We start from the raw sequence: 56,836 nt of genomic DNA on the forward strand, positions 1-56,836 counted from the left end.
GGCTGAAAGGAATGGCCGGGTCAGCCCGCCGCAGCCGCTACCGCCGAAGCCACGGAAGCCAGGGCGGCATGCAGCCGGCGGAGGCCTTCCGCGATCTCGTCCGGCGTGTGGGTCGTGAACGACATGCGGAGGGTGGACGGGTCGGCGGGACCGGCGTAGAAGGGGGCGCCCGGGACGTACGCCACGTCGTGGGCGACAGCCACCGGCAGGAGCGCGCCGGCGTCGAGGCGGTCGGGGAGCCTGGCCCAGAGGAACATCCCGCCGTCCGGGCGGTTCCAGGTGCTGCCCGCGGGGAGCGCATCCGGCAGTCCGTCCAGCAGCGCGTCCCGCCGTGCGCGGTAGGCACCGCGCACGCGGTCGAGATGGGCGTCCAGGTCGGAGTCCGCCAGGTACCGCGCCGCCGCGGCCTGGTCGATCGTGGAGGAGTGGAGATCGGCGGCCTGCTTGGCGATGACGCAGGCGCGCCGCAGCGCGCCGGGCGCGCGGAGCCAGCCGAGCCGCATGCCGGGGGCCATGATCTTGGAGAACGAGCCCAGCAGGACGGTGCGGTCGGCGGCCGCCTCCAGCGAGGCGATCCACGGCACCGGCTCCCCGTCGAACCGCAGCTCGCCGTAGGGATCGTCCTCGACGATCCACAGCCCGTGCCGCGCGGCGACGTCGGCCACCGCCCGCCGGCGGGCGGGCGGGAGCGTGCGTCCGGTGGGGTTCTGGAAGTTCGGGATCAGATAGAGCAGCTTCGGCCGCTCGCGGACGACGAGCTCCTCCAGGGCCGCGGGGTCGATCCCGTCGTCGTCGGACGGCACCGGCAGCACGCGCGCGCCCGTGAAGCCGAAGCACTGCAGGGCGGCCAGATAGGTCGGGTCCTCGACGAGGACGGTGTCGCCCGGTTCCAGCAGCGCCGTCGCGAGAAGCGCCAGGCCCTGCTGGGATCCGGCGGTGACGAGCAGATCGTCCGCGTCGGTCGGGAGCCCGCGCGCGCCGAGCCGGGCGGCGACGGCCGCCCGGAGCGCCGGGTCGCCCTCGGTGGTGGAGTACTGGAGTACGCGCTGCGGCGCCTCGGTCAGGACGCGGTCGTAGGCGGCGCGGATCCCCTCGGCGTCGAAGAGCTCGGGGGCGGGCAGTCCGCCCGCGAAGGAGATCACCTCGAGGCGCGCGGTGAGCGCGAGGATCTCGCGTACCGGTGACGCGCCGACCGAGGCGGCGCGGGCGGCGAGGGCGGGGACGTCGGCTCGGTTCGCTCGATTCATACGCGTCATGGGCCGCAGCCTACGAAGAATCGATGCACTGTCCACCTAGTTGACCAGCATGCGGTCGGTGACGCGGTCGGGGGCGCCTGGCGCCCGCTCCCGCATGCGGTCCGGGACGCGGCCCGGCGGCCGTTCCGGCACGCGGCCCGTGACCGACCCCTCCCCATCTGACGTATCGTCAGCTAGACCTGTACGCATGACAGAAGAGACGCGCAGCGAGGTGTACGCGGAGCTGGCCTCCGTCGGGCCGTACGGGGTACGGGTCGGGCACGCCCTGATCACCATGGTGGAGCCGCTCCCGGGCCACGAGTACGCCTACAACAGGTGGTACGAGGACGATCACTTCATCGCCGGCGCGATGGCCATGCCCTGGATGTACGCCGGGCGCCGCTGGGTCGCCACCCGCGATCTGCAGCTGCTCCGCTACCCGGAGAGGTCCGCCGTCGCCCAGCCCGTCACCGCGGGCTGCTACATCTCGACCTACTGGGTCACCGACGGACGCTACGACGACCATATGAAGTGGACCGTCGGCATCAACAAGCGCCTCAACCGGGACGGCCGCGTCTACCAGGACCGCACCCATGTCTTCACGGCGTTCCAGGACCACTCCGCCACCGTCTACCGCGACGGTGCGGCCGGCCCCCGCGACTTCCACGCCCTCGACCACCCCTACACCGGGCTGGTCGTCGAGGTGATCGACGCCGAATCGGCCGAGCAGCGCGAGGAATTGCTGGAGTGGCTGCGCTCCCGGCACCTGCCCAAGCGCCTCGCCGGTTCACCGGCCGCCATGGTGACGGTCTTCAAGCCGACGCCGCTGCCCGGCGACCGGATGACCTATGTGAAACAGGTCGAGGGCGTCGACACCCGGCTCACCCTGCTCTGGTTCCTCCAGCAGGATCCACGCGAGGCGTGGGACGCCCATTTCACCGGCCTGGACGACGAGGTCGCCGCCTCCGGCCTCGGCCGGGTCGAGCTGGTCGCGCCGTTCATCCCGACCGTCCCCGGTACGGACACCTACGTGGACCGGCTCCGCTAAGGCCTGCGGGAGCGGAGCCGGAACCTCGCCGCTGTCGATCCGCAGTGAGCCCTCTCGGCCAGGACGGCGGGCCGGACGAGAGGGCCTTCGGGACTGCTGATCGAACCTGCTGATCGGTTGATGGAACCTGCCGTTCGGTACTGCCGCTCCACTGGGGTCAGTCGAGGTCGTACGTGCCCTGGCCGACATCCGTCACGAACGAGGCCCACGACTCCGGCGAGAAGTCGAGGGTCGGGCCGTAGGGATCCTTCGAATCGCGGACGGCGACGGCGCTGAGGGTGGGCGAGGCCACCTCCACGCATGCGCCGTTGCCCTGAGAGCGCGAGGACTTGGTCCACGCCTTGGTGTTGCCCAGCTGAATGGCCATGATCGCTCCGAGCTTTTCTGTTTGTGCAGCTCTGACGCGACTGAAGCTACTCGCCAACATCACTGACCGCAGGGTCTATTCACTCGACCGGATGGCATATTCCATATGACTCTTCCATGTTGAGCCAGCGGGGGTGTACTCTCCCGCCTTTCCCAGTCCAGAGTGGGTCGGCATGGGTCAACACGGCTCAGCGCGCGTATTCCTTGGCGGCGTCCGCGATGAACTGGCGGCTGGCGTCGGCGCTCAGCGCCTGGGCGCGCAGATGCTCGTACATCACGCTGTAACCGTGCACATCGACCGGCTTCTCCAGATAGAGGTCGGAGGTGACGCCTTCGATGTACACCACACTGGAATCCGTCGCGTCCGGGAATTCGAGGATCGCGAAGTTTCCCGACATACCCGGGTGCGCGCCCGCCTCGTACGGAAGCACCTGCACGGTGACGTGTGCCTGCGATCCCATCTGCACGAGATATTCCAGCTGTTCACGCATGACGTCCTTGCTGCCGACCACCCGGCGCAGCGCGGATTCGTCCATGACCACCCAGAAGCGCAGCGGGGACGCCGGATCGGTGATCCGCTCCTGCCGCCGGAGCCGGATGTCGATGCGCTTGTCGACCTGCTCGGGGGTGGCCTCGGGGAGGGTGCCCTCGATGACCGCCTCGGCGTAGTTACGGGTCTGCAGAAGACCCGGCACGACCAGTGAGTCGTACACACGTAGTGATTCGGCCTCGGTCTCCAGGCCGATGTAGACGCTGTACGGCACATCGCCGAACGCGTGCCACCAGCCCTGCTGGCGCGATTCCTTGGCCATGTGCATGAGGGAGTCGACGATCCGCTGGTCCTCGACGCCGTACACGCCGCACAGGTCGCGGACATCGCGCTGGCTGATGCTGCGGCGGCCGTTCTCCAGCCGGCTGATCTTGGACTGGGAGACCAGCAGCCGGGCCGCCACCTCCTCCGCGGTCATCCCCTTGGTCTCACGGAGTTTGCGCAATTCCGATCCAAGTCGGCGTCGCCTGACGGTGGGATTGACATTGGCCGCCACGGGTGGTGCACCTCCGGCTCCGGACTACTTCTCGTACCGCTTCTTGTACCGCTACTTGTACCGTCTGCGTACTGCTGGTCAGCAGCCTGCCACTACCGGTCATCGGCGCGCTGGCGATTGGTCGTACGAACTGCGGAAATGCGACGCGCGAGGTGGGGGACCGGAGTTGACCGGTGCCCATCCACCTCGCGCGTCGCAGCGGCTCCCGTGCGGGTCTTCCCACCGAAGGCCGGGGAAGGGTCGCCGGGCGGTGCGGGCGCGGTGTCCGGTCCCTGCCGCCGGACACCGTGGCTGCCCTACCGTCCTTGCTGCTCATCTGCTGGGTACTGCGAACTTCTCCCGCGTACTGCCTCGGGTTACCGCATCGGGTTACCGCATCGGGTCACTGCTCCGGAGCGCTATCTCGCTCCGGCCCGGGCCATGCTGTTGTGCCCGGCCGGCCCGACCGCTGCGGGTCGCCCCTGGAGGGGTGCCCGCTTCGGCTGTGCCGCGGCGCCGTTCTGCACGTCCATGACGGCGTGCGCGACGAGGCCGCCCATCGGGTCGTATCTGATCAGGTCCCGCAGGCGCGATCGCGATGACCGGCCCTCGTTCCCCGGATACAGATGCTTGCCGAGGCCCACCGCATGGGCGAGGGCAGCGAGTGCCGCGGTCCGCGGGTCCGGCGGGACGCCGGTACGGATCGCGTTGTCGAGCCGGGCTCTGATGTCCCGGCTGACCTCGCTGTCGCTCGCCTGGTAGCGAGTCGTCGGCAGCACCCCGCACATTTGTCCCGCTACGGCATGCACCATGCCGCACCGCTCCAGATGCGCGAGATACGTCTGGCGCAGCCCCAGGCGAGGCCCGCCGATCCAGTGGACAGCGCGAACCGGACTGCCACGACGGCGCAGCAGTTCGAGCGCGGAGTCCAGTGTCGGATCTCCTGTCGGCCGTGGATGCACCACGGCGATACGATCCCCATCAGGGGCTATCCGTCCAGCCAGGGCCAGCTCGACGAGCTGTGCCCCGGCGAGGCCGAGGTCGAGCGACTGCGGCTGCGCTGTGGTCCCGGTCGTCGGGTCCAGAGCGAGCAGCAACAGCTCTTCCGGAATCGTTCTGCGGCTCTTGCCCATCCATGCCTCCCCGCGTGGATGAATGACAGAGTGACGCCTCTCACATTCATCTGTCGAGAGCGCCTGGAGTGTTCGGGAGGGAACCGACTGGTATGTCGTTCTCGTCTAGGGGGTGAGCGGTGGTGTCGCAGACGGGCCGCGAACGGTTCCGGCGGGTCTGATGGGGGCTTCCCGACCGGGCACGGGAAACTGATGAAGTGAGATGGGGCGTCGTGCGGTGCGCACGGGGACGTCTCTCGTGATGTGTGGAGGAGGTCTGCGTGGCGGGCGAGTCCCCCGGCAGGGAGCAGCAGCAGGAGTCGTCGGGGGAGGCGGCCGAGCAGAAGGCGCGTGATCCGAGGCTGACGGTGTTCCGTGGGCCGGACGTGGTTCCTGATGCCGTACGCGAAGAGCACGGCGGCCTGCCCGATGACCCGGTCCCCGGCACGGACCCCCGTCCCGAAGATCACCCCGAGCCCGCCGACGCCCCTCGCATGTCCGGCGGCGGGGCCGACGACGACGGCCATGGGAGCCTCCCGCGCCAGGCCGGCGCGTCTGCATCCGACGGCGGCACGACTACGCCGGACGTGGTGTCCGGTCCGGACGCCGCTGTCATCGAACCTACGGACTTCGTGGACGCGCACGACGGGCCCGGTGACGCAGCGCCCGATGAGGAGCCCGTCTCCCCGGACGTGGACGAACCTGAGGATTCCGTCGCGAATGCCGACGGAGCGGCGGACGACGATGCCGACGACTCCGGCGAAGGACCGGATTCGGCCGCCGATGCGTCCGCTGACGCGTCGACGGACGAGCCTGCCGACGCGCCCGGAGAGGCACCGGAGGACGCACCCGAGGACGTACCGGCGGGCGCGTCCGGGAACGAGCCTGAGAAGGCCGCTGCCGACGAGCCCGAGCCCGAAGACGCGCCCGAGCCCGAGATCGCCGCTGCCGACGAGCCCGAGGACGCTCCGGTCGACGCACCGGCGGACCCGCCAGCCGACGAGCCCGAGGACGCGCCCGTCGACGCACCGGCGGACCCGCCAGCCGACGAGCCCGAGGACGCGCCCGTCGACGTGCCCGCTCCCGGCAAGCCCGAGGCGGAAGTCGTCAGGAGCGCCCCGGCGGACGTTGCGGCCGACCCGCGCACGGAATCCCCCGCGGAGCCTCCGCGGGCCTCAGAGGACCAGTCAGCCTCTCCGCACGCCCTCGCGTGGCCCGAGGTGGTGCGCCCGGCGCGGCCGGCCGCACCGGAGCCCGCCGCTCCGGTCGCCCCCGCGACCCCCGTCCCCGCCCCCTTCGGGGCTCCCGGCGGCGGGCAGCGGGACGCGGGCCCGCAGGGCACACGGCAGATGCCGCTGCCGCCGGCGCCCGGACAGCCCCTGAAGCTGCTGGCGGAGCTGACGAACACCCCGCCGCCGCGGCAGACGGCGATGCGGACGGTGGCCCGTCGGTTCAAGATCTGGACCCCGCTGGTGGTGCTGCTGCTGATCGCCTTCGCGGTCGCGCAGTCGCTGCGCCCGCTGCCGGACCCGGTCCTGAAGCTGACGGCGGACTCGTCGTTCACCTTCCCGGGCGCCGCGCCGTCGCTGACGTGGCCCGTGATGGGGCAGTCGGCGGCGGAGATCGAGGGTCTCGGGAGCCTGGGCGTGAAGGGCGCACAGACACCGGTGCCGATCGCGAGCGTCACGAAGGTGATGACCGCGTACGTGATCCTCCGGGACCACCCGCTCAAGGGGCAGGAGAGCGGCGGGAAGATCAGGATCGACCAGACGGCCGCCGACGAGGCGTCGTCGGTCAACGAGTCGAAGGTGCATGTCCAGGCCGGCCAGGAGTTCACCGAGCGGCAGATGCTCGAAATGCTGCTGATCCCGTCAGGGAACAACATCGCCCGCGCGCTGGCCCGCTGGGACGCCGGCACGCAGGAGGCCTTCGTCGTCAAGATGCAGAAGGCCGCCGCCGATCTGGGCATGACGAACACGACGTACACCGGTGCGAGCGGCTACGAGGAGACGACGAAGAGCACGGCGGTCGACCAGCTGAAGCTGGCTCGGGTGGTCATGCAGAACGACGTCTTCCGCGCCGTGGTCGCCACCCCGGACACGGTCGTCCCCGGCGTGCCGAAGCTCTACAACACCAACGTTCTGCTGAGCAGCACGCCCGGGGTGATCGGTATCAAGACCGGATCCAGCACCCCGGCCGCCGGTGCCCTGATGTGGGCGGCGCAGAAGACGATCGACGGGAAGCCGCAGCTGGTCCTCGGCGTGGTCCTCCAGCAGCGCAAGGGCTCGACGCCGGACGAAATGATGAAGTACGCCATGAACACCAGCAAGCCGTTGATCACGGACGCCCGGAACGCGCTCACCTCGGCCGTGGTGGTGAAGAAGGGCGAGGTCATCGGCTATGTGGACGACGGCCTCGGCGGGCAGGCAGCGGTGGTCGCCACCAAGGATCTGAAGGCGATCGGCTGGTCGGGACTGAAGTCCGATCTGAAGCTGGTGGCCGGCGCGGCCGGTCTCCCGCACTCGGCGAAGGCCGGCACCGAGGTCGGCACGCTGAGCCTCGGCACCGGCGCGGGTGAGACGAAGGTGCCGGTGGCACTTCAGTCGGACCTGGCGGAACCGTCCTTCGGGGACAAGCTCATCCGGCTCGGCTGATCCGCCGCAGAGCACGGGAGACGAGGGCGGCCGGGTCGAGATGACCCGGCCGCCCTCGCGTCAGCGGGTAGCAGGCGAGGCCGAGCAGGGCGGCGGTGAAGTGGCCGACGTCGGTGAAGGTGCGGCCGTGCACGAGTGCTAGACCGTAGAAGCCCAGGACGCAGAAGGCGTAGAAGTACCTCCATGGTGGGGCGAGGAAATACGTCAGCACGGCCTCGACCGCCGCGAGGCTGTAACTGACGCCCACGTCGAGGGTGTCGACCGAGGTCTCGGGCGCCTGGCCGTGACGGACCGCCCAGAGCAGGACGCCCTGGCTGATGTAGGTGGCGGCGACATGGCCGATGAGGACGACGGCCAGCCAGCGCCAGGTGCCGAGCCAGCGCTCGGCGGTGGCGTGGAAGACGCTGAAGAGGAAGACGTAGAACAGCCAGCCGTCGCCGTCGATCCACAGGGCGCTGCGGAACAGGGCCTTGGCCGGTTCGTCCGACAGGTTGTGCACGTTCGTCGAACGCTCGCCGAGGATCTCGTCCAGCCGGGCGGGTGAGACGTGGTGCATCACGACCGTCGTCGCGAACAGGATCGCCAGCCAGATCTAGGTGCCGGGGGCGCTCCGGACGTAGGACCGGACGGCGCGGGAGAGCGCCTTGAGGCGCGGCAGCCAGGAAGTGTCCACGCTCGGATTGTGTCCGATAAGTGGCTTTCCAAGTGGCTTTTCCTGCCCTGCGCCGCGCCACCGTCAGGTCGTGGGCGTGGCCACGCCGTCCAGCCGGCCCGCCTTCGCCTCGTCGAGCAGTGAGCCGAACTGGTCGGCGCTCATCTGCACCCGCTGGCCGAAGTCATCGGTCAGCACGATGCGCCGCTCGGCCGGCGCCGCAGCGTCGACGAACAGCGTCGGGCATCCGCAGTCGCACTTGCCGCAGAACACGGCCACTTGCTCCAGGCCGTCAGAGCCCGGCATTCCCGTCGTCTCAGCCATCCCCGCCACCTTCGCCGTTCCACTCGGACAGGACGTCATGGCTGGCAATACCCCCCTTCCCGCGCCGCGGATCCTGCGCGCGGAATCAGGCCGAAAGCTCCCGCTCCAGCGGGGTGCGGAAACGCGGAGTGACGCGGATGTCCTTCAGCCAGCCGCCGAGCCGGGCCGCCTCGGCCTCGATCGCCGCCACCGCCGCCTTGCCGGGGCCCTTGCCGGGACCGGTCAGCGGTCGCCACACGACCTCGCCGTCCGGGCGCTGCGCCCATCCGCCGACGACCCGGCCGTCCCACCACACCGTCGGTCCGACGTTGCCGGAGCCGTCGAAGAGCGCGGACCGGTGCTCGTCCGGCAGGAACCAGTCGCGCCGCTGCCAGCCCATCGGCGTCGGGTCCAGCCCCGGCAACAGGGCCGCCCACGGAGCGGCGGCCGGTACGGGTTCGGCATCGCCGGGCAGGACGTACCCGGTCTCCTCGTCCAGCGCGACCTGTTCGGCGCCGACCGCTGCCAGTGCCTTGCGCACGTCCGTCAGCGTCCAGCCCGTCCACCACTTGAGGTCGGCCTCGGTGCCGGGACCGTACGCCGCCAGCCAGTCGCGGGCCAGCCCGGCCTTCGCTTCGGCGGCGGGCAGCTCGGGCAGCGGCGCCGCCACCGCCCACCGGAACTGGCTGCTCGTCCATGACCCCACCGGTCTGCGCCGGGTGATCCTGCCCTCCGCCGCCAGCACCCGGATGATGCGGCTCGACACGTTCTGCCGCGCCTCGTAGGGCTTCCCTGCCGCGACGACCACCTGCTCGCGCAGCCGCGGTTCGTAATCGCCCAGCTGGGCAGCCGTCGTCTCGCCGTGCTCGGCCAGCGTGGCGACCACCGCATCCTCCACCTCGGACAGCCACGCCTCGTCCCAGCCGCCGCCGTCCGCGAGGTACTTGAGCAGCCCGGCCCGCTCCTTCACGGCGATCGCGCGGGCCGCCGCCGCGTACACGACCGGAGCGGAGGCCTGGGTGACGACGAACATCGTCCGCCGCATCGCCAGCAGCCGCACCAGCGAACCGTCCTTGTAGAGCGCCCGCTCCACATCCGCGAAACCGGCCTCGCTCAGCCGCGCCGCCGTCGAGAGGTAGACCGTCGCCGCGTCGGTGGCGTGGAGCGCCACCAGCGACTCCGTGACCTCCTCCGCCGACTTCGCGCGCAACCCGGGCGCCAGCCGGTGCCGCACCCCCACCCGCGCCCGCCGCTCGTCCGCACCGATCCGCCGTACTGCCCCGTTCGCCGTCATTCCCCCATGCTCACACGCGGGTCTGACAACGCCTCAGCGATCGCGGCGGGGTCGTGGCGAGTTCGAGTCGGGGTCGAGTCGGGTTCGCGACGAGGCCGCGCCGTGGACGCGGAACCAGTGGAAACCTCACTCATCGGGCATCCCCTTTCGGCCGAATGGCCGTCCGAGCGACGCAGAATCCGGTTTGCCTGTGGTGTACATCACACTGCTCGGGACCAAAGTCGCGTAATCGACAGGCCTGTTTCCCGGTCTTTGAGTCGACTGGACATAACCCGGCGGGAGAGGGACACCCATGCTGACCGTCATCGACCAGACCCTGCGGGCCCGGCTCTGCGTGCCCGCGGCCGAGGACCGGGTGATCACCGCGACCCTGCTCTACCAGTGCGACGACCCGCTGGCCGCGCGCATGTCGTTCCCGGCGTCGGCGACGCTCGACGGCTCCGACGTCACCTGGACCTTCGCTCGCGACCTGCTGGCGGCGGGTCTCCGGCTGCCGTCCGGCGAGGGCGACGTGCACGTGTGGCCGTGCGGGCCGCGGCGCATCATGATCGAACTCTCCTCGCCGGACGGCGTCGCCCTGCTCCAGCTCGACAGCGGGGACGTACGGGACTTCCTCACGCGCTCCTACGCGGCCGTCCCGCCCGGCGACGAGCACCGCCACGTCGACTTCGAAGCGGTCTTCGCGGCGCTGCTCGCGGACGAGTGACGAGTGACGAGCGACGAGTCACGAATACTCGTCACTCGTCACTCGTCCGCGAGCTATGAGCGGCGCTCAGGCCTTGAACCGGCGCAGCCGCAGGCTGTTGCCGACGACGAAGACCGAGGAGAAGGCCATGGCGGCGCCCGCGATCATGGGATTGAGCAGGCCGGCCGCGGCGAGCGGCAGCGCCGCGACGTTGTAGCCGAAGGCCCAGAACAGGTTCACCTTGATCGTGCCGAGGGTCCTGCGCGACAGCCGGATGGCGTCGGCCGCGACCCGCAGGTCACCCCGTACGAGGGTCAGGTCGCCCGCCTCGATGGCGGCGTCGGTGCCGGTGCCCATCGCCAGGCCGAGGTCGGCCTGGGCGAGCGCGGCGGCGTCGTTGACCCCGTCGCCGACCATCGCGACCGAGCGGCCTTCGGCCTGCAGCCGCTTGATCACGGCGAGCTTGTCCTCGGGCATGACCTCCGCGATGACGTCGTCGCCGGAGATCCCGACCTCCTCGGCCACCGCCCGCGCCACCGCCTCGTTGTCACCGGTCAGCAGGATCGGGGTGAGGCCGAGCGCGCGCAGCCGCGTCACGGCCTCCGCGCTCGTCGGCTTGACGGCGTCGGAGATGACGAGGACGGCGCGGGCCGCCCCGTCCCAGCCGACGGCCACCGCTGTGCGGCCCTTGGCCTCGGCCGCGGCCTTCGCCGTCGCCAGATCCGCCGGCAGGAACTGCGTCCACTCATTGAGAAGCTTCTCGCGGCCCACGAGCACCGCGTGTCCCTCGACGATGCCCTGCACGCCCAGCCCCGGGACGTTGACGAAGTCCTCTGGCACGGGCAGCGGGTCGCCGGCGCGCTCCGCGGCCGCCGTGGCGACGGCCCTGGCGATGGGGTGCTCGGAGGCGTGCTCCAGGGCGCCGGCCAGCCGCAGCACGGTCTTCTCGTCCTCGCCCCCGGCGAGATGCACCTCGGTGAGCGTCATGACGCCGGTGGTCACCGTGCCGGTCTTGTCGAGGACGATCGTGTCCACCGCGCGGGTGGACTCCAGGACCTCGGGGCCCTTGATGAGGATGCCGAGCTGGGCGCCGCGCCCGGTGCCGACCATGAGGGCGGTGGGCGTCGCGAGGCCCAGTGCGCACGGGCAGGCGATGATCAGTACGGCGACGGCGGCGGTGAAGGCCGCGGAGGCGCCCTCGCCGGTGCCGAGCCAGTAGCCGAGGGTGGCGACGGCGAGCGCGATCACGACGGGGACGAAGACCGCGGAGATCCGGTCGGCCAGCCGCTGCACGGCGGCCTTGCCGTTCTGCGCGTCCTCGACGAGCCGGGCCATCCGGGCGAGTTGAGTGTCGGCGCCTACCCGGGTGGCCTCGACGACGATCCGGCCGCCCGCGTTGACCGTGGCGCCGGTGACACCGTCGCCGGGAGCGACTTCCACGGGTACGGATTCGCCGGTCAGCATCGAGGCGTCGACGGCGGAGCTGCCTTCACGGACGGTGCCGTCCGTGGCGATCTTCTCGCCGGGACGGACGACGAACAGGTCGCCGACCGCCAGCTCCCGGGTGGGGACGCGCACTTCGCGTCCGTCGCGGAGTACGGCGACCTCCTTGGCCCCCAGCTCCAGCAGCGCCCTCAGCGCCGCTCCGGCCTTCCGCTTCGAGCGGGCCTCGAAGTACCGCCCGGCCAGGATGAACGCGGTGACTCCGGCGGCGGCCTCAAGGTAGATGTTGCCGCTGCCGTCGCCTCGCGCGATGGTGAATTCGAAGGGGTGCTTCATGCCGGGCATACCGGCCGTGCCGAAGAAGAGTGCCCACAGCGACCAGCCGAACGCGGCGAGCGTGCCGACCGAGATCAGCGTGTCCATGGTGGCGGCGCCATGCCGCAGATTCGTCCAGGCGGCCTTGTGGAAGGGCCATGCCGCATAGACGACGACGGGCGCGGTGAGGGTGAGGGAGAGCCACTGCCAGTTGGTGAACTGCAGTGCCGGGACCATCGCCATCGCGATCACCGGTACGGCCAGGACGACCGCGGTGAGCAGCCGCTGGCGCAGGGGGGTGAGCGCGTCGGGGGCGGTCGCGGGCGCTCCGCCGGTCCCGTTCTCCTCGCTGAGCTCGGGTGGCGGGGCGGGCAGCGCGGCGCTGTAGCCGGTCGCCTCGACGGTGGCGATGAGGTCGTCCACGGCGATGCCGCCGTCGAAACTGACCTTGGCCTTCTCCGTCGCGTAATTGACGGTCGCGGTGACGCCGTCCATCCGGTTGAGCTTCTTCTCGATGCGTGCCGCGCAGGAGGCGCAGGTCATGCCACCGATCTCGAGCTCGACCTGTCGGTCCGCAGACGCCGTGGTCATCGCCACTTCACTCCACTCCTTTTCGCTCCTTGTACTACATGCCTTCGTGGGAAGCCGGGCGCGGCGCTGCCGGAGCGGTCACGCCCGGCCGACCAGTTCGTAGCCGGCCTCGTCGACCGCGGCGCGGACCGTCTCGTCCTCCAGCGCCTGCTCGGACGCTACGGTGACCAGCCCGGTCGAGACGTCCACCGTGACGGTGGTCACGCCGGCGACGCCGGTGAGCTCCTTGGTCACCGCGGCCTCGCAGTGCCCGCAGGTCATACCCGCGACGGTGTACACGGCGGTGTTCGCAGCCGGGGTCTCGGCGGCCTGGCTGTCGGTGTGGCAGGTTCCCTCGGGGGAGCAGCAGGACATGACGTTCTCCTCGTGCGTTCCGTGCGGTGACGGCTGTCGCCGTCCATTGATGGCAACCATATACCCCCCTAGGGTATTTCGCGAAGCCGGACCCGTCTTGTGGTGGACAGGGTGCGCCCTCGGATGCGCGGTCGCGCGCGGGAGAGTGCGTGGTCGAACGCGTGGCTGAGCGCGTGGAAGAGGAGGAAGAGGGAAGCTGGAAGGGAGGGGCAGCCGCGTGGTGGTGCCCCCGCCCGGAGGGAGTGGTGCGCGATGGACTGGTGGGTCTGGATTGTCGTCGCGGTGGCGGTCCTGCTGATGCTGGCGGGTTCGGCGGCAAGGGTGCAGGCGCGGCGCCGCAGCGGTGGAGTGATCGCGGTGCGCCGGGGCGGAAGCCATGTCCGGCGGACCGGGAAGGGGCGCGTGAAATGACCGCGTCGACCGCCTCCACGCTGATGCTCGCGTCGGAGATCACCAAACGGCCGGTGTTGACACTGGACGGTGAAGCCGTCGCGCAGGTCAAGGACATCGTCTTCGAGGGCACGGTGGGACGCATCGCCGGATTCACCCTGAGCGGCCGCGGCCTGCTGTCGGGACCGCTGCGGCACAGCCTGCCCTGGTCGGGCGTCCACGGGCTGGGCCGTGCGGCGGTGATGATCAGGAGTGAGGACGTGTTCGAGAGCCGGGCCGACGTACTCGGCCGCGGCGCCCCGAGCCGCGGGGACGTCCTCGGCTCACGGGTGCTGACCGACGGCGGCACGGACCTGGGCAGGATCTCCGACGTCGTCGTCGAGGTCGTCGAGGGCACCACGGCCCACGTCATCGGCTACGAGATCGCCTCCTCGGAGGCGCTCGGCCGGCAGGGGCGCAAGGTGTTCATCCCGCTCTCCGAGACCACGGCGGTCTCCGGTGAGGCGCTCGTCATCCCGGCGGCCGCGGCCGAGTTCATCGCCGACGACCTTCCCGGATTCGCAGCGGCGGTCCAGGCGTATCGCGCCCGCCGCAGTACGGAGGTCTGATGCTCTTCTCCGAAACGACCGGCCGCCCGGTGGTCAGCGCCGCCGAGGCCACCACCATCGGCGTCGTGGACGGCTTCGTCGTCGACCCGGCCACGGCCGCCGTCGTGGCCCTCCGTCTGAAGAAGACCGACGGCGCCGGCGACACCCTCGTCTGGGAGCACGTCCATGCCATCGGCCCCGACGCCGTCATCGTCCGGTCCGGCGCCACCCTCGGCACCCCGTCGGGCGAGCTGGCCCCTCTCGCCGACAAGCACCGGTCCCTCCCCGGCAAACGCGTCCTCGACGAACGCGGCGAGGACTTCGGCACCGTGTCGGACGTCGAATTCGATCCCGGGACCGGCACCCTGCTCACCATCCACACCACGACCGGCGACCACCCTGGCAGAAGCGTCCTCGGCCTGGGCTCCTACGCCCTTGTGCTCCGCGAGGCCGGTCCCATCGACCGGTGAAAGCCGGAATTTCGACCAGTGAAAGCCGGAACGCCGGATCCCGTTCAGACAGATCCAGTGCTGATCACATGCCGATCACGTGCCCATCACATGATCAGCCGGTCAGCGCCGAAAATCCCGGGACAACAACGGACTTGTCATAGAACGGATGTCCAGGATCGAATAAAATGCGGGCGCGGTGCCCGTGACCCCGGTTCTCTTCCGTGTGACTGCATTTCGTGATGAATGTCGTGATGACTGCATTTCGTGCGGGCGAGCCGGAGGGACAGACGGATGAATACCGAAGTGAACACCGAAGTGAACGCCGAGGAGGCGGACTACCGCGTGGCGGCGGCAACGGGCGAACTCGACCTGGCCACGGCTCCGGACTTCGGGGCAGCGCTCCGCGGGACCGGGACCGGGGACATCGCCGGGCCCCGGCTGATCGTCGACCTCAGCGGTGTGACGTTCATGGACTGTGTGCCGCTGCGCGAACTGTGCGCGGTGTCGATGCGGGGTGACGAGCTGGGCGGGTGGACGCGGCTCGTCTACACCCACGCCAGCATCGGTCTCCTCCTGCGCGCGACCCGCCTGACGCAGCGGTTTCCCCGCTACGCCACCGTCCCCGACGCCCGGTCCGAGCGGGTCGCCACGACCGGCGTCTGACGCCCCGAGGGCCCCTGGCGCGGCCGGCCGGACCCGTACAGTGCGAAGTCCGGTCCCGGCATCATGGCGCCCCGGATCGGGGCGGGCGTCGGGGCAGGGGAAGCGGGGCGGTCTGTCGTGATCAGCGACCGGATGGCCGATGTCCTGCGCGGGCTGCGTTCCGTGGACGGCGTCCTGGCCGCCGAGTGCGCCGAACTGCTGGGGGCCGACGGCGTCGCGGTGTCCCTGGTGGTCGAGGGCGGTGTCACCGAGCTGGTGTGGTGTTCGAGCGGGGTCAGCAGCGGCTTCGAGGAGCTGCAGTTCACCCTCGGGGAGGGGCCGGGTCCCGACGCGCTCCGCTCGGGCGTCATGGTGCTGGAACCCGATCTGCCCGCCGTACGGTCCGACCGCTGGCCCGCCCTGCTGCCGGCCGCCGACCTCCTGCCGGTGCGGGCGGTGTTCTGCTTCCCGCTCGGCGCGGGCGCGATCAGAGTCGGCGTGCTGACCGTGCTGCGCTCCGTCGCTCGTCCGCTGTCGGAGCAGGAGATGGCGGACGCCCTGGTGCTGTCCACCGCGCTGACCATGCGGTTCCTCGGGGGCAGCAGCCGGCGGCTCGATTCGTGGCTGCGGGCCGAGTCACCCGGGGTACTGCGGCGGGCCGTGGTGCACCAGGCGACCGGCATGATCAGCGTTCAGCTCGCGGTCCCGCTGGAGGAGGCGCTGCTGCGGCTGCGGGCCTTCGCCTACCGTCAGGACCGCTCCATCGGGGAAGCTGCCGAGGATGTAGTGGCCAGGCGCCTGCGATTCAGCCACGATATGGCTGGGCCTCATTCGCCCGGCGAAACAAGGGGATGATGCCAATGGCCCGCGAACAGCGCCTCATGGAGATCTTCGTGGAGGTGGCCGACTCCCTGATCGACAACTTCGATGTCATCGACTTCCTGCAGCGGCTCTCCACCCGCTGCGTCGAACTTCTGGACGTCTCCGCCGCCGGGATCCTGCTGGCCGACCCGCACGGCGAACTCCAGCTCATCGCCGCCTCGGACGAACACACCCGGCTGCTGGAACTGTTCGCCCTCCAGAGCGAGCAGGGCCCCTGCATTCAGTGCTACCGCAGCGGTGCCCCCGGCATCAACATCGACCTCACCAGCCGACTCACGACCACCGGGTGGTCTCGCTTCGCGGCCCGCGCCTGCGAGACCGGCTTCACCACCACCCACGCGATCCCGCTGCGCCTGCGCCGCCGGGTCGTGGGAGCCCTGAATCTCTTCCACACCGAGGCCCGCCATCTCAACGCGGATGACGTCGCCCTCGCGCAGGCCCTCGCCGACATCGCCACCATCGCGATCCTGCAGCAACGCACCCTGGAACAGAGCCACATCGAGAACGCCCAGCTCCAGGCGGCCCTCACCAACCGGATCATCGTCGAGCAGGCCAAGGGCATCCTCGCCGAGCGACGCCAGACCTCCGTCGACGACGCCTTCACCGCCTTCCGCTGCTACGCCCGCTCGCACAACCTGCGCATGGCCGACGTCGCCCGCCAAATCATCGACGGCACCTTCGACACCGAACTGATCCCCCAGAGCTGATCCGCCAGAGCTGATCCCGGCGCCCGCCACAACACGACGTGGCCCGGTCCCCGCAGAGGCGGGGGCCGGGCCACGGTGCGATGCGCCGGTGGATCAGGGGGCGTAGTAGCCGTTGAGGTCGGCGATGAGCTGCACGCTGCCCGGGCTTCCGTTGTAGAAGCTGTTCATGCCGGCGTCGCTCGTCGTGACGACCACATGGTTCGGGATCGTCTGCCCGGCCGTCCAGTTGAGGTTGGAGGCGGCCGGGCGGGCGGTTCCCTGCGGATAAACCGTCATGAAGCCGGGCTGGGCACCCTGCGTCACCGTGACGTTCAGGTCCACCCCGATGGCGTTCGCGTATCCGACGTCACGGACGTTCTGCGTCTGGCGGGCGCCGACCGGCGCGGCCGGCACCCATTCGCCGACACCGTCGGAGAACCACGGGGCCCGGGTGTCGATGACCCGGAGCGGCGCGAGCGCGTGGAACTTGGCGCCGCCGGACGCGGTGAAGTATCCGGCCAGGTCGGCGATCACGTGCACGGTGCCACCGCTGTGGTTGTAGAACGACACCTTCCCGTCCTTGACCGGGACGGTCACCAGGTTCGGGATCGTCTGCCCCTTGGACCAGTTGAGGCTCGAGGCGGTCGGGCGGTCACCGCCGTGCGGGTACACGCCCGACCGCCGGCGCGGTTGCGGTGACATTCAGGGTCACCGCTGTCAGACCGGTTGCAGGGATGCCCTTGACGCCCGCCACCTGCAGGTCCAGGGTGCTGCCGGCCGCCAGGGGAGCCTTGGCCCCGCCCGGTCCCGACGGGGTGTCCAGCAGCCGGGCCGGTGTGGTCGGGGTGAAGCCGCTTCCCGTGGTGCTGAAGTAGCCGAGCAGGTCGGCGAGCACATGCACGGTGCCGGTGCCGCCGTTGTAGAACGACACCTTGCCGTCCTTCACCTGAACGGTCACCAGGTTCGGGATGGTCTGGCCCGGGGTCCAGTTCAGGCTCGACGCCGTCGGCCGGTCGTCCCCGTGCGGGAAGACCGTCAGATAGCCGCCCGCGGTCGGCTCCGCGACCGTCACGTTCATGGTCACGGCCGTGACGCCGTTCTGTCGGCGGTGCCTGACCGGGTCAGCTTCAGCTCTTCGCTGTACTGCCCCGACGCGATGTGCACCGTCTGGCCGGGCAACGAGACATCGGCCGCAGCCTGGACGGTGCAGAACGGTGCGCTCTGCTGACCGGTGCCGCTGTTCGTGCAGTGGGCGCCGGTGGCTTTGTCGACATAGATGTCGGTGGTAGCCGCGTTCGCACTTACCTGACCGGTGGCAGGTATCGTGAGTGCGGCCATAGCGCGGCGCCGGTTACACGGCGCCAATTCGAGTCTTGATAATGCCCCCCCAGGGGCGAAACCGGGATGTATCCCTCGGCCGCCTCGGTGGGTATTCCCACCTCCGTCAGCGAGCCGCGCGCGGATCATTTCACACCACTCACACAGGCACCACTGGTATCTCCGCTGGCCCGAGGGACGCGGAAGGCCATCATGTCGGCGGCGCGAAGAAGGCCCGACGCGAAGAAGGCCGGCCCCGGACGAATGTCCGGGCCCGGCCTCCTACGTTCTCGCGGTTCCCGCGCTGATCAACAGCCGATCAACAACCGTGCCCCAGGCAGGATTCGAACCTGCGACACCAGCTTTAGGAGAGCTGTGCTCTATCCCCTGAGCTACTGGGGCGGGGATCTGTCGGAAAACGTGTCGGAAAATCGGTGCAGGTAGACGCGATGATCCAAGCCGCCTTGCGGACAGACTGCGGAGGCCTGACTGTGAGGCCGGGCCACCGCGGTCAGTGTAGCGGGTGGCGCTTGATCTGCATTCGGCTCCATGGCCCCCGGCGCTTCCCAGCGGGTGGGACCAGAGCCAGAGGGAACTACGCTGCGGGGTCGAAGTCGATCATGGCGCGGGTGGCGGAGTTGCTGAGCCAGGCGTAACCGATGTAGATGAGCAGCGCGGCGTTCGCGCCGTAGGCCGGGACCCGCTTGTGCGGGTAGCTCTGGTCGAAGCGTGAGTGCTGAGACTCGCTGTCCTGGCGGAAGCCCTTGAGACGACTGTCGGCATGGGTGTTCGGGGGAACCTGGCGCAGGTGTTCAGTCCGGTTGAACCTCTGCCGCCCCGTCGCGGCCGGGAATACCCGATCCTTGCGGGATCCGGTACGAAGAGACTGACAGTCATACGTGACGGCGCGTAGGCCAGGCGCTCGGTTCAAGATGTGCCGAGCCAGCTTGATGAAGGCGGTGCCTTCGTCGTCGCGGAGGGGGTCGCACTTGGCTGACTTGTGCCGAATGGACTCGATGCCCAGGATGACGCGGCTGTGGGAAGTATTGGCGAGGCGTACGGCGGCGGAGAGGAATTTGTTGCCGTAGACGCGGGTGCCACCGCCTTCGACGGTGTAGCTGGCGTCGCTGTCGACCCGATGGCGGCGGACTTCTCCGGTCACCTCGTTCACAGTCTCTCGGTGTTGCTGCGAGGAGGGCGGGCAGGCGACGGTGGCGTCGGCGTGGAGGACCTGGTGACGTTCCGGGTAGCTTCGACTGGTCCGCTTGCTGGATTCCTTCATCATTCCGTGGCCGAGGGCCTGTTGGATCCAAAGTTCGCGGCTCACGTTACGCAGGTTTGCGAAGTCTGGCTTGAGCTTCATGTGGAAGAATCATGTGGAAGAAGTAGTTCCACTGACTGCGCGTGGGCCCGGTCGACCGAAGGGCATCCGCGGCTTCATCGCCCATGTGGGTGCGGACGCCCTGGCGTACGACATCCCACCACTGCTCCTCCTCGAAGTGGGACGCGGTGGCCCGCGCGGAGCCGAACAGTGAGATGGCGCAAAGGAAGACCAGATAGGCGATGGGCGGGTGGACAGCGGGCCGACCAACCCTGCTCGGCGAGGGAAAGGCGCTGACAGCGGTGTAGAGGTCGGGATTGTCCAGGAGGTACTTGAACCGCTTGCTGACCGTCAGCGGCGGCGCCTCAGGCCCCTTCGGCGGCGGGGGGTCGGTAGCGGCGCCGAACGTGTCGTCGGGAATGGCCCCCATGACGTAGGCAGGCGCCTTTTGCGTCCGCTCGCGCCTTGTGCGCTTCTTCGGCGAGGTCACGTGGCATCGCCTCGACGGGGCGTATTCCACTGCAGGTCCGCCAGGTCGGCTGCCTGGTCGAGGGAGGACAGCCCCAGGCGGCGGGCGACTTCGGACAGCTGCCCCGTCTCGTTCAGGATCTGGCGAGCGACGTAGCGGGTGACGTCCCGCGGTTCGACCTTGCGGGCCATGGTGGACAGGCCACTGCGGCGGGCGATCTCACTGAAGCCGGCGCCCACGCTGGATTGCACGACGATAGAGGACGAGCGGGAACTGGCCACCAAGCGGTGCGGTCCGGGGCGCTTCATCTCCAGAAAGGTGGCGCGCAAGGTCAGGACCTCATGCTCATCGGGCTTCAGACACCAAAATGATCATGGCGCCCGTGCCTGCCCTGCCATGCACCCAAACCGATCACCACTGGACCAATAGCAGGACCCCGGAACTTGCAACCGCCCTGGCCGGGAGGGGTACCCCAGAGCGTGGTGCGGTGCCAGGTGAGGTGGCCGGCGGTGGTGACAAGTTCGGTGGGTGTGCCGGTCAGGTCGGTGGTGGTCGCGTGGCGGAGGAGCTCTTCACCCGCCTGTGGTCCAACGTCGACGACCTAGACCGCAAGGTCGTCGACGGGGTGCGGCGGCGCCTACACCGGCTGGAGACCGGCATCGTCGACCCAGCGGCGACGGCCCGGAATCGCCGACGACGCCCCCGCCACGACCGACAACGTCCACCGACCCATCCGCTGAGCCGGTCCCAGCCGGCCTCACTTACATCCGGGCGGCCGCGCCGCCGCACGGCCTTCGTACGGGGAGATGTGGGAGGGCGACACGCCTTCGAACGGGGGCGTGCCGCTTCCCGCATCGGCTCGCCCGCCCCTCTGCCGGGCCGGCCGTCATTTGGCGCTCAGGCCTTCTCGAAGCTCTGGAGCACGACGCTCCAGACGTCGCCGTGCCCCGGCCACTCGTCACGCTCTTCACGATTGTTCAGAACAAAGACAGAAACCTCCGTCGAGGCCGCCCGGTATTCGATGAACTCCCCTTGGTTGCTGGGCATGAGTTCTGGCGCATCGCGAACGGCGGAGAGCCGTTCGAGTACATCGTCCCAGGCTACATACTGGGAAAAATCCACTTGCTGGGCGGTCCGCCATTGGGCAATCTGGTTAGGATCGGTACCGAATCGGTGGACCTGGATCGAAATGCTTGTGCATCGCCATTGAGGGCCGTCGGTAAAACAGAATTCGATGACGCCGTAATCTCGCCGAAGCTGGAGATTGTCAGGATCGTCATGTACATCAATGAAGTCGGCCCGCAGCACGCGTCCTACTTCCGCCAGCGAGGAGCCGATGCCGACACCGTGCACTCTGCCACTCGCGATGACTTCGGCCAGAAATTCGGCACCATTCACGGAGTCTTCTCCAGGGAGTCGATGAGAGCTTGCATTTCGTTCGCGCGGTTCACTGTGTTGCCCCAGTTGTGGTCGAGCATGTTCTCCTTGGCTGATTTTGCCTTTGCAATGAGGTCGGCACGAAGGGCGGGGTCTGAATTCACTGCCTCGACGGCTTTCCGGACACTGCTTTCGGACGCCCAGCCAGTTGCTTTGAGGCGGATCGGTTCGCCGGTGATGATGCCCTTCGCGTTTGCGAAAATGCGGACCTCATCTTTGCCGATGTGGACGTGGGCGCCTTTGGTGGCCCAGTCGGAAGCCATCGGGGAAACGCGAATCTTGCATGGCTTGAGTCCGAGTACATCGCTCCACGTAAGTGGGTTGTTGACATAAGTATTCGGATTTGGTGCCGGATCGAGGCCCAGCGGGTCGGGTGATACGTAGCGGGCGGTTTCGGGGTCGTAATGGCGGAAGTAGTTGTAGTTCAGGCCGGTTTCGGCGTCATGGTACTGGCCGGGGAATCGGAGGGGACAGTCGATGGGGGGCTCGGCGCCCGAGGGGGTGGGCGCCGGGAGGGGGGTGCCCCAGAGCGTGGTGCGTGCTGCCAGGTGATGTGGCCGGTGGTGGTGACGAGTTCGGTGGGTGTACCGGTCAGGTCGGTGATGATCGCGTGGAAGCGCGTCGCGTCCGGGTCGGCGGTGGCCTGGCTGAAGCGGCTGATCAGCGAGCTGGTGGTGCCTGTAGCAGGGGTTTCCCGGTCGGTCTGGGTCAGGGGCCGGTGGGTGCCGGGGGCGTAGTCCCAGGTGGTCGTGCGCTCTTCGCCGGTGGTTTGTTCGGCGAGGCGTGTGTCGTCCCAGGTGAAGGTGGTCCGGGCGGCGATGGTGCCGTCGTGGGTGCGGCGTTGCTTTGTGGTGCGGCGGCCGAGGGGGTCGTACGTGTAGTGCCAGCTCTCGCCGTCCGGGGTGGTGGTGTCGGTGAGGCGGTCCTCGGCATTCCAGGTGTAGGTCCAGGTCCGGCTCTGGCCGTTGAGGAGCTTGCGGGTCCTGCGGGTCAGGCGGCCCTGGGCGTCGTGGGTGTAGTGGGTGCGGCCGGCACGTTGGATGAGGGTGCCGGTGAATGCGCGGTCGCCGTCGGACGCATGGCCGGGAGCGTTGGCGTGGGCCTGGTTGCCGGCGCTGTCGTAGGCGTAGGTCTCGCTCCAGCCGTGGGCGGTCACGGCTGTGACGCGGCCGACGGGATCGAGGGTGAAGCGGCGGGTGCCGGAGGCGAGGTCCCGGAACTCGGTGAGGTGACCGTCCGCCCGGTAGGAGTAGGTGCGGTGTTGAAGGAGAAGGTCAGCCCCAGGAGCCAGGTGGGTGACGGTCTGCGTGGCGAGACGGTCGGCGCTGTCCCACGTCTGGGTGAGTTCGACGTGTTCGCCCAGACGGCGCCCGGTTTCACGGCCGGCGGCGTCGTACGCGAAATCGAGGGTTCCGGCGTCGGTGCGCAGGGCGGTGGGCCGGCCCGCGGCGTCGTAGGTCCAGTGGGAAACCGCTCCCGTGGGGGTGGTGCGCCGAGTCCGGCGGCCGAGTGCGTCATAGACACAGGTCATGGCGCGGCCGTCGGTTGCCTGCGTCAGAACGCGGCCGAGGGCGTCGCGTTCCCAGGTGAGTGTGGCGTCACGGTTGCCGGTGCCGGTGAGGAAGCCGGCGGCGTCGTAGCAGAACCTCGTCTCACTTCCGTCGTCCGTGCTGGTCAGGAGGGGTCGGCCGGCCGGGTCGCGGGTGTAGGTGAGGGTTTCGCCGGCACCGTTGGTGCGGGTCGTCAGCCGGCCACCCGCGTCGTGGGTATAGCGGAGAGTGCGCCCGTTGAAGTCGGTCTCGCTGGTGACCCGTCCGGCCGGATCGTAGGCGTACGACCATGTCAGCCCCTGGGGGTTGGTAACCCCGGTCAGCCTTAGCTCGGTGTCATGGGTGAACGCGTAGGTGGCGCCGTCCGGGTCGGTGCGCGTGGTGGGGAGATCGAAAGCGCCGCTGGTGAGATGGGTGGTGTTCCCGGCGGGACCGGTGTGCGAGACGCAGTTGCCTTCGCCGTCCCAGTCCCAGGTTTCCCGTGCGCCGTCGGGCAGTTCGCGCCAGGCGGGTTTGCCTTCGGTGGTCCAGCCGAAGAAAGTGGTGTGCCCGAGGGGGTTGGTGGCCTCGGTGATGCGGCCGAACGTGTTGCGCCGCACGGCGGTGGTGTGGCCGAGCGGGTCCGTGACCGCGGTCGGCAGACCGGCCGGGTCGCAGATGACGTGCTGGACATGGCCCAAGGCGTCGGTGACGGAGGCCAGGTGGCCGGCGGAGTCGTAGGCGTAGGCGGTCTCGGCGCCGGTCGGATCGACGGTGGCGAGGACGTTGCCGGTGGCGTCGTACGTGTGGCGCCAGGTGGCACCCCCCGGCTCGATGACCTCGGTCGGGAGCCCGAGAGCGTTGTACGCGGCCTGCGCCGTCGTGCCGTCGGGAAGCGACACCCCGGTGAGTCTGCCCGTTGCGTCGTAGGCGTAGCGGGTGGTGTGGCCCAGTGGATCGGTCACCGCGAGAGGGTGTTCTCCCAGGGGGTCCCACTCAGTGGCGGTCGTGTTGCCCAGCGGGTCGGTCTCCGCGACGACCTGGCAGGTGGCATCGTGCCGGTAGGTGTGCTGATGGCCCAGGGAGTTGGTGACCGTGGTGGTGCGGGCGGCGTCGTCGTAGTCGAGAGTGCCGGACAGGAGCCCGTCGGTGCCCTGCGTGGCGATGACACGGCCACGGGTGTCATAGACATAGGTGTACGAACTGCCGTTGCGGTCGGTCCAGGAGGTGATCCGGCCGTCGGTGTCGTAGGTGAAACGCAGGGGAACGTCGCTGGAGTTGGTGACCTCGGTGAGACGACCGGCGTGGTCGTAGCCGTAGCGGACCAGAACCGTGCCGGGGGTGTCGCGGGGGCGCTCGTAGGGCGAGGGTTCCCGGTCGAGGAGGCGCAGTGCGGTGATGCGGGGGCCGTGGGTGTCGACGGCGAGGTGGTAGCCGCCGGAGTGCCGGATCGCGGTGGGGACGCCGGTCGGGGTGCGGTCGATGTCGATGCGGTGGCCGGCCCGGTCCTCGATGCTGTCGAGCGGCAGGTCGACGGTGTCGTGGGCGGCGGTGCGAGCGGGTCGTCCGAAGGTGCGGACGTGGCCGGTGGCAGGGTCGGTGAGGGTCATGACGCCGTCGGGGCGGCCGTCCCATGCCAGCGGCCAGCGTGGCCCCCGCTCGGGCAGAGCGGGGGCGCCGGCCGTTGGGACGGGGTAGACCAGGCGCATGCCGTCGGCGGCTGCGTAGACGATGCCTTCGGCGTCGAGTTGCAGGCGTTCGTCCAGGGTGGAGGCCCAGGAGGGCCCGAACCAGCCGCCCGCGCGGTACGAGGAGAGGTGGGTGCGCTCGAACAGCAGGGGCAGCGCACCGGGCAGCGTGACGTCGGTCTGCGGGAGCAGCATCGTGCCTGTGGCGACGTCGATCGGGTCGAGAGCGCACCGGATGTTGTCGATCCGGCGGGCGCCGGCCGGCAGATCGGCTCCGTTGGGCCGGATCGATGGAGCGGTGGGCCGCTTCAGGACGCTCCAGCCCGGCGGGCGCTCCAGGGGTGGTGTCAGCAGGTTCGGTATGCCGGTAGTGCGGAACAGGGGGCTCATTCCGCGGGTGGCGGCGGCGTCGATGGTGCCGCCCGCGGTCCCGAAAACACCCCCGTACAGCATGCCGTCCTTGGCAGCGGTGCTGAGTTCGTCGAGGTTGAAGCCCTCCTGCAGGCCGGTGGCGATCTTCAGCGGCTGGGCGACGGCAAGATCGATCGTCACGGACTCGATGCCGGCGATGGTCGCTCCGGCCAGGGTCGCACCGGCGATCTCCGCGACGATGGCCGAGACACCGATGCCCAGCGACGCGGCGAGCTCGACGATGGCGGTGGCCGCGGCTGCCGAGGCCGCTGTGGAGATACCGAAGGTGAAGACCGCCAGCCCTACACCGGCCGCGATGACTGCGGCCGAGACCCCGATCTCGGTCCACAGCTTGTTGATCGCGTCATCGACGGCGACGGCCATCTGACGGGATGTGCCGGCCAGGTCGTTGAGCCAGCCCTTGCCACCGGGACCCCGGTAGCGACCCCAGAAGACGGCGAAGGCGTCGATCGCCTCACCGGTGTTGTTGTGGATGAGGGCGGCAGCCTTGCCGTCGGTCGCCGTGGCGACCTTGTCGACCGCGTCGGCGAAGGTCCGCCAGGAGGTCGCTGCCCCGCGGACCTTCCCCGAGTCCGCGTCGGGCCACCACATGCCCATGTCCTCGAGGAGGCTCTTGACGGTGTCTTCGACGCTCACTTGACGCCGCCGTTCGCGGGACCGTCGGCAGGCTTCGGCTTCGTGAACATCCCGGCTATCAGCTTGTCGTTGTCGATATGGCCGTCGGCCATGTCGTTCATCGCGTCATGAATGCTCGCCAAGCCCAGGACGAGGATGCCGACAGCCGTATCGACCGAGGTGCGGACCGGCGCGTACACCGCGTCGAAGTCCGTGCCGGGATCGTCATCGCCCCAGGCCTTGCCCAGGCCTTGCCCAGGCCGTCCAGCGTCGTCCGCAGCGTGGCAGCCACCGTACGCAGGGCCCCACTTTGGGTGTGGAAGACCGGAGCCGACGACTTCAGATCAGCCGTGGATATGTTGAGGATCTTCCCCGCGCTCGCATCGTCGCCGCCCACAACTCTCCCCCGTTGATGTGCAGATGCGCGTCAGATGGCCCTAGTCATGAGGCCATTGGCACAGGTGGGGCGGTTCTCCTCGTCCGCGACGCTCGATGCCCTGTGCCGAGCTTCTCGGCGATCTTGCCCGTTGCTGTCGTTGGTCTACCCGCTGGTCATGCCACGTGCGGAGGAGTAGACGTCGAGGACGGCCAGGCAGAGGGGGACGAGCGCGAGGAGGAGAACCACCTCGGCCAGGTCGGAGAGACGGCCCCAGAAGGGTGACAGTCCCTTCTTCGGAATGATCAGAGCGATGCCGATCAGCAGGGTGGCACCGGCCGTGACGGCCGCGGCGAGCCACAAGGTGCGGATGTCGAGCGGTCCCCGGTCCTGTTCTGTCAGCAACTTGATGACAGCGCCGGTCGGCGGATTGAGTGACAGCCCCAGTATCAGCAGACCTAGGGCGGTGAGACCAGCGCCCAGCACGGCGACGACCTGGGCGGTGTAACGGAAGAGCCGGGCTCGCAACAGCATGGCCAGGCCTGCGACCAGGGCGAGGGTCTGGCCCCAGACGCTGGTGGAGAAGCCCAGGACAGCGGCGGCCGCGACCATCACCACGCAGCAGCCTCCGACAAGGCCCAGCAGCAGCTCGTGCCCGCGCCGGGCCTGGGCCGCGATGCGTTCGGCGTCGACAGGATCGGGCTCGCCGACGCCTGGCTCGTTGTCGAGGTCAGCATCCGTCATGGGCCGCGGGGTGGCGTAGCCGATGGGCAGGCGGGCCACACGGGCGGAGAGTCCTGGCAGGAAGGCGATGGCGCCGATAGCGATGACCACGCAGACAGCCGCGGTCTCACTGGGACGGGCACCGGTGAGGATCGAGCAGAACGTCGCGAGAGTGCCGACTGCTGAGGCGAAGACAACGGCGACGAAGGGCGCGTCGCCGGACGGCATCGCGGCGACGAGCCCGGTGGAGAAGATGAGCACCGTGGCGCAGCCGAGCAGGAACTGGAGTCGTCCGACGCCGGCGCCCGGGTCGAGCGCGAGGAGGCCGGACCCGGCGATCATCAGGTGTGGCAGAGCCGCGAGGCCGAGCGCGATCGCGGAGGCCCGGTCAGCGTAGACCCGTGCCCTGACGCCCGCGAGCGCGGTGAGCAGCGTACCGACGGCGGCAGCAACGACGCCCGGCAGGCCGTGCATGTCATGCCGAACCGGGTCGGCGAACCAGAGCACAAAGCCCATGAGCACGAGGAGCAATGCGCCGCCGAAGAGACCGGAGACGCCGAACAGGTCGTCGCTCCACAAAGCTCGGTCGCGACGGACTGCGGACGCGACCGCGTCGGCGACATCGTCGAACACGGCCGGGGGGAGCGATTCGGCGAAGGGCCGAAGCCGCAGGACATCACCGTCCAGGACCCGCTGGATCGTCAACGGGTGGGTGGCGTCCAGGAGGGTGCCGTCGCGGCGGGCCAGGTGGTAGCCGGGGGGTGCCCCCGGCGGAGTGGTCTGGCCGGTCAGCCGCAGGATCTCAGGAAGGAGATCGGCGACGGCGACATCGTCCGGGAGGGCGACATCGATACGGCTGTCCGGTGCCACGACCGTTACTCGGCAAAAACCGGTTGTCAGGGTCGAACTCACCTGATGGATCCCCTCGCTCGCTGCACACCGCGCTCCTGGACAGGGGCGCCACCCTATCGGGGTCCACCTCATGGCCTACACGTAGGATCATCGTCGCGCGGAGGTAGGTCGCTGCCACGGGGGCGCCGGCTCACAACTCTCCGGGCCGCATTGAGGGATTGATTCGCCGGTGACCCAGATCGTCGTCAAGCGCCCGCCCCGGGCCATGCCACCTGAGACATCCGCGGCGGAGCTGCGGCTCGAGTCGCCTCCTGAACTGCCGCGTGGGCAGGAGGAGGGCATGGCAATGCAATTGCTGCCGATGCTCGGCATGGGCTCATCGGTGGTGTTCTTTTTCATGCCCGGCTCACAGCCGTTCATGAAGATCATGGGCGTCATGATGCTGCTGTCGACAGCGGCCATGGCGATAGCGCAGGTGATTCGGTACCGCAAAGGAACCCAGGGCGAGGCCTCGGATGGCCGCAGGGACTACCTGAAGTATCTCGCGCAGACCCGGCGGAAGGTACGCCGTACCGCGCGGGTCCAGAGGGACGCGCAGTTCTATCTGCATCCGGATCCTGACCAGTTGTGGTCGCTTGTCGCCGAGGGAGGACGGCTCTGGGAGCGGCGGATCGGCGATAAGGACTTCGGGCAGGTCCGGATCGGTCTGGGACCACAGCAGTTGTGGACACCTCTGGTGGCTCCGACCACTGCGCCGCTGGATGAGTTGGAGCCGCTGTCGGCCGGTGCCATGCACCAATTCCTGGCCACGCATGGTTCGCTCGACCGGCTTCCCATGGCGGTATCTCTTCGATCCTTTTACCACCTCGTGATATCGGGCGAGCCGGGGTCAGTGCGCGGTTCCGCACGTGCGCTGGTGGCTAGCCTGGTGGCGCTGCACTCACCTGATGACCTCATGGTCGCGGTAGTGGCATCCACGGATGTGACGGACCAGTGGGACTGGACGAAGTGGCTGCCGCACACCCAGCTTCCCGGGTCCTCGGATGGAGCGGGCACGAAGCGGCTGTTCGGCGACGAGCTGACGGAGGTCGAAGCACTGCTCCAAAGCACCCTGGCGGGCCGGTCGAGGTTCAACCGCGAGGGTTCACCGCTCCTTGACCAGCCACACGTGGTCGTTGTGCTGGACGGCGGTCTCGTGCCCCCGGAGTCCTTGCTCGCCTCTCCCGAGGGATTGCAGGGTGTGACCGTCGTGGAGATCGTTCCGGAGGAGCTGGACGAACCCCGCGGCGGACTGCACGTCGCCGTACGGCCGGGCCGGCTGCGGCTGGAGTCGGCGGCCGCCGCCTATCACGGCACGCCCGACTCCCTGCCGGTCGAAACCGCAGAGGCCCTCGGCCGTCAGCTCGCTCCGCTGCGGATGGGAAGCGGCGCGGAGGATGACGAACCTCTGCTCGCCAACCTGGATTTCACGGATCTGCTGGGAATCGGCGACCCGGCCGCGGTCGACACCAGCACTGTCTGGCGGCCACGCTCGACGGCCGATCGGCTGCGCGTACCGATCGGCATCGGTGAGGACGGCTCGCCCGTCATGCTCGACCTCAAGGAGGCCGCACAGGAGGGCATGGGCCCGCACGGACTGTGTGTGGGAGCGACCGGTTCCGGAAAGTCCGAGCTGCTGCGCACCCTGGTGCTGGGCCTCGCGGTCACCCATTCCTCCGAGACCCTGAACTTCGTCCTGGCCGACTTCAAGGGCGGTGCGACCTTCGCCGGGATGTCCGAGCTTCCACATGTCGCCGCGGTCATCACCAACCTGTCGGACGACCTCACCCTGGTCGACCGAATGCGGGACTCCATCACCGGTGAGCTGCAGCGCCGCCAGGAACTCCTGCGGGCGTCAGGCAACTACGCGAACCTCACCGACTACGAGAAGGCCCGCGCCGCCGGGGCTCCACTGGAACCCCTGGCCTCACTGGTCCTGGTGATCGACGAATTCAGCGAACTGCTCACCGCCAAGCCTGATTTCATCGACATGTTCATCCAGATCGGCCGCATTGGACGGTCCTTGGGCGTGCACCTGCTGCTGGCCTCGCAGCGTCTGGAGGAGGGCCGCCTGCGCGGCCTGGACACCTACCTGTCCTACCGTGTGGGCCTGCGCACCTTCTCAGCCGCCGAATCCCGTACTGCCCTGGGTGTACCGGACGCGTACCACCTGCCATCGGTCCCCGGCTCCGGCTTCCTGAAGTTCGGTACCGAGGGGATGACCCGCTTCAAGGCCGCGTACGTGTCGGGCACCTACCGGCCGGGAGTCCCGCCGATCGTCGGCAGCGGAGAACTTCCCATCGACCGGCGTCCCGTGCTGTTCACCGCGACTCCGGTGGCGGTCCACTACCCCGAGCCCGATCCGGATGTCTCCCTCGCGCCCGGACAGGGAACCGCCGATGCGCTGGCGGACACCGTTCTCGATGTCATCGTGCGCCGCTTGGAGGGTCAAGGGCCTCTCGCCCATCAGGTGTGGCTGCCGCCTCTCACCGAAGCCCCTTCCCTCGATCAGATGCTGCCCCCGCTGGCGGTGTCGCCAGAGCGCGGACTCCACTCCCCGCAGTACGCCCAGAACGGCGCCCTGGTCGTCCCCTTCGGTCTGGTGGACAAGCCCTTCGAGCAGCGGCGCGACTTCCTCGCGCGGGACTTCTCCGGCGCCGCCGGCCACATGCTCATCGTCGGTGGCCCCCGCTCAGGCAAATCCACTCTTCTCCGCGCCCTCATCGGCTCCTTCGCCCTCACCCACACTCCGCACGAAGTGCAGTTCTACGGAATGGACTTCGGCGGCGGCGGCATGATCGCCGTCGAGGGTCTGCCCCACGTCGGAGGGGTGGCCTCCCGTCTTGACCCTGAGAAAATTCGCCGCACGGTCGCTGAGGTCTCCGGGATCCTCAATCGGCGCGAAGAGTTCTTCCGGGACAACAACATCGACTCGATCACCACGTACCGCCAGCTTCGCGCGGCCGGCCGGCTTCCGGACGAGCCGTGGGGCGACGTCTTCCTGGTCATCGACGGCTGGCAGTCCTTCAAGACGGACTACGAGTTCCTGGAGCCCGTCGTCGCTGACATCGCCGCACGGGGCCTGGGCCTGGGCGTGCACCTGATCGCCACCGTTTCCCGCTACATGGAGATGCGGGCAGCCCTCAAGGATCAGTTGCTCAATCGGCTGGAGCTACGCCTCGGCGATCCGACCGACTCCGAACTGGACCGCAAGATAGCGGTGAACGTCCCCACTGGCACACCGGGCCGCGGTTTGACAGCGGAGAAGCTCCACTTCATGGGCGGGCTGCCGCGCGTCGACAATTCCGCGGGCACCGACGACGACCTGTCAGAGGCCACCGCCGCCTTCGTCCGGGCGTCGGCCGACAACTGGCCCGGCCCGCACGCCCCGCAGGTCCGCATGCTGCCCAGGATGCTGTCCGCGCGTGACCTGCCGACCGGCCACAGCGAAGCGCGCAGCGGAGTCGCGATCGGAATCGACGAGATGAACCTCGCACCGGTCTTCGTCGACTTCGACACCGATCCCCTGTTCGCGGTCTTCGGCGAGTCGGAGTCCGGGAAGACCGCTGTGTTGCGGCTGCTCATCCGGCAGATCACCGAGCGGTACACACCGCAGGAGGCATTGATCTGCGTCGGCGACTACCGGCGCAGCCTCCTGGAGTGCGTGCCCGAGCCCTACCTCGTCGGGTACGCCACGACCCAGAACGCGTTCGACAAGTACCTCCAGGACATGAACACCCTCATCAGCAGCCGCATCCCCGGCACCGATGTGACACCGCACCAGTTGCGCACCCGTAGCTGGTGGAGCGGGCCCCGGGCGTTCATCGTCGTCGACGACTACGACCTGGTCGCCACGTCGTCCGGCAACCCCATGTCCCAGCTGGTCGACAACCTGCCGTACGCCCGCGACGCCGGGGTGAACATCATCATCGCGCGCAGCAGCGCGGGGGCCGGCCGCTCCTCGTACGAGCCCTTCATCCAGCGCTTCAAGGAACTCGGAGCCCAGGGCGTCGTCCTGTCCGGTCACCCCGGCGAGGGCGAACTCCTCGGCGACGTGAAGGCCCGCCCCCTCCCGCCGGGCCGCGGCCTGTTCGTCTCCCGTCGCGGCGTGCCTTCGCTGATCCAGACGGGCTGGCTGCCGACAGCGGCGGACTGAGCGGGTCATCGGGAACGACGCGGGGGTCAGCCCGGTGATGGGCTGACCCCCCGCGTCGCTAGCGGACGGGCGCGTCATGCGTGGCGCGCGGGCTCACAACTCTCTGACTTTGACCAGTGTTGCGGGCACATCCCAAGGCCGAAGGTGACCGAGTGGCGGAGTTACAGCGACTCGATCAGCTTGACGGATTCAGCAATGGGACATCGGGGGAACTGGCGCCTGAGCTGACGTGCAGCTGCAAGCACGCCCTTTTGGTCCCGGACCCGGCGGAGCGCCGCCTCATCCGTCAGGATGAGACGTAGTTCGTCGATGGACGTGAACCTCTTCGCGTACCAATCTCTCCGCCGCCGCTGACCTGCGTATGTTTCGGCGATCCCGGGCAGGATTATGCCCAGTACGGAAAGGGAAACCACCAACGGCACATTGCCGGATGTGAAGGAGAAGAGAATGCTGAAGGAGGCCAGGGCGGCACACCATAGTGTTACCCGAATCCAATACATGGGAGGAAATAGCCAACCATTCTCATAGTCCATCCCGGCATGCCTCGCCAAATATTGCGGGGCGGGCGTATCAAATACTACTGCACCGCGAATTCGTCAAGCCGTTGCGATCGGCCATTTTCCTTCCGGGAAGGCGCTGTTGTCATTTGCTTCACCCTTGGCGGTGGTTATTGCGTTGAGCTGCGACGTGAGTAGTCCTGCCAGGGCTACCAGGAGCCCGGTGATGATGCCGGCATCTGACAGCGCTTCTCCGATAAATCCGAGAAACCCCGCCCAAGAAAATACGACGGAAGCTGTCGCGGCAATCGCTGCGATCGTGATGACGATGGCCTTGATCAAGACTGCGGCCAGCGCCAAGTAGAAGGCCATTCCACCTGCCGCACAAATCATCAATGCCGATGCAAGCTTGTCGGCGCTCGTCTCGATCTGAGTAGCGGCAGTTGGTTGACCCTTTACGGCCGCGACATAGGCATTGGCTCCTTCGCCTTTCCAGACGATCGGCGCCTTGAGTGCCTCCGGTGCCAGATTGCCGGCGACGCCGGACACTTTTCCACGGAGTGCAGGGCCCTCCCAATCCTGTGAATCGAGATACATCATGACCGGCGCGGCGGCCCCTTTCAGGCACTCGATGATCTTGTCCCGGATCCAACATCCAATCTCTATGATCTTGTTGGCAAACCATATCAACGGTTTTGCAACGGCATCCGGAACGTACCAGTGATTGACCGTCGACTCCGCTCGCGGCCCGACTTGATTCAACTTCGCCGAAAGCGTCACAATGCCTGAATTCAGCTTCTCAATAGTTGCTTCGGTTTGAGCCACGTTGAATGCCATTTTTTTCCCTCTTGTCAGTAGGCGTCGTTGACGGAGTTCTTGGTGTCCTGCTCATGGTTGTCGTAGGCATTCGCGTTCTTGATCAACGCATCCGCGACTTCCGACATTCGACTTTCTCCTTCGAGGCATCGAGCAGATATCTGATCGATGGCCGAACTGTAGGCGGAGACAATTATTTGGAATACACCGGCCTCAATTCGCGTCAGCCGCATCGCCTGAGCCGAGTGAGCTACTTCGCCTATGGCTGTACTCTGCTTGTCCCACACCCCCGCTTCGGTACGCAATGCATCGGTTATGTGCTTGAGATCGGCCATTTCAATCTGTCCCTTCGAAACCTAATCGGCGAAATGTTGCGGGTCGACGAGTATGGCCAGAGCCTCGTTCAACAGACTGTCCAACTGCAGGCCCGCAACATCATCTGCGGCGACGGACTCAGCCCTGCTCAGCTGGTCGCGAGCGTCGGCTAGGGCTTGCTCAAATGCCTGATTCAGCCCGATGTACGACTTCCTGGCTGCCCATTGTCGATCTACCTCGCAGGAGCGCAGAGCACCCTTGGACACGATGAGAGCCACATGGCGGGCAGTGGACGTTCCCTTGATCTCCGCTGGTTCGGACACCGACTCCTCCATCCGCTCCACCGCGTCGAAGGCCGAGAGAACGTCCTCTGCCACTTCGTCGAGCGGGCGAGGGATGACGTAGCGCAAGTCCCGGTCAAGGACCTCGGGCTGCACCGTGGAAGCGGACGATGCGGCAGGTTGACCAAGGGGGCCGTCCAGTTGGTCCGCCTCGCCCTGCCAGTTGCTTTCCTCGAAGGCCTGACCCCAAGCGGCCATCTGTTCGCCCATGGCCGCTCCGTAAGCCTCGCCGACAGCAGCTCCGATGGCCTCGGGTGCCTGCCTGCGCTGCCAGTCCGATGCGGCCTTGATGAATTCCGGAAGCCCATCCGGTGCCAAACGTATGGAGATGGCCCCCTGCGCGTCCGTTCCTTCGGCACCCTGGGGCATTCGGTTCTGCATATCTGTCATCAGGTTCTGCAGGTTCTGCGCATTCTGCTGGAACTGTTGCAGTTCGCGTATGAAATCTTCGTTCACAATGCCTCCGCCTGGCCTATGCGCTTACAGTCGAATCTGGATGGGGCTACGGGTGATTGATTACACGAATTCAACGCCCGAGACCGGCACTCCGTCGGCGCAGCAGGAGCACCGCGCCGATCACGACCACCGCGCCGACCCCGACGGCAATCCAGACGATCGCGCTGATTCCCTTGCCGTCGCCGGCCTTCGCCGTGGTGCCGGGTGATGCCTGCTGGGTCGGCGGTTTCGAGGGGCCGGAGCCACTGGAGGCTGACGACGATGGTGATGGGGAATTGGGGGAGCGGGTGGCAACCAGAGGGTTCACATCGGCGGGGCCCGGGTCTCCGGGGTTGCCGAGGACCGCCATGCGGGGGCGGACCGTGCCGTATCCGATGTAGCGGCTGGGGACCGCGCCCTCGGTCGGCTTGCCTGCGGTGTTCATCAGGACACGCAGCACCTGGTTCCCGGTCCAGGTCGGGTGCATGGCCCAGATGAGGGCGGCTGAGGCGGAGGCGATGGCGGTGGCTTGGCTGGTGCCCCAGCTACGGCAGTAGCCGGACTTGCCATCGATGCAGCGACTTGGGATGTCATCGCCCGGTGCAGCGAGGGCTACTTGGGGCCCAAAAACGGAGAACTTCGCGACCGATGACGATTTATCGACTGCCCCGATACCGGCTACGCCGAGACTTGCCGACGGATAAGAGACATCGTTCCCTGTGTCGCCGTTGTTTCCGGTCGAAGCCAGAAGCAATTTGCCGCGGTGTACCGCGTAATCAACCGCTTGCTGGATCTGATCCTGCTCGCCGGCCTTCAGTCTGAAGCCCTCCAAGCCCAAAGACATGTTGATGATACGGGCATCACTGTCCGCCGCGTAGCGAAGAGCTTCAATGAGAGCCTTGGCGCTGTTCGTGCCGGATTCCTGAGTGGATCCGAGAACCGTCAGTGGAAGGATGTTCGCGTCTGGGGAAAGGCCCTTGATCCCCTGATTGTTGACACCATTGCCTGCGATCAGCATCGCCATGGCCGTGCCGTGTCCACTCGGGTCCGCGCGTGCATCCTTCTGCGGTTCCACGAAGTTCTTCCCCGCAAGGACCTTCCCAGTCAGTTCAGGCGCGGTGGAGAGAACGCCACTGTCGAGGACGGCGACAGTGATCCCCTTGCCGGTGCTGACCTCCCACATTTCCTCGGATTGCATCCGGTCCAAGTACCACTGTCGATCGCGCATGGTGTCCGCCGACGCGGCGGGGGCGATGGCGCCGCCGATGACGAGCAGAGAACCGAGTACTGACATCACCGCCTGTGCTCGCCTGCGCTGACGCTTGACCGTTGACCTCATGCCACCCACTCGTTCTCTGTCCGCCATCCGGCGTCGCTGCCCTGGAACCGGCTCTAGCCGATCACAGGGGGAACCACGCCGTGGTCCCCCGGGGCCCAGGTCTCTTCGTCCTCGGTGAGGTAACCCGGGTTCGCGCCATCGCGTCGTTGCGAACGTCGCCGTGCGCCCTGGGGCGCGCTGCCCATGGAACCACCCATCGGGCCCTTCGCACTGCCCGCTGTCGGTGATTCACGGACGAGACCGGTGCCACCCGGGGTGAATTCCCGTCCCGCCCCCGGCTGTGCTCCGCGGGGAGCCCGAACGGTGCCACCCGGCTCGCTGACTAGGCGCTGCGAGCCGCCGCCAGGACCGGACCGCCCCCCTGTCACGCCGTGACCGCCACCACCGCCGCCTGCCATCATTCCGTGGCTGGTCGACTGCTTCTCGCTGCCGATCACCGTTCCACGCGATGTGCTCCGGACCGAGTCCGCTCCGGTCTGGCCTGGAGCCCGCGTACCGCCGACGATGCCGGTGTCGGTCCGGGTGATGGTGGGAGGCCGGACGCCTCCCACGCCGTTCCTGCCGCCCGGCCCGGTGGGGGGAGTACGCCTGCCGCCTCCTCCTGGGCTGGAGGGGCCACCCGTGTACGGAGGCATCACCACAGGCGGCGGAGGTGTCAGGTGTCCGCCGCCGACTGGGCCCGGAGGGGGAAATCCACCGCTGGGCGGGAGCGTGGCAGGTGGCAGGGCCGGTGGCATCGTCACCGTGTCGATGTTCGTCCCTGTGGTGTCCGGAGCCCCGGGCACCACGGTGACGTGCTGCGGCGTATGAACGGGAGCGCCGTCCGGCGACGACGCGGTGAAGTCACCCGGGCGCGAGGCGGTGTAGTGATGCGCCTTCGAGGCGCCACCGGCCTGCGAGGTCGTGGCCGAATACGTGCCTCCCCCGGAGTGGCCTCCCGGCGGACCGTAACTCTCCTGGCCGCCCTCATGACCAGTAGGAGTCGGCAGGACCTCGTTCGGCAACGGCCTGAAGTTCGGCTCCTCCTGCAAGGAGATCGACTGCTGTGCCATCAGGTAGTACGAGGCGAGCTTGTTCATCTGGGGAATGGCCTCGTTGCGCGCCGTTTCGACGGCTGCTATCCGGGCCTTTTCCTTCTTCTCGTCCGCGAAACACATCTGTGTGGCGTCGGGATGTCCCCCCATCGCAGTGACGACCTCGCTGAGCGCCTGGCCCGCCGTCTGCATCGAGGTGCCCGCGGCGCCGGCGTAGTCGGCCAGCTTCAGGGTCTCTTTGGCGAAGTCGTTGCCCCACTCGCGGAAGGCGTCACCGCCCTTGCCCTGCCACGTGGTACGGCCGATGTGTTCCTTGAGCTCGGTGCCGATCTTCTCGATCTCGGTCTGTGCGTCGACGAGAGCGGTGCCCTTGCCCATGATCTCCGTGGCGTTGACGCCGCGGACCATGCTGCGCATGTCTTCGTACGACATGTTCTCGAAGTCGGTTGTGTTGTAGCAGGCGTTGAGTGGTGGCAGCTTCTTGGCGTCGCCCATGCTTGTCCCTGTCCCCCGTTCACTTCATGTGTTACATGCCGTCAGTTCCGCTGGACGAACCCCCACCGGTTTTGTCCTTGCCCGCTGCGGGCGACCCAGGATCTGTCTCGGCCCCGGGCTTCTTGTAATAGATCTCGGTGCGCTTCTGGATGGCGAAGAGACGGTCGGCGTGCTCCTGGTCGACGTTCTGGTAGCCACGGTCGGCCAGATCGACAGTGATGCCCATCGCTTCCAGTTGGTCGCCGAGCGTCTTGGAGAGCATCTCCAGGCGGGCATGCACCGTGTCGTAGGCGCCGGACAGCTGGATGGCTTCCGGGAATCCGGTGCCGTACGCGCTGGTGGTCACCTTTTGATCAGTGATGCGGGCGTGCGCGGCCGGCGACTTGTCGAGCGTCGCGAGAAGTCTGTCCACACGGGCCTTGAAATTCTGCAGAGACTCGGTGGGCGTCTCCAGATCCGCCGGCTTGCCCTTGACAATGTACGGGCCGTACATCGGAGTACGCGGTCCGTCGTCCGGAAGTTGAGAACCCATGGAATCACCTCCCCTAAGGTGCCGCGGTACCGCAGGCGTGGGGGTGGGATGCGCTGATCGCATCCCACACCCACAGCGTGCCGGTTCCTGCGTGATTCATCTGAGGCTGTGTCAGCCCTGGAAGCGCCGGGCCTGAGCCTGGTCGTTCGACCGGTAGCCCTCGGTGGCGTCCATGAGCTTGGCCGAGATCGTCAGCAGGGTCTCGTGCATGTCGTTCACCTTGAGGTCCCAGGAACGCTGCCGGTCGTAGAACGCCTGCTGCGTCTCGCCGTCCCAGGTGTCAACGACGGCCTTGACCTTGGTGTTCAGGTCGTCGAGCTCGGACTTGATGGTGTTGGCGGTCGACTTGACCTGGTTCGAGGCTTCGACGACCCCGGAGTACGTGATCTCCATTGAAACGGTCTCCTGATGCGAGGTGGGATGAGTACGGGCTACGAAGAGACCTGGAACCGGTCCAGGACACCGTTGCTGCCCAAGTCGCCACCGGCGCTCTTGAAGCTGTTGAGCCGCTCGACTTCCTGCTCGTCGAAGCCGTCACGGCTCATCTGGACGGCTTCCTTGGTGAAGGCGAGGAGCTCCTTCAAGTTGCGGGCGTCGGCATTCACCCGCTGCTGGAGGCCGTTGTACGCGTTGGCCGCAACGCCCTTCCAGTGACCTTCGACGGCGTCGACGACGCCATTGAGGTGGTTGATCCTGCCTTCGAGCGTGTCGTGCATATTGCCGAGATCGGTAATGAGCTTCTCGATCTGGCTTGATGAAAGCCTGAGCTTGTCTCCCATAACGCACCTTCCCCCATGAATCGGATGTCGCAGTTGCCCGACTTCGGCTACTGCGGATACATCGGACCAAAGTTGTCAATAATCACTTTAACCACAGCCGTCTCCCAAATCCAACACCGCCTCGCCTGCGCTGTGTTGTTGAGAAATCATCTAGTTGCGGAGCGGCGGCGACGGTCCCGTAGCACCACCGCGCAGCCCGCGATCACTGCGATCAGGACGCCCGTGCCGGTCAGTACATAGGTCGAGATGCGGGTGATCCGCTCCTGCCTGGTCTCACCCAGGTGGAGGGCCATCGGTTCCGGTCCGACGGGACCGTCCGACACCGCGTGATCCGGGGTCGGAATGCTCACCGGATGTTCGTCCTCGTTGAGAGCGCGCACAGGGTCGACCACCCCCCACCCGATGAAGTCATCCCGTCCCTTGATCGGACGTTCGGCGGTCTGTTCGATCTGGGCGACCACTTGGGCCTGCGTCCAGCGGGGGTGTTTGGCCCGGATGAGGGCCGCGACTCCGGCGACGTAGGGGGCCGAGAAGCTCGTGCCGTTGTCGACGCACTGACCGCCCTTCGGAACGGTGGACACCATGTCTACACCTGGCGCCGCGACCCCCACGAAACTTCCGGTCTGGGAGAACGGCGCCCGCTCGTCATTGCGGTCCGATGCAGCCACCGCCAGGACGCCCGGATAGGCCGCCGGATAGGTCATCTTGACCTCACCGGCGAGACCGTCGTTGCCCGCGGAAGCGACCACGACGATGTCTCTGTTCAGAGCCTCGCGCACAGCAAGCGCCAGATCGGAGTCGGCTCGCAGGGGCTTGACGGTGTCCTGGGAGATGTTGATGACGCGGGCGTCCTTCTGGATGGCATGGCGGATGGCCGCAGCCATCGTCGCGGCAGTGCCTGAGCCCTTGTCGTCGTTCTGCCGGATCGGGATGATCGTCGCTTCCGGAGCGAGGCCGACAAAGCCGGTGCCCACGCGCGGACGGGCCGCGATGATGCCGGCAACCTTGGTGCCGTGGCCAACGGGATCGGTTGTGCCATCCCCATCGCCGGACCTCACCGGAACCTTCGCGTCGCCCTTGGTCTTGGTCTTGCCCTTGGACTTCGAGGCTTCCATAGCGGGGTCTTGAGGCTTGTCCTCCGGGTGCGGAAGCAGATCGGTCCCGGCGGCCCGGTCTACAGCAGACGACAACTGCGGATTCGCGTCGTCGACACCAGTGTCGATCACTGCGACCCGGACACCCTTTCCCTTCGTGTCCTGCCAGAGCTCGTCGAAGACCACCCGCTGGAGCGCCCAGGGGAGGCCCTGAATCTGCTTCGCCATCGGAAACGTGCACTCACCGCTGCCTTCGGAACCCATTTGCGGGTCGGAACCCTCTGCGGTCGCGGGCGCCTGTGCGAACCCCGTCAGGCTGACGCTCACCGCGCACATTAGGAGCACCATGACGGCCGGGGACCGGAATCCGCTACGAGTGATCATCACGCGCTTCCTCCCTTCCGCCCTCAGGAACTCTGTGGCTGTTTGGCGCTGTTGGTGTCGAGCCGGGGTCCTTTGGGTAGGAAACCGGACCAGTTGTCCGGCACCGGCAGTGGGCGCACGTCCTTGTAGCCGAGCCGGATCTGCGCCTGGCTGACATTGGACGCCAGCTCCTCCGGCGTCTGCGGCTTCGCAGTGGCTCCGATTCCCGACCGATCCGCACTGCTGTCGTTGTTCGTCTGCACGGCGTAACGGAGCCCGGTGTCCGTCACCAAGAAGATCGAACCGGTGGTGGGAGACGCGCCGTCGAACTGCCGGTACAGCAGACCGCTGCCGGGCGTGACGTACGCGCTGGTGGCCCCGTCCAGGAACTGAACCGGATAGCCGGGGCCGGCCCAGGTGCTGAGTTCGGGCACCCCCCCCGAATTGACTCCGTGCATCACATTGCAGACGGTTCCGGTTCGGGTCGAGGTGTCATTGGCCTGGGTCGGGACGGTCTTCGGCCAGCCGTACTTCGCGTAGAACTCGTCCGGGGAAGAGGTGAAGGATTGCGGTCCGACTTCTGCGGCCTGTGCCTTCTGGCCCAGCACCTTCGCTTCCGGACTCGTCAGGAGCAGCCTGGCGACGAGGTCGGACACGGGAGCAACCGCCCCCGGCAGGACGACGTACTGCTGCATGCCGGTACCAGCCACGGCTTTGAGTACCATGCCCACCTTGTCGAGACGGGGATCCAGGCTGCCGACGCCGGCCGGGGACCCGACCCTGCTCGGCAACCGAGGAAAGTCGATGGGCGCGCCGGCATGCAGTGTGCCGAGCCAGTCCCTCGTGACTTTCTGGGGCTGTGCGCCCTCGCTGAACAGTGAGCGGCGCAGCACCTCGTCCCGGGTCGAGAGTTTCTTGCCGCTGGTGGCCCCGATCACGTGCTGGGTGCCGTCCGGGTCCACCAGGTATCGCGTCCCCTCCGTGCCGTCGGCCTCGACGTAGAGCGCCTGGCTGTCGTGGAGTTGCTGTTTCCCGCCGACCTTGTCCGCCTCGCGGCCGGCCAGCAGGAAGACCGCCTTCTGCACGGTGTCGCCGGTCCCGCCGCCGGGCTGTTCACAGACCACCCAGAGCTTGTTCCGGCCCGCTTCGTCCCCGCTGGGCAACCGGTCGGGTGCGTACGGTATGCCGAGCATCGGACCCCGCTGCAGCTTTCCGTTGTCCAGTTCGGACTCCGGTACCTGGATTACGGAGGACTTGCCCGGGTCCAGGAGCAGTTTCGCGGAGGAGAAATTGAGCACCGGGTGCAGACGCTTGACGCCGTTTGTCTCCAGGACGACGTAACGGGTTGTCGATTCGCTGCCGACGATGACATGGGCACCGGGATCGGACCAGCCGTCAGGAACTTTGGGCTTGAAGATGCCCCAAGCACCGAAGCCCGCCAGCAGCAGGGCACCCACCACCACCCCCGGCAGCAGGGCGCGTAGTGGGCGCGGCGCCGCCTCGTCCGTGCCGGCTGCCGACGGTTGCAGAAAGGCGGCGACCAGCCGCTTCTTCGCGAAGGTGTAGGCGTTGAGTTCGTCCCGCCGTGATGCCATCTGCCGAACTTCTCCCCGTGGTTGTATGTCCCTCGCGAACCGCCCCCACTATGCCCGCCGGCACTGGTTCACCACCGATCGGGTCCACGCTTCAGGCAGTCGCCAGAGTCCCTGCTCGGCCGAGCAGGGCGTGAGCCCCTATCCGATCCCTGTGTCGACGGGCGTGGGACAGTGGGCGGTCGTAGGTCGGTGTGCCGATGCCGTCGGCCTGACTTGCGCACGCTGTAGTGCCGTGACACGGAGGGACATACCGGGGGATGAGCAGCGCGACGACCGCAGTGATGAGTGTGCATCCGCGGCCAGGACGGATCGGTGGCGTGCGGCTGCATCAGGTGGTGTTGGTGGAGGTCGCCGGCGCGCTGGTGCTGGTCGGGTGGGTGACGGGCGGGATGCTGCTGGTGCCGATGGGCCTGGTGGCGGCGGGGTTGGTGCTGTTGGTGGTGCTGCGGCGGCGGGGTCGGCCGGTGGTGGAGTGGCTGAACGCGGCCATGGCACTGCGCGGCCGGCTGAGGGCCGCGCGGCGGCCGTGGGTTGCGGACGGGGTGGATCCCGCGCTGGCGCCGGTCGCCGAGTGCGACACGGCGCTGCGGACCTATACCTACACCGACCGGCAGCGCGACCGCGCTATTGGCATGGTGGGTGACGGAACGTTCCTGACGGCACTGTTGCTCGTGCAGTCGCGGGACGAACCGCTGCGGATGGCCCGGGACGCACGACCGCTACCGCTCGGGTTGCTGCACGACGCCCTGGAAGTGGACGACATCCGGCTGGAGTCGGTACAGGTTGTGCAGCACACCCAGCCCGCCCCCGGACCGCATCTGCCTGAACAGGCCGCGGCAGCACGGTCGTATGCGCCGCTCCAGGCCCAGGCCGGTACGCCCGCGATTCGGCTCACCTGGATTGCGCTGAAACTCGACCCGGAGCTGTGTCCGGAGGCGGTGCGAGCACGCGGCGGCGGGATCGGCGGGGCGCAGCGTGCGCTGTTGCGGGCCACGGACCAGCTGGCGAGCCGGTTGGCGGGGGCGGGGATCGACGCTTCGGTACTGACCGAGGCGCAGGTGACGTCCGCGCTCGCGACCTCGGCCGGGGTGAATCCGCAGGCGAGCGCGCTGGCGGTGCGGGCGGGTGCGCCGCTGCGGCGCACCACGGAGTCCACCCGGGCCTGGCGCTGTGACGACCGATGGCACACGACGTACTGGGTGGGCCGCTGGCCGCACCTGGGTACGGGGGCGATGCCGGCGGCACAACTGGTGGCACTCCTGACATCGATGCCGGCGCTGGCCAGCACATTCAGTCTGGCGATGTCGCGCGGGACCGGTGGCACACCGGCCGTCAGCGGATACGTCCGGCTCACCGCGCGCGGAAATGACGAACTAGTCGCGGTGCGACGACAGTTGGAGCGAGCTGCGCGAGGAGAGAAGGTCAGTCTCGTACGGCTTGATCGCGAACAACTGCCAGGTTTGCTAGCAACCTTGCCCCTCGGAGGCACCCGTTGACGGCCACCCGCATGACGCCTGCCGGAACCACTGGTCCGGCTGTTTCCGCGACATCCTCGGCCGGACAGGGGAGGCGCGGGTTCGGGCTGCTGGGCCCCCGCCGTGACCGGCACGTGCTGCCCATGGGACAGCTCGCCGCGCTGTCGCTGCCGCTCGGTGACGACGGGGTCGTCGCGGGCGTCGACGCGGAGGGACGGCCCGCGGTACTGGGGTTCTTCCGCCCCTCCCAGCTCGATGTCGTCGTCATCGGCAGTGTCTGGACGGCGCAGGTGCTGGCGCTGCGTACGGCCGGTACGGGTGCGCGCGTCGCTGTCGAAACGGCCCGGCCGCAGTCCTGGACAGGGCTCGCGCAGGCCGCGGGCGGCGGACAGCAGTGCATGACGGTGCACGACGTCAAGCAGGTGGGACCACAGGGTCCGTCCGTCTCCAGCCCGGTCCTGGTCGTACGGGACTGCGGCATGCGGCCGCCGCGAAGCCGGCTGGCGGCCGCGCCCTGGCAGTCCGTGCTCACGCTCCTGCCATTCCTGGGCCCGACGGCGCCACGGATGCTCGACAACGCAGGGCTGGTCGGGATCCAGCGGGTTTCCCCCGAGGAGGCCGCGGTCCTCGCCCGGATTCTGCGGCTGCCCCGAGCGGAGGCGGAGGCACTGCCATCACTCGGCGACGACATGATGTTGTGGTGCACGACTCAGCACCGGAAGTTCGTCAGACTACAACCGACCGACATCGAGGCGGGGCTTCTCGGCACTCCGAGGCGTATGGACTAGGCGTTGGGCTCACTTGATTGATCATGAGATGGCTCATCCTTTGTGCAGACGGTTGCCTCTGGGGCGAGAGCGTGCGGATGGCAAGATCAGCTTGCCTCCTACGTGAGGCTGAGCGGGCCATCTGGGAGCCAACCTTCGGTGAAGCCAGCGGTTAGGAGAACTACTCCCTCAGGGAAGACTTCCCGGCGGCGCCGTCGAAGCTGAGCGACCGTCCACAGCGCATGGCCAGTGGTCATGCGCTGCACTGCTGTCGACTCGTCATTGCTGATCCGCACGATGAAGAGTCGGGAAGCAGTCGTCCTGTCGGACTCCCAAAGCCCCTCCCGTCGCGACTGATGCAGTCCGTAGAGAGCGGAGAACCGCGGACTTTGCATCGGGGGTCGCGGCGGCGGGCTCGTCGGCCGTGGGGCGCCTGTCCCGGGGCGCTACTCGGGGGTGGCCGCGTCCAGGGTGGTGGTGAGGTGCTGGAGGCGGCTGCGCAGGTCGGTCAGGTCGGTGAGGGTGAGGCCGGTGGCCGCGGCGATCTGCTGGGGGACCTGGTGGGCCCGCTCGCGCAGGGCCTCGCCCGCGGTGGTGAGGCGGACGGTGACGGAGCGCTCGTCGTGGGCGCTGCGTTCGCGCTGGACGAGGCCGGCGGTCTCCAGGCGCTTCAGCAGCGGGGAGAGGGTGCCGGAGTCGAGGCGCAGATGCTCGCCGATCCGCTTGACGGGCAGGTCGCCGTGCTCCCAGAGGACCAGCATGGCCAGGTACTGGGGGTAGGTCAGGCCCAGATCGCGCAGGGTCGTCCGGTAGAGGCTGCCGAAGGCCCTGGAGGCGGCGTGCAGCGCGAAGCAGATCTGGTTGTCGAGACGCAGATATTCCGCCGGGGCGGGCGCGGCTGCGGGTGCCGGGGCAGGTGCCGTGGCGGGTACGGGCTCGGTCGTCCTCATGTATCCAGCGTACCCTTTAGTTGTGCACAATTAAGTTGTGTGCTCTAGTAGTGGCATGGGGGCGGCCCGGGGCATCCGGTCCGTTGGGATGTGGAGAGGGATGGTTTCGATGAGTGCGCTGTACACCGCTGTGGCCACGGCCAATGGACGCGACGGCCGGGCCGTGAGCTCGGACGGGCAGCTGGACCTGCCGCTGGCCATGCCGCCGGCGCTGGGCGGGAGCGGCCAGGGAACCAACCCCGAGCAGCTCTTCGCGGCCGGTTACGCGGCGTGCTTCTCCAGCGCGCTCGGGCTGGTGGGGCGGCAGGCGAAGGTCGATACCAAGGACATCTCGGTGACCGCGGAGGTCGGCATAGGCTCCGACGAGGCGCAGGGGGGCTTCGAGCTCGCCGTGACGCTGCGGGTGGAGCTGCCGGAGGAGCTGGCGGGGGAGACCGGCCGTCAGCTGGTCGAGCAGGCGCACGGAGTGTGCCCGTACTCGAAGGCGACCCGCGGGAACATCACCGTCGAGATCGTTGTGGAGTAGCAGCTCCTGCAGGGTTCCGCTCCCGGCAGGATTCCGCACGACGAACATCTTCCGGTCGTGCGGACTTCTATGAAGGTCGGGTATGCGGGTATGAACGTCGGGCGGAAGCCCGGTCCCACGGCGCCGATCGGCCCCGGCTCATCGCAGCCAGGGCAGGTCGGCGCCTTGTGGTTGCAGGCCCTCGGCGATGATGCGGGAGATCTCGCCGAGCTGCTGGACCTGGTCGGGGGTCAGGCGGTCGAAGATCGCCGAGCGCACGGCGGTGACATGCCCGGGGGCGGTCATGACCAGCACCTCGTAGCCCTCGTCGGTGAGGAAGGCCATCTGGCCGCGCCGGTCGGAGGGACAGTCCTCGCGGCGGATCCAGCCGTTCTTCTCGAGCCGGGTGACGGCGTGTGACAGCCGGGATCGGGTGATCTTCGTCTGCTGCGCCAGCTCGGTCATCCGCATCCGGCGGGTGGGGGCGTCGGAGAGAGTGGTCAGCAGCGCGTAGTACATGTGCGGCATGCCGGCGTCGCGCTGCAGCTGTCGGTCGAGGTGGTCCTCCAGGAGCGTCGTGGCGTGGAGATACACACGCCAGGCGGCCTGTTCTTCTTCGGTCAGCCATTTCATGGTGTCCACCTTACGTCCACTTCTTGAAGATTCAATGAAGTTGAGCGAGAGGGAAAATCCTCGACGATGGATCGAGGATGGATCGGGCGTGGATCGAGAGCGGATCGAGCACCGATCGAGCCCGGATCAAGAGTGTGGCGCAGGTCACACCACCTCCTGAAATATCTGGGGACCATCTCCCCGTTTAGTCTGGTGTCAGAGCGAAGCGGGGAGTCACTCCCCGCTTCACCCCCCACTTTCGCCAGAAGGAGTGTCCGGTGGTCGGCAGTGCCGTGAAAACGCGTTCCCCCCGGCTGCGGGCCGATGCCTCCCGCAACCGGGAGCGGATCGTCGCCGCCGCGCGCGAAGCGTTCGTCGAGCACGGGGCCGAGGTCCCGCTGGACGAGGTCGCGCGCCGCGCCGGAGTCGGCAATGCCACGCTCTACCGGAACTTCGCGGACCGGGCCGAACTCGTCCGGGAGGTGGTCCTGTCCGTGATGGCACGGATCGCCGAGCGGACCGAGGCACTGGTCGCCGAGGAACCGGACGCCTTCGAGGCGCTGCGGCGCTTCGTCTTCGAATCGGCGGAGGACAGGGTCGGGGCGCTGTGTCCGATGCTCTCCGAGGCCTTTGACGGAAACGATCCAGCGATCTTCGCGGCTCGCGACCGGCTGGATCGCGCGATCGAGGACATTATGGACAGAGCGCGAAGCTCTGGCCAGCTCCGCACCGATATCGCCGTCGGTGACCTCATGGTCGCGATCACGCAGCTCACGCGACCGCTGCCCGGGACGGCGTGCATGGACATGGACAGGTTCGTGCACCGTCACCTGCAGATCTTCCTCGATGGGCTGCGCGCCCCGGCACGTTCTGTACTGCCGGGCGCCGCCGTGACCTTGGAGGACCTGCAGCGTCAGCGCTGAAGAATTCCCACAAACGTCCCGATTTCCTGCCCCTCCGCACCCTTAGTGAGACTTGCTATGCCTGAAACGCTCCAGCCGGATCCCCGGCGCTGGAAAGCGCTGATATTCATTGCGATAGCACAGCTGATGGTCGTGCTCGACGCGACCATCGTGAACATCGCGCTGCCTTCCGCACAGACGGACCTCGGCATCTCGGATGCCAACAAGCAGTGGGTCATCACGGCCTACAGCCTCGCCTTCGGTGGACTGCTGCTCTTCGGCGGCCGTATCGCCGATATCTTCGGCCGTAAGAACGCCTTCATCGTCGGTCTGCTCGGCTTCGCCGCCGCCTCCGCGATCGGCGGAGCGGCCGTCAACACCGGAATGCTGCTCGGCGCCCGTGCCCTGCAGGGCGCGTTCGGGGCACTGCTCGCCCCGGCCGCGCTCTCGCTGCTCGCGGTCCTGTTCACCGACGCGAAGGAACGTGCCAAGGCGTTCGGCGTCTACGGTGCCATCGCCGGTGCCGGTGCCGCTGTCGGCCTGATCCTCGGTGGTGTGCTCACCCAGTACCTCAACTGGCGCTGGACGCTCTTCGTGAACATCGCGTTCGCGATCATTGCCGCCATCGGTGCCTACATGGTGGTTCACGAGCCGGCCGGTTCGCGTAACCGCAACCGCCTCGACATTCCCGGCGTGGTCCTTTCCACCCTGGGTCTGGTCTCGCTGGTCTACGGCTTCACGGTCGCTTCCCAGGACGGCTGGGGCTCGGGCAAGACCATCGCCCTGCTGATCGCCTCCGTCGCGCTGCTCGCCGCGTTCGTGGTCGTCGAGTCGCGCACCAAGGCCCCGCTGCTCCCGCTGCGCGTCATCACCGACCGCAACCGCGGCGGCGTGTACCTGTCGCTCGGTATCGCGATCATCGGCATGTTCGGTCTGTTCCTGTTCCTGACGTTCTACCTGCAGAACATCCTGGGCTACTCGGCGATGAAGTCCGGCTTCGCGTTCCTGCCCATGGTCGCGGGCATGATCGTCGGTTCCACGCAGATCGGCGCCCGGCTCATGCTCCGCGTGCCGCCGCGCATGCTGATGGCGCCGGGCTTCCTGGTCGCCTCCGTGGGCATGCTGATCCTCACTCAGATCAAGACCGACCCCAACTACGCGGGCGTCGTCCTGCCCGGCCTGATCCTGATGGGTCTCGGCATGGGTTCGGCCTTCATGCCGGCGATGAGCCTGGCGACGCACGGCGTCCAGCCGCGCGACTCGGGTATCGCCTCCGCGATGGTCAACACCTCGCAGCAGGTCGGCGGCTCCATCGGCACCGCCCTGCTGAACACCATCGCGACCAGCGCCACCACCACGTGGGCCGCCGCCAACCTGGCGTCCGCCGGGAAGCTCGGCAAGGTGGAGTTCGGGCACCAGGCAGCTGTGCACGGCTTCTCCACCGCGATCTGGTGGGCGTTCGGCGCACTGGTTCTCGCCGCCCTCATCGCCGCGACGTTCATCAACACGGGCGTCCCCGGCAGCGAGGTTTCGGGCGTGAGCCTGGAGGACGAGGCGGCCGAGGGGCTGCCGGTCCCGGTCTCCATGCACTGACCAGGACCCGCGTGCGGCGTGACGAGTTCGCGTGATGAGTTCGCGTAACGAGTACGTGGATTGAGCAGGGCCCCGTCTCCGGTCTTCGGAGGCGGGGCCCTGTCGCGTGCGTATGCCTACGCACTTCGTGCCGGCGGCCGGCGGCCGGCGGTGGCTGCGGCGCCGGACGGTCAGAGGCCGGCGGGCCACGCGTAGGACGTCGGGAACTTCTGTCCGGCCTTGCCGTAGACGACGGCGATCTCCTGGTGGTCGGCGAGTTTGAGCGCGGCCGGGTCGCCGGTCTGCTCCTTGCCGTTGACGTAGACGTGCAGTTCGTTGCCGCCGCCCGTCTTGAGGGCTCCGAGCTTGTCCTTGCCGAAGGGCGCGTTCCACTCGGTCATGAACTGACCGAGGGTGAAGTCGGCCTGCACCGGCGACTCGATGTGGACGATGCCGGTCGTGTCATGGGTGTGCAGCGGGCTGATCTTCTGCTGCTTCAGGTCGATGCCGATGTTCGCGGGTACCTGCACGGGCTTGCCGTCGACCAGGATGTCCAGATGGCTGTGGATGTGCAGCGCCTGGCCCTCGGCGCCGAGCATCGGCAGCCCGGCGGCCTTGACACTGGCGGCGGCGTCGGCGGGCGCGGGCCAGGTCACGGCAGCGGCACCGGCGGTGTCCGTGGCGGTGGCCGAGGGGGAGTGGGAGGCGGTGGGCTTCGCGCTGGCGTCACCCGAGCCGCAGGCGGCGAGGGCGGCGGCGCCGGCCAGGGCGGCCGATCCGATCAGGAGGCGGCGTACGAGCATGGTGTGGTGTTCCGTTCAGCTGATCCGGCGCGAGCACATGGCGCCGTCGAGCGTAACGAATACACGGGGTGCCTGGAGCGGGCGCCCGAGGCGGACTCCGGACACCCCCGTCGGACACCCCGGCCGCACACCCCCGCCGCCCGCGTTCCGCTGCAGGACCGGCTCGATCGGCTCGCGTGCCCTGACCGCTGCCACCAGCGCGTCCGTGCGCCCCCGGTCCCTCTTCGCCCGTTTAGGCAACCAATAGGCGGTGTGGACCGTCTTCCGGGTGGGAGAGCAGCCACGGGCGACGCTGCCCGGGCGCGAAGGTCCCTGCGAAGGTCCCGATGCCGGATGTGACCGGATGTGACCGGATGTGAGCGGCGCCTCACGGACGTGGTGGTCGCGGTGGTCGCAGATATCCGCGATGGCCTTCCGATCGCCCGCGTGACCGGCCCTGACCTGCGCTTCCCCCGCACCCGATCCGCCGTCGCCTCCCCGTGTGGCGGGACAGGGTACTGCAAGATCGCGAAAATCATCGATCGACATGGGAATTGTGTCCGGATTCCAGTCGTTATCCAGATCAGAGCGGGCAGCCGAGAGGCAGCATGAGTCCCGCTCCAACCGACACCCGACCGAACCTTCGCAAGGGAGCACGCATGGCAACCCGTGCCGTCGCCCGTCGTTCCGCAGGCGGGAGCAGCAGCGTCCGCGCCGTTGGCGGGGAAGCCGCAGACCGTGATCTCGTCGGTATGTATCTCGACGAGATCGCGCGTACCCCGCTGCTCGACGCCGCGCAGGAAGTCGAGCTCTCCCGGGAGATCGAGGCCGGCGTCTACGCCGAGCGCGTCCTCTCCGGCGATGACCAGCTCATCAAGGGTGCGGGGGCGGGAGCCGCCCGCGAGGAGCTGGAGACGCTGGTCGCCGAGGGCGAGCGCGCCAAGGACGTCTTCATCCGGTCCAATCTGCGCCTCGTCGTCGCAGTGGCCCGCCGTTACCCGCGCAGTGGTCTGCCGTTGCTCGACCTGATCCAGGAGGGGAACGCGGGTCTGGTGCGCGCGGTCGAGAAGTTCGACTACGCCAAGGGCTTCAAGTTCTCCACCTACGCCACCTGGTGGATCCGCCAGGCCATCACCCGTTCCATCGCGGACCAGTCCCGCACCATCCGGCTCCCCGTCCATCTGGTCGAGGAGCTGGGCCGGATCCGGCGCGTGCAGCGGGAGTTCAACCGCGAGCACGGACGTGACCCGGAGCACGAGGAGATCGCCGCCGAGCTGGACTCGACGCCGTCCCGCGTGCATGACGTGCTCGACTGGGCCCGTGACCCGGTCAGCCTGAACATGTCGGTGGACGCCGACGGCGAGACCGAGTTCGGTGACCTCGTGGAGGACGGCGCCGCCGCTTCGCCCGAGCAGTCCGTCCTGGTCATGCTGCGCCGCGAGGAGCTGGAAGAGCTGATCGGACGGCTCGACGAGCGCACCGCCTCGATCATCCGGTCCCGGTACGGCATCGAGGACGGCCGTGAGCGGACGCTGACCGAGGTCGGCAAGCAGCACGGCCTGACGCGCGAGCGGATCCGGCAGATCGAGAAGCACGCCCTGGCCGACCTCAAGCGGATGGCCCGTGACACGGGCCTGGAGTACGAGGCCGCCTGACCCGCGGCGGGGTCCGCCCCGCCGCCCCAGACCCGAACCTCGGTGCAACCCCCCCCGCGCCGGGGTTCGGCCATGTCCGGACCCCCGCGGTATGGATCCGAGTCGCCCGGGTCCGAATGAATCCGACCAATGCCCGTTTGTGTTTACTTTCCGCCGAGGCCTGCGTACGGTGGCGGTACAGCAACACACTCGGGCATGGGTCGGAGGCAGAACCACATGTACGCCCCGGAGCGCCAGCAAGAGATCCTGCGGCTGGCCCGCGATCGCGGAAGCGTTGACGTCCCCGCGCTGGCCGAGGAGTTCGACGTCACGCCGGAGACGATCCGCCGCGATCTGAAGGCGCTCGACAGGGCCGGACTGATCCAGCGCGTGCACGGTGGGGCCATACCGGCCGGCAGGCTCGACTTCGAGCCCGACCTGGCAGAGCGCGAGGCGACGGCGGCCGGCGAGAAGGACCGCATCGCGCGCGCCGCACTGGCCGAACTGCCCGCCGAGGGCAGCGTCGTCATCGACGCGGGCAGCACCGCCGCCCGGCTCGCCGCCGTGCTCCCGCTCGACTCACGGCTCACTGTGGTGACCCACGCACTGCCGATCGCCGCGCGCCTGTCCGAGTACCCGGAGCTCACTCTCCACCTCGTCGGCGGCCGGCTGCGGCACCGCACCCGCGCCGCCGTGGACGCCTGGGCGCTGCGCGCCTACAGCGAGATCAACGCCGACGTGCTGTTCCTCGCCGCGAACGGCTTCTCGGCCGAGGGCGGCCTCACCACCCCGGACCTGGCGGAAGCCGCCGTGAAGCGGGCGATGATCGCCGCCGCGCGGCGGGTCGTGCTGCTCGCCGACTCCTCGAAGTACGGGCAGCGGAACTTCGCACGCTTCGGTGACCTCTCTCATGTCGACCTGCTCATCACCGACCAGGGACTCAGCCCCGAAGCCGCCCGCGCGATCGAGAGCGCGGGCACGGAAGTAGTACGCGCATGATCGTGACCGTCACTCCGAATCCGAGCCTGGACCGTACGTACGAGATCCCCGCGCTCGAACGCGGAGCCGTGCTGCGGGCCACCGCCGACCGGGTCGACCCCGGCGGCAAGGGCGTCAACGTCTCGCGCGCCGTGGCCGCCGCCGGGCAGCGCACGGTGGCCGTTCTGCCGACCGGCGGTCCGGAGGGTGCGCTGCTCGGCCGGCTGCTGAGCGAACAGGGCATCGAGGTAGCGGGAGTCGACGTCGCCGGGTCGACCCGCGTCAACATCTCGGTCGCCGAGCCGGACGGAACCCTGACCAAGATCAATGCGGCCGGCCCCACTCTCACCGGCGCCGAGTCGGAAGCCCTGCTGGAGGCGGTCCGCACCCGGTCCGCCGACGCCGGCTGGATCGCCTGCTGCGGCAGCCTCCCCCGCGGCCTGCCGCCGGAGTGGTACGCCGAACTCGTCGACCGCGCACACCGGGCGGGCGCGCGCGTAGCCCTGGACACCTCCGGCCCGGCCCTGCTCGCCGCGCTCTCCATGCGCCCAGATGTCGTCAAGCCCAACGCCGGGGAACTGGCCGCGGCCGTCGGCCGCTCCCTCGCGACGATCGGCGACGTGGTCAAGGCGGCGGGAGAACTGCGTGCCATGGGCGCGCGGGCGGTGCTCGCCAGCCTCGGCGCGGACGGCCAGCTGCTCGTCGACGAGTCCGGCGCGTACTTCGGTTGCGCGCGGGTCGCGGCGGTACGCAGCAACGTCGGCGCCGGTGACGCCTCGCTGGCGGGGTTCCTCGCCGCCGGCGGCGAAGGCGAGACGGCCCTCGTCTCGGCCGTCGCACACGGGGCGGCCGCCGTGCAGCTGCCGGGCAGCGTCATGCCCGCGCCGACGGATCTCGACACGTCCGCGGTCACCGTGACTGCGGACGTCCCGCTCTCCCGCCCGCTGCGGGAACCGGCATGAACGTCTCCCGTTCCACCCACAGTTCCTTCCGCCCGCCGGGCGGGGACGCGAGCAATGGAGCCGCGCGATGAGTGACATGATCACCGCCGAGCTGGTCGATCTCGACCTGGCCGCCGACAGCAAGGAAGCGGCGGCACGGTCGCTCGCGGAGCGGATGGTGGCGGCGGGTCGCGTCACCGATCTGGAGGGATTCCTCGCGGATGTGGCCGCGCGCGAGGCCCAGATGCCGACGGGTCTCGACGGCGGCATCGGCATTCCGCACTGCCGCAGCGCGCACGTCGCCGAGCCGACGCTCGCGTTCGGCCGCAGCGCCACCGGCATCGACTTCGGCGCCCCGGACGGCCCCGCCGACCTCGTCTTCCTCATCGCGGCCCCGGCCGGCGCCGACAGCGACCACCTGACGATCCTCTCGGCCCTCGCCCGCCGCCTCATGAACCCGGACTTCACCACGGCCCTCCGCACAGCCGAAAACCCAGCAGCAGTAGCCGCCCTGATCGCAGGCGACCTGCCGCCGGCCTCCGGCCCGGGGCAGGCGAACGACGGTCAGGCGCCGGCGTCTGGTCGGGCGCCGGCCGCACCTCCGGCGTCCGCCGCAGGGCCGGAGGCCGCCGACACCGGTGACGGAGGCGGCGAGGCTCCCGCAGCCACACCGGGAGCTTCGACCTCTCCGCCTCCTCCGTCGACCGGAAGCGGGCGGGAGAGCACCTCCGGGCGGACGTCGGGATTGGGGGCGGTCGCGGAGCAAAGCACGCCGCAGGGGCGGGCGTTCCGGGTTGTTGCGGTGACGTCGTGCCCGACGGGGATCGCGCATACGTACATGGCGGCGGAGTCCCTGGAGAACGCCGCGCGGGATGCGGGCGTGGACATCACCGTGGAGACACAGGGCTCGGCCGGCTTCAAGAAGCTGCCGCAGGCGGCGATCGACGCCGCCGACGCGGTGATCTTCGCCCATGACGTGGAGGTCCGCGACAAGGGGCGCTTCGCGGGTAAGCCGACGGTGGACGTCGGCGTGAAAGCGGGCATCAGCCGTGCGCCGGAGCTGATCGCGGAGGCGCGCGGCAAGGCCGGGCGCGGCGAGGCGACGGCGGCCGCGCACGCGGCGAACGCGACGGGTCCGGCGGACCCCGAGGAGACCGCCGGTCCAGGCGAAGGCTTCGGCACGCGCCTGCGCACATGGCTGATGACAGGCGTCAGCTACATGGTGCCGTTCGTCGCCGCGGGCGGCCTGTTGATCGCGCTCGCGTTCGCGATCGGCGGGTACGAGATCAACACCGCGCCCTCCGTCGCCCAGCACTTCATCTGGAATGAGGGAGCCAGCTGGGCGGCCCTGCTCTTCCAGATCGGCGACACCGCGTTCACCTTCCTCGTCCCGATCCTGGCCGGTTACATCGCCTACGGGATGGTGGACCGGCCGGGGCTGGTCCCCGGCATCGTCGGCGGCGCCATCGCGCTGACCATCAACGCGGGCTTCCTCGGCGGCCTGGTCGCGGGTCTGCTGGCGGGCGGCGTCGTCATGGCGATCCAACGGGTCGCGATCCCACCGGTGCTGCGCGGCATCATGCCGGTGGTGGTGATCCCGCTGATCTCCTCGGCGGTGGTCGGCTTCCTGATGTTCCTCGTGGTGGGCAAGCCGATCGCCTGGGTGCAGGCCCGGCTCACCGACTGGCTGAACGGCCTGACGGGCTCGAACGCGATCATCCTCGGCATCGTTCTCGGTCTGATGATGTGCTTCGACATGGGCGGTCCGCTGAACAAGGTCGCGTACGCCTTCGCCGTCGGCGGGCTGGCCGATCCGAACAACGGCAGTCTGAAGGTCATGGCCTGCGTGATGGCGGCGGGCATGGTGCCGCCGCTGGGCATGGCGCTGGCCACGACGCTGCGGGGCCGGCTCTTCACCCGCACGGAACGCGAGAACGGCAAGGCGGCCTGGGTGCTGGGGGCGTCGTTCATCACGGAGGGCGCGATCCCGTTCGCGGCGGCCGATCCGCTGCGCGTCATCCCGTCGGCGATGGCCGGCGGCGCGGTCACCGGCGCCCTGTCGATGGCCTTCGGCTGCACGCTGCGCGCCCCGCACGGCGGCGTCTTCGTGGTGCCGCTGATCGGCAATCCGTGGCTCTACCTGATCGCGGTCGCGGCGGGCACGGTCGTCACGGCACTGCTGGTCGTCCTCCTCAAGGGGCTGCGCAGGACGGCGCGGCCCGAGGTGAAGGCGCCACTGGCTGACGACGCCAGGACACCGGTCGCGGCCTGACGCCTCACGGCGGCGGTGAATGAGACCCTCGCGGCATGAGCGATGGCAGAGACGGCGGAGACGGCAACAGCCCCGAGTCGAGTACCGGGGCGAGCGCCCACGGGAGTACCGAAGCCAGTACCGAAGCCAGTACCGAAGCCAGTACCGAAGCCAGTACCGAAGCCAGTACCGAGGCGACGGGCTGGAGTGAGAGCGGCACCCCCGCCGATCACGGCGAGCCACATCACGACGGAGCGCTCGCGACCCGGCTGAACTGGCTGCGGGCGGGGGTGCTGGGTGCCAACGACGGTGTGGTGTCGACGGCAGGACTGGTCATGGGCGTGGCGGGCGCCACCGACTCCCGTTCGGCGTTGCTGACCGCCGGGCTGGCCGGGCTGCTGGCCGGCTCGCTGTCGATGGCGGCGGGGGAGTACGTATCGGTCAGCACACAGCGCGACTCCGAGCAGGCCGCGCTGGCCATGGAGCGCGAGGAGCTGGCCACCGAGCCGAAGGCGGAACTCGCCGAGCTCACCGGCCTGTTGGAGGACCGGGGGCTGACGGGGGAGCTGGCGAGCGAGGTCGCGGAGCAGCTCACGGCGCGCGACGCGCTGGGCGCGCACGCCCGGGTCGAGCTGGGCATCGACCCCGATGCGCTGACCAACCCGTGGCACGCGGCGGGCGCGAGCTTCGCCGCGTTCACCGTGGGCGCGCTGCTGCCGCTGCTGGCGATCGTGCTGCTGCCCCCGCCGCTGCGGCTGGTCGTCACGGTGGTGGCGGTGCTGATCGCCCTCGCCCTGTGCGGCTGGGAGAGTGCGCGGCTGGGCAGCGCGCCGGTGCGCCCCGCCGTTCTGCGGAACATGGCGGGCGGGGCGGCGGCGATGGCCGTTACGTATGCGGCCGGTTCACTGCTCGGTGCGACGGGTCTCTGACGGCGGAGCCGGGTCGGTGACGAGGGGCCTGAAACCGGGCCGCCTCTGAAACCCGCCACGCGGCATGCGATGGGTGCTCAGGCCTCAGCGGGCGCCACCGGCGCCACCGGAGCCGCCGGAGGAGCCGACTCCGCCTCTGCGGCCCCCGCGGCCTCAGCCGCTTCGGCCGTCCCCCTGCGGGCCTCGCCCTTCCTGCCGGTGCGGATCGTGTAGAAGACCAGCCCGGCGGTGAAGACGAACGGCATCACGCTGGAGACGCCCACCATCGTGTCGGTGGACAGCACATACGTGAGAGCGATGCGGATGCCGGACTCCACGAGGAAGGTGACGCCCCACACCACGGTCAGCATCCGCTGGGTGCTGCGGAAGCCCGCGTACTTGTCCCACAGGCCGTTCCAGGTGGCGACGGACTCGGCGGTGCCGTCGGTCGCGAACTTGCGGCCGAAGTAGAAGTTCAGCGGCCGCTTCGCGAACAGGCTCACCAGGAAGGCCAGCCCCAGCAGGCCGGTCAGTGCCGAGTCCTTGATGAACACCATCTTGGTGCTGTTGTACGCCAGCGCGCTGACCGCACTCAGCAGCAGCGTGCCGAGGATCATGATGCTGAACTCGTCCAGGCGGCGGTGGATCGCGAAGTACAGCACCATCTCCACCACCGGCCAGCCGGAGATGATCAGCAGTGCGGGCACCTGCCCGACACCATGGTCGGTCAGCATTCCGTACGTGACCCACGGCAGGACGATGCTGAACAGGACCGTCGGTCCCCAGCTCATCAGCATCGCTCCGCCGCGGCTCGGCCCGCCCGCCGACTGTGTATTGATCATGGTGGGATCCCCCTTGCCCATGACGCCGGGACAGCCGGCGTCATGACGCCGTGTGGCTGGTCCGGCCGGTCGTCGGGCCAGATCGTACGGTCGAGGGGGCTCGGTGGGAAGGGCTTTGCGTACCCTTGATCAAACTAATGTTCGGGCCTGACGGTGCACCAGCGTCACGCCGACCGCGACCGCCAGCGCCGTCGTCACACCGGCCAGCAGCACCGCGGAATCCCCGGCAAACGTGCAGGACAGGACCAGCAACGCGGAAACGGGCAGCACGAGTTGCTGTGCGGTCCCGCTCTTGTAGTGCCGCGAATGCAGCAACCAGACCGTGACGAGGAAGACGGCGGTCGGCACGGTGACGGCGGCGGAGGCGGCCCGTACCGAGATCTCCGCCTTCCCGACGCTCTGCTCCACGGCG

The 56,836-nt window shown here is 68.6% G+C and carries 53 protein-coding genes, 1 tRNA gene and 1 pseudogene (1 of these 55 cut by a window edge); 20 read left to right on the forward strand and 35 right to left on the reverse strand.

Translation table 11 applies throughout. From position 1 onward, the window contains the following. Positions 1-20 precede the first annotated feature (20 nt). Positions 21-1,256 (reverse strand): aminotransferase-like domain-containing protein, encoded by a 1,236-nt coding sequence (locus QMK24_RS12335; RefSeq protein ID WP_283465657.1) that lies wholly within the window; start codon positions 1,254-1,256, stop codon positions 21-23. 187 nt (positions 1,257-1,443) lie between these two features. On the opposite strand from QMK24_RS12335, the gene QMK24_RS12340 reads away from it, so the two are divergent. Continuing rightward, positions 1,444-2,283, forward strand: a complete 840-nt coding sequence (locus QMK24_RS12340; protein ID WP_283465658.1) for a hypothetical protein — start codon at positions 1,444-1,446, stop codon at positions 2,281-2,283. A gap of 157 nt (positions 2,284-2,440) precedes the next feature. On the opposite strand, the gene QMK24_RS12345 is transcribed toward QMK24_RS12340, so the two are convergent. From QMK24_RS12345 to QMK24_RS12355, 3 genes are all read right to left on the reverse strand, one after another. Beyond that, a complete protein-coding gene (locus tag QMK24_RS12345) occupies positions 2,441-2,650 on the reverse strand; it encodes a DUF397 domain-containing protein (protein ID WP_283465659.1) in 210 nt (69 codons plus the stop codon). A 187-nt stretch (positions 2,651-2,837) separates the two neighbouring features. Then, positions 2,838-3,695 carry a helix-turn-helix domain-containing protein gene (locus QMK24_RS12350; protein ID WP_283465660.1) on the reverse strand — a complete coding sequence of 286 codons (858 nt, stop codon included), beginning with the start codon at positions 3,693-3,695 and terminating at the stop codon, positions 2,838-2,840. A 398-nt stretch (positions 3,696-4,093) separates the two neighbouring features. Next, positions 4,094-4,807 carry a GOLPH3/VPS74 family protein gene (locus tag QMK24_RS12355; protein ID WP_283465661.1) on the reverse strand — a complete coding sequence of 238 codons (714 nt, stop codon included), beginning with the start codon at positions 4,805-4,807 and terminating at the stop codon, positions 4,094-4,096. Positions 4,808-5,067: 260 nt separating this feature from the next. On the opposite strand from QMK24_RS12355, the gene QMK24_RS12360 reads away from it, so the two are divergent. Then, the gene (locus QMK24_RS12360) at positions 5,068-7,440 is read left to right on the forward strand and encodes a D-alanyl-D-alanine carboxypeptidase (RefSeq protein WP_283465663.1); all 2,373 of its coding nucleotides are present in this window, start codon (positions 5,068-5,070) and stop codon (positions 7,438-7,440) included. Here the strand turns inward: QMK24_RS12360 and QMK24_RS12365 are convergent. The 3 genes from QMK24_RS12365 to QMK24_RS12375 all read right to left on the reverse strand — a co-directional run bounded on the left by QMK24_RS12365 (position 7,424) and on the right by QMK24_RS12375 (position 9,689). Further along, positions 7,424-8,032 carry a rhomboid-like protein gene (locus tag QMK24_RS12365; protein WP_283465760.1) on the reverse strand — a complete coding sequence of 203 codons (609 nt, stop codon included), beginning with the start codon at positions 8,030-8,032 and terminating at the stop codon, positions 7,424-7,426. The two genes, QMK24_RS12360 and QMK24_RS12365, sit on opposite strands and share 17 nt — an antisense overlap. 144 nt (positions 8,033-8,176) lie before the next feature. Then, positions 8,177-8,398: a hypothetical protein gene (locus QMK24_RS12370; protein ID WP_283465761.1), complete on the reverse strand. Its 222-nt coding sequence runs from the start codon at positions 8,396-8,398 to the stop codon at positions 8,177-8,179. Positions 8,399-8,501: 103 nt separating this feature from the next. Then, complete coding sequence (locus tag QMK24_RS12375; RefSeq protein ID WP_283465664.1) at positions 8,502-9,689, reverse strand: winged helix DNA-binding domain-containing protein; 1,188 nt, start codon at positions 9,687-9,689, stop codon at positions 8,502-8,504. 292 nt (positions 9,690-9,981) lie between these two features. Here QMK24_RS12375 and QMK24_RS12380 point away from each other — a divergent pair, with 292 nt between their 5' ends. Beyond that, positions 9,982-10,395, forward strand: a complete 414-nt coding sequence (locus tag QMK24_RS12380) for an SsgA family sporulation/cell division regulator (RefSeq protein WP_283465665.1) — start codon at positions 9,982-9,984, stop codon at positions 10,393-10,395. A 66-nt stretch (positions 10,396-10,461) separates the two neighbouring features. Here QMK24_RS12380 and QMK24_RS12385 read toward each other — a convergent pair whose 3' ends face one another. Continuing rightward, complete coding sequence (locus QMK24_RS12385; RefSeq protein WP_283465762.1) at positions 10,462-12,723, reverse strand: heavy metal translocating P-type ATPase; 2,262 nt, start codon at positions 12,721-12,723, stop codon at positions 10,462-10,464. A 78-nt stretch (positions 12,724-12,801) separates the two neighbouring features. Then, a complete protein-coding gene (locus QMK24_RS12390; RefSeq protein ID WP_283465667.1) occupies positions 12,802-13,077 on the reverse strand; it encodes a heavy-metal-associated domain-containing protein in 276 nt (91 codons plus the stop codon). 252 nt (positions 13,078-13,329) lie between these two features. On the opposite strand from QMK24_RS12390, the gene QMK24_RS12395 reads away from it, so the two are divergent. The 6 genes from QMK24_RS12395 to QMK24_RS12420 all read left to right on the forward strand — a co-directional run bounded on the left by QMK24_RS12395 (position 13,330) and on the right by QMK24_RS12420 (position 16,737). Beyond that, positions 13,330-13,488: a hypothetical protein gene (locus QMK24_RS12395; RefSeq protein WP_283465668.1), complete on the forward strand. Its 159-nt coding sequence runs from the start codon at positions 13,330-13,332 to the stop codon at positions 13,486-13,488. Then, positions 13,485-14,075: a PRC-barrel domain-containing protein gene (locus tag QMK24_RS12400; protein ID WP_283465670.1), complete on the forward strand. Its 591-nt coding sequence runs from the start codon at positions 13,485-13,487 to the stop codon at positions 14,073-14,075. The genes QMK24_RS12395 and QMK24_RS12400 overlap by 4 nt, the downstream gene beginning before the upstream one ends. After that, positions 14,075-14,524, forward strand: a complete 450-nt coding sequence (locus QMK24_RS12405) for a PRC-barrel domain-containing protein (protein ID WP_283465671.1) — start codon at positions 14,075-14,077, stop codon at positions 14,522-14,524. The genes QMK24_RS12400 and QMK24_RS12405 overlap by 1 nt, the downstream gene beginning before the upstream one ends. 273 nt (positions 14,525-14,797) lie before the next feature. Next, positions 14,798-15,169: an STAS domain-containing protein gene (locus tag QMK24_RS12410; protein WP_283465672.1), complete on the forward strand. Its 372-nt coding sequence runs from the start codon at positions 14,798-14,800 to the stop codon at positions 15,167-15,169. A gap of 117 nt (positions 15,170-15,286) precedes the next feature. Further along, on the forward strand, positions 15,287-16,003 hold the full coding sequence (locus QMK24_RS12415; RefSeq protein WP_283465673.1) for a GAF and ANTAR domain-containing protein: 717 nt from the start codon (positions 15,287-15,289) through the stop codon (positions 16,001-16,003). Then, positions 16,000-16,737, forward strand: coding sequence for a GAF and ANTAR domain-containing protein (locus tag QMK24_RS12420; RefSeq protein WP_283465675.1), 738 nt, complete (start codon positions 16,000-16,002; stop codon positions 16,735-16,737). Before QMK24_RS12415 ends, QMK24_RS12420 begins: the two co-directional genes overlap by 4 nt. 93 nt (positions 16,738-16,830) lie before the next feature. Here the strand turns inward: QMK24_RS12420 and QMK24_RS12425 are convergent, their stop codons facing one another. From QMK24_RS12425 to eccD, 12 genes and pseudogenes are all read right to left on the reverse strand, one after another. After that, the gene (locus QMK24_RS12425) at positions 16,831-17,418 is read right to left on the reverse strand and encodes a hypothetical protein (RefSeq protein ID WP_283465676.1); all 588 of its coding nucleotides are present in this window, start codon (positions 17,416-17,418) and stop codon (positions 16,831-16,833) included. Continuing rightward, positions 17,369-17,794, reverse strand: a complete 426-nt coding sequence (locus tag QMK24_RS12430) for a hypothetical protein (protein WP_283465677.1) — start codon at positions 17,792-17,794, stop codon at positions 17,369-17,371. Before QMK24_RS12430 ends, QMK24_RS12425 begins: the two co-directional genes overlap by 50 nt. A 2-nt stretch (positions 17,795-17,796) precedes the next feature. Continuing rightward, a complete protein-coding gene (locus QMK24_RS12435; RefSeq protein ID WP_283465678.1) occupies positions 17,797-18,054 on the reverse strand; it encodes a DUF1565 domain-containing protein in 258 nt (85 codons plus the stop codon). Between the two features lie 308 nt (positions 18,055-18,362). Beyond that, positions 18,363-18,435, reverse strand: a tRNA-Arg gene (locus tag QMK24_RS12440). A gap of 193 nt (positions 18,436-18,628) precedes the next feature. Continuing rightward, on the reverse strand, positions 18,629-19,360 hold the full coding sequence (locus QMK24_RS12445) for a hypothetical protein (RefSeq protein ID WP_283465679.1): 732 nt from the start codon (positions 19,358-19,360) through the stop codon (positions 18,629-18,631). Position 19,361: 1 nt separating this feature from the next. After that, positions 19,362-19,844, reverse strand: a complete 483-nt coding sequence (locus QMK24_RS12450; protein ID WP_283465680.1) for a hypothetical protein — start codon at positions 19,842-19,844, stop codon at positions 19,362-19,364. Then, a complete protein-coding gene (locus QMK24_RS12455) occupies positions 19,841-20,074 on the reverse strand; it encodes a hypothetical protein (protein WP_283465681.1) in 234 nt (77 codons plus the stop codon). Before QMK24_RS12455 ends, QMK24_RS12450 begins: the two co-directional genes overlap by 4 nt. A gap of 646 nt (positions 20,075-20,720) precedes the next feature. Continuing rightward, a complete protein-coding gene (locus QMK24_RS12460) occupies positions 20,721-21,221 on the reverse strand; it encodes a hypothetical protein (RefSeq protein WP_283465682.1) in 501 nt (166 codons plus the stop codon). After that, the gene (locus QMK24_RS12465) at positions 21,218-21,523 is read right to left on the reverse strand and encodes a hypothetical protein (protein WP_283465683.1); all 306 of its coding nucleotides are present in this window, start codon (positions 21,521-21,523) and stop codon (positions 21,218-21,220) included. The genes QMK24_RS12460 and QMK24_RS12465 overlap by 4 nt, the downstream gene beginning before the upstream one ends. A 15-nt stretch (positions 21,524-21,538) precedes the next feature. Beyond that, positions 21,539-25,506, reverse strand: a pseudogene (locus QMK24_RS12475) (DUF6531 domain-containing protein); the annotation flags it as partial. 35 nt (positions 25,507-25,541) lie between these two features. Beyond that, complete coding sequence (locus QMK24_RS41475; protein ID WP_349307884.1) at positions 25,542-25,724, reverse strand: hypothetical protein; 183 nt, start codon at positions 25,722-25,724, stop codon at positions 25,542-25,544. Between the two features lie 341 nt (positions 25,725-26,065). Next, positions 26,066-27,535, reverse strand: coding sequence for a type VII secretion integral membrane protein EccD (gene eccD, locus QMK24_RS12485; RefSeq protein ID WP_283465686.1), 1,470 nt, complete (start codon positions 27,533-27,535; stop codon positions 26,066-26,068). Positions 27,536-27,704: 169 nt separating this feature from the next. Here eccD and eccCa point away from each other — a divergent pair, with 169 nt between their 5' ends. Further along, positions 27,705-31,670, forward strand: coding sequence for a type VII secretion protein EccCa (eccCa, locus tag QMK24_RS12490; RefSeq protein ID WP_283465688.1), 3,966 nt, complete (start codon positions 27,705-27,707; stop codon positions 31,668-31,670). Positions 31,671-32,266: 596 nt separating this feature from the next. Here eccCa and QMK24_RS12495 read toward each other — a convergent pair. The 9 genes from QMK24_RS12495 to eccB all read right to left on the reverse strand — a co-directional run bounded on the left by QMK24_RS12495 (position 32,267) and on the right by eccB (position 41,305). Then, entirely contained in the window at positions 32,267-33,004 is a 738-nt protein-coding gene (locus QMK24_RS12495; RefSeq protein ID WP_283465690.1) for a hypothetical protein, read from the reverse strand. A 335-nt stretch (positions 33,005-33,339) separates the two neighbouring features. Beyond that, positions 33,340-34,095, reverse strand: coding sequence for a hypothetical protein (locus tag QMK24_RS12500; protein WP_283465691.1), 756 nt, complete (start codon positions 34,093-34,095; stop codon positions 33,340-33,342). Between the two features lie 70 nt (positions 34,096-34,165). Beyond that, positions 34,166-35,413 (reverse strand): S8 family serine peptidase, encoded by a 1,248-nt coding sequence (locus tag QMK24_RS12505; protein WP_283465692.1) that lies wholly within the window; start codon positions 35,411-35,413, stop codon positions 34,166-34,168. A gap of 53 nt (positions 35,414-35,466) precedes the next feature. Next, complete coding sequence (locus QMK24_RS12510) at positions 35,467-36,942, reverse strand: WXG100 family type VII secretion target (RefSeq protein WP_283465693.1); 1,476 nt, start codon at positions 36,940-36,942, stop codon at positions 35,467-35,469. 31 nt (positions 36,943-36,973) lie between these two features. Then, complete coding sequence (locus QMK24_RS12515) at positions 36,974-37,474, reverse strand: DUF2563 family protein (protein WP_283465694.1); 501 nt, start codon at positions 37,472-37,474, stop codon at positions 36,974-36,976. Positions 37,475-37,585: 111 nt separating this feature from the next. Continuing rightward, the gene (locus tag QMK24_RS12520; protein WP_283465695.1) at positions 37,586-37,867 is read right to left on the reverse strand and encodes a WXG100 family type VII secretion target; all 282 of its coding nucleotides are present in this window, start codon (positions 37,865-37,867) and stop codon (positions 37,586-37,588) included. 38 nt (positions 37,868-37,905) lie between these two features. After that, the gene (locus tag QMK24_RS12525) at positions 37,906-38,253 is read right to left on the reverse strand and encodes a WXG100 family type VII secretion target (protein ID WP_283465696.1); all 348 of its coding nucleotides are present in this window, start codon (positions 38,251-38,253) and stop codon (positions 37,906-37,908) included. Between the two features lie 146 nt (positions 38,254-38,399). Then, complete coding sequence (gene mycP / locus QMK24_RS12530) at positions 38,400-39,575, reverse strand: type VII secretion-associated serine protease mycosin (RefSeq protein ID WP_502962580.1); 1,176 nt, start codon at positions 39,573-39,575, stop codon at positions 38,400-38,402. A 179-nt stretch (positions 39,576-39,754) separates the two neighbouring features. Continuing rightward, a complete protein-coding gene (gene eccB / locus QMK24_RS12535) occupies positions 39,755-41,305 on the reverse strand; it encodes a type VII secretion protein EccB (RefSeq protein ID WP_283465697.1) in 1,551 nt (516 codons plus the stop codon). 317 nt (positions 41,306-41,622) lie between these two features. Between eccB and eccE the strand changes: the two genes are divergently transcribed. Both eccE and QMK24_RS12545 read left to right on the forward strand, forming a co-directional pair. Next, complete coding sequence (gene eccE / locus QMK24_RS12540) at positions 41,623-42,801, forward strand: type VII secretion protein EccE (protein ID WP_502962581.1); 1,179 nt, start codon at positions 41,623-41,625, stop codon at positions 42,799-42,801. Positions 42,802-42,812: 11 nt separating this feature from the next. After that, positions 42,813-43,568: a hypothetical protein gene (locus QMK24_RS12545; protein ID WP_283465700.1), complete on the forward strand. Its 756-nt coding sequence runs from the start codon at positions 42,813-42,815 to the stop codon at positions 43,566-43,568. Positions 43,569-43,993: 425 nt separating this feature from the next. Here the strand turns inward: QMK24_RS12545 and QMK24_RS12550 are convergent, their stop codons facing one another. After that, positions 43,994-44,497, reverse strand: coding sequence for a MarR family winged helix-turn-helix transcriptional regulator (locus QMK24_RS12550; protein WP_283465701.1), 504 nt, complete (start codon positions 44,495-44,497; stop codon positions 43,994-43,996). A gap of 109 nt (positions 44,498-44,606) precedes the next feature. Between QMK24_RS12550 and QMK24_RS12555 the strand changes: the two genes are divergently transcribed. Continuing rightward, positions 44,607-45,023 carry an organic hydroperoxide resistance protein gene (locus QMK24_RS12555; protein WP_283465702.1) on the forward strand — a complete coding sequence of 139 codons (417 nt, stop codon included), beginning with the start codon at positions 44,607-44,609 and terminating at the stop codon, positions 45,021-45,023. A 138-nt stretch (positions 45,024-45,161) separates the two neighbouring features. On the opposite strand, the gene QMK24_RS12560 is transcribed toward QMK24_RS12555, so the two are convergent. Then, complete coding sequence (locus QMK24_RS12560) at positions 45,162-45,635, reverse strand: MarR family winged helix-turn-helix transcriptional regulator (protein WP_283465703.1); 474 nt, start codon at positions 45,633-45,635, stop codon at positions 45,162-45,164. Positions 45,636-45,892: 257 nt separating this feature from the next. Between QMK24_RS12560 and QMK24_RS12565 the strand changes: the two genes are divergently transcribed. Both QMK24_RS12565 and QMK24_RS12570 read left to right on the forward strand, forming a co-directional pair. Then, the gene (locus tag QMK24_RS12565; protein ID WP_283465704.1) at positions 45,893-46,537 is read left to right on the forward strand and encodes a TetR/AcrR family transcriptional regulator; all 645 of its coding nucleotides are present in this window, start codon (positions 45,893-45,895) and stop codon (positions 46,535-46,537) included. A gap of 57 nt (positions 46,538-46,594) precedes the next feature. Then, entirely contained in the window at positions 46,595-48,109 is a 1,515-nt protein-coding gene (locus tag QMK24_RS12570; RefSeq protein ID WP_283465706.1) for an MFS transporter, read from the forward strand. 170 nt (positions 48,110-48,279) lie between these two features. Here the strand turns inward: QMK24_RS12570 and QMK24_RS12575 are convergent, their stop codons facing one another. Beyond that, the gene (locus tag QMK24_RS12575; RefSeq protein WP_283465707.1) at positions 48,280-48,891 is read right to left on the reverse strand and encodes a hypothetical protein; all 612 of its coding nucleotides are present in this window, start codon (positions 48,889-48,891) and stop codon (positions 48,280-48,282) included. A gap of 638 nt (positions 48,892-49,529) precedes the next feature. Between QMK24_RS12575 and QMK24_RS12580 the strand changes: the two genes are divergently transcribed. The 5 genes from QMK24_RS12580 (at position 49,530) to QMK24_RS12600 (ending at position 55,603) form a co-directional block, all read left to right on the forward strand. Then, complete coding sequence (locus QMK24_RS12580; RefSeq protein WP_283465708.1) at positions 49,530-50,525, forward strand: sigma-70 family RNA polymerase sigma factor; 996 nt, start codon at positions 49,530-49,532, stop codon at positions 50,523-50,525. A gap of 216 nt (positions 50,526-50,741) precedes the next feature. Beyond that, a complete protein-coding gene (locus QMK24_RS12585; RefSeq protein ID WP_283465709.1) occupies positions 50,742-51,503 on the forward strand; it encodes a DeoR/GlpR family DNA-binding transcription regulator in 762 nt (253 codons plus the stop codon). Beyond that, complete coding sequence (pfkB, locus tag QMK24_RS12590; protein ID WP_283465710.1) at positions 51,500-52,444, forward strand: 1-phosphofructokinase; 945 nt, start codon at positions 51,500-51,502, stop codon at positions 52,442-52,444. Before QMK24_RS12585 ends, pfkB begins: the two co-directional genes overlap by 4 nt. Positions 52,445-52,511: 67 nt before the next feature. Then, the gene (locus QMK24_RS12595; RefSeq protein WP_283465711.1) at positions 52,512-54,695 is read left to right on the forward strand and encodes a PTS fructose transporter subunit IIABC; all 2,184 of its coding nucleotides are present in this window, start codon (positions 52,512-52,514) and stop codon (positions 54,693-54,695) included. Between the two features lie 35 nt (positions 54,696-54,730). Then, the gene (locus QMK24_RS12600; RefSeq protein ID WP_283465712.1) at positions 54,731-55,603 is read left to right on the forward strand and encodes a VIT1/CCC1 transporter family protein; all 873 of its coding nucleotides are present in this window, start codon (positions 54,731-54,733) and stop codon (positions 55,601-55,603) included. A gap of 77 nt (positions 55,604-55,680) precedes the next feature. Here QMK24_RS12600 and QMK24_RS12605 read toward each other — a convergent pair whose 3' ends face one another. After that, a complete protein-coding gene (locus QMK24_RS12605) occupies positions 55,681-56,424 on the reverse strand; it encodes a VC0807 family protein (protein WP_283465713.1) in 744 nt (247 codons plus the stop codon). A 129-nt stretch (positions 56,425-56,553) separates the two neighbouring features. Further along, positions 56,554-56,836 carry the end of a low temperature requirement protein A gene (locus QMK24_RS12610; RefSeq protein WP_283465714.1) on the reverse strand. Its footprint extends 893 nt past the window's final position, so 283 of the gene's 1,176 nt are visible here — the last part of the coding sequence; the start codon falls outside the window, past its right edge — the gene reads right to left on this strand; the stop codon is at positions 56,554-56,556.

The organism is Streptomyces sp. PH10-H1, assembly GCF_030063355.1.
Taxonomy (GTDB): Bacteria; Actinomycetota; Actinomycetes; order Streptomycetales; family Streptomycetaceae; genus Actinacidiphila.

Coding starts and splice junctions, on each gene's coding strand:
- mycP (WP_502962580.1), bottom strand. CDS start 39,575: ATGGCGAAGCAGATTCAGGGCCTCCCCTGGGCGCTCCAGCGGGTGGTC.
- QMK24_RS12510 (WP_283465693.1), bottom strand. CDS start 36,942: ATGGGCGACGCCAAGAAGCTGCCACCACTCAACGCCTGCTACAACACA.
- QMK24_RS12355 (WP_283465661.1), bottom strand. CDS start 4,807: ATGGGCAAGAGCCGCAGAACGATTCCGGAAGAGCTGTTGCTGCTCGCT.
- QMK24_RS12335 (WP_283465657.1), bottom strand. CDS start 1,256: ATGACGCGTATGAATCGAGCGAACCGAGCCGACGTCCCCGCCCTCGCC.
- QMK24_RS12600 (WP_283465712.1), top strand. CDS start 54,731: ATGAGCGATGGCAGAGACGGCGGAGACGGCAACAGCCCCGAGTCGAGT.
- QMK24_RS12525 (WP_283465696.1), bottom strand. CDS start 38,253: ATGGGAGACAAGCTCAGGCTTTCATCAAGCCAGATCGAGAAGCTCATT.
- QMK24_RS12425 (WP_283465676.1), bottom strand. CDS start 17,418: ATGTCACCGCAACCGCGCCGGCGGTCGGGCGTGTACCCGCACGGCGGT.
- QMK24_RS12605 (WP_283465713.1), bottom strand. CDS start 56,424: ATGATCAATACACAGTCGGCGGGCGGGCCGAGCCGCGGCGGAGCGATG.
- QMK24_RS12585 (WP_283465709.1), top strand. CDS start 50,742: ATGTACGCCCCGGAGCGCCAGCAAGAGATCCTGCGGCTGGCCCGCGAT.
- pfkB (WP_283465710.1), top strand. CDS start 51,500: ATGATCGTGACCGTCACTCCGAATCCGAGCCTGGACCGTACGTACGAG.
- QMK24_RS12410 (WP_283465672.1), top strand. CDS start 14,798: ATGAATACCGAAGTGAACACCGAAGTGAACGCCGAGGAGGCGGACTAC.
- QMK24_RS12430 (WP_283465677.1), bottom strand. CDS start 17,794: ATGAACGTGACGGTCGCGGAGCCGACCGCGGGCGGCTATCTGACGGTC.
- QMK24_RS12555 (WP_283465702.1), top strand. CDS start 44,607: ATGAGTGCGCTGTACACCGCTGTGGCCACGGCCAATGGACGCGACGGC.
- QMK24_RS12560 (WP_283465703.1), bottom strand. CDS start 45,635: ATGAAATGGCTGACCGAAGAAGAACAGGCCGCCTGGCGTGTGTATCTC.
- QMK24_RS12400 (WP_283465670.1), top strand. CDS start 13,485: ATGACCGCGTCGACCGCCTCCACGCTGATGCTCGCGTCGGAGATCACC.
- eccB (WP_283465697.1), bottom strand. CDS start 41,305: ATGGCATCACGGCGGGACGAACTCAACGCCTACACCTTCGCGAAGAAG.
- QMK24_RS12395 (WP_283465668.1), top strand. CDS start 13,330: ATGGACTGGTGGGTCTGGATTGTCGTCGCGGTGGCGGTCCTGCTGATG.
- QMK24_RS12580 (WP_283465708.1), top strand. CDS start 49,530: ATGGCAACCCGTGCCGTCGCCCGTCGTTCCGCAGGCGGGAGCAGCAGC.
- QMK24_RS12505 (WP_283465692.1), bottom strand. CDS start 35,413: ATGAGGTCAACGGTCAAGCGTCAGCGCAGGCGAGCACAGGCGGTGATG.
- QMK24_RS12420 (WP_283465675.1), top strand. CDS start 16,000: ATGATGCCAATGGCCCGCGAACAGCGCCTCATGGAGATCTTCGTGGAG.
- QMK24_RS12550 (WP_283465701.1), bottom strand. CDS start 44,497: ATGAGGACGACCGAGCCCGTACCCGCCACGGCACCTGCCCCGGCACCC.
- QMK24_RS12375 (WP_283465664.1), bottom strand. CDS start 9,689: ATGACGGCGAACGGGGCAGTACGGCGGATCGGTGCGGACGAGCGGCGG.
- QMK24_RS12465 (WP_283465683.1), bottom strand. CDS start 21,523: ATGGCTTCCGACTGGGCCACCAAAGGCGCCCACGTCCACATCGGCAAA.
- QMK24_RS12385 (WP_283465762.1), bottom strand. CDS start 12,723: ATGACCACGGCGTCTGCGGACCGACAGGTCGAGCTCGAGATCGGTGGC.
- QMK24_RS12370 (WP_283465761.1), bottom strand. CDS start 8,398: ATGCCGGGCTCTGACGGCCTGGAGCAAGTGGCCGTGTTCTGCGGCAAG.
- QMK24_RS12495 (WP_283465690.1), bottom strand. CDS start 33,004: ATGGCATTCAACGTGGCTCAAACCGAAGCAACTATTGAGAAGCTGAAT.
- QMK24_RS12595 (WP_283465711.1), top strand. CDS start 52,512: ATGAGTGACATGATCACCGCCGAGCTGGTCGATCTCGACCTGGCCGCC.
- QMK24_RS12435 (WP_283465678.1), bottom strand. CDS start 18,054: ATGGCCGCACTCACGATACCTGCCACCGGTCAGGTAAGTGCGAACGCG.
- QMK24_RS12570 (WP_283465706.1), top strand. CDS start 46,595: ATGCCTGAAACGCTCCAGCCGGATCCCCGGCGCTGGAAAGCGCTGATA.
- QMK24_RS12340 (WP_283465658.1), top strand. CDS start 1,444: ATGACAGAAGAGACGCGCAGCGAGGTGTACGCGGAGCTGGCCTCCGTC.
- QMK24_RS12405 (WP_283465671.1), top strand. CDS start 14,075: ATGCTCTTCTCCGAAACGACCGGCCGCCCGGTGGTCAGCGCCGCCGAG.
- QMK24_RS12515 (WP_283465694.1), bottom strand. CDS start 37,474: ATGGGTTCTCAACTTCCGGACGACGGACCGCGTACTCCGATGTACGGC.
- QMK24_RS12345 (WP_283465659.1), bottom strand. CDS start 2,650: ATGGCCATTCAGCTGGGCAACACCAAGGCGTGGACCAAGTCCTCGCGC.
- QMK24_RS12520 (WP_283465695.1), bottom strand. CDS start 37,867: ATGGAGATCACGTACTCCGGGGTCGTCGAAGCCTCGAACCAGGTCAAG.
- QMK24_RS12545 (WP_283465700.1), top strand. CDS start 42,813: ATGACGCCTGCCGGAACCACTGGTCCGGCTGTTTCCGCGACATCCTCG.
- QMK24_RS12575 (WP_283465707.1), bottom strand. CDS start 48,891: ATGCTCGTACGCCGCCTCCTGATCGGATCGGCCGCCCTGGCCGGCGCC.
- QMK24_RS12380 (WP_283465665.1), top strand. CDS start 9,982: ATGCTGACCGTCATCGACCAGACCCTGCGGGCCCGGCTCTGCGTGCCC.
- QMK24_RS12390 (WP_283465667.1), bottom strand. CDS start 13,077: ATGTCCTGCTGCTCCCCCGAGGGAACCTGCCACACCGACAGCCAGGCC.